This window comes from Planomonospora parontospora, from assembly GCA_014647935.1.
Classification (GTDB): Bacteria; Actinomycetota; Actinomycetes; order Streptosporangiales; family Streptosporangiaceae; genus Planomonospora; species Planomonospora parontospora.
In genome coordinates this window covers 454,091-495,522 of record BMQD01000003.1, presented here as the reverse complement: position 1 = coordinate 495,522, position 41,432 = coordinate 454,091, and the positions used below count along the sequence as shown (strand labels likewise).

Below are 41,432 nucleotides of genomic sequence, written 5' to 3'. Positions count from 1 at the left end.
GCGCCACGCGGGAGCAGGCGCTGCAGCGCGCCCGCCGGGCGCTGGCGGAGTTCGAGATCGACGGTATGCCGACCGTGCTGCCGTTCCACCGGGCGGTGGTGGAGGACCCGGCGTTCGCCCCGGCGGGGGATGAGCCGTTCGCGGTGCACACGCGGTGGATCGAGACCGAGTTCGACAACACCATCGCGCCGTACGCCGGGGAGAGCGGCGTCTCGGAGGAGGCGGACGGGCGGGAGCGGATCACGGTCGAGGTGGGCGGCAAGCGGCTGGAGGTCGTGCTCCCGGCCGGGCTGGGCCTGCCCGCTACGGGAGCGGGCCGTGCTTCCTCGGCCGCGCCGCCGCGGCGGCGCGGGAGCGGTGGCGGTGCGACGAAGAAGGCCGTCGGCGGGGACGCGCTGGTGAGTCCGATGCAGGGGACGATCGTGAAGGTGGTGGCGGCCGACGGTGACGTGGTCGCGGCCGGGGACACGATCGTGGTGCTGGAGGCGATGAAGATGGAGCAGCCGCTGACCGCGCACAAGGCGGGCACGGTGACCGGGCTGGGCGCGCAGGTGGGGCAGACGGTGACCTCCGGCGCGGTGCTCTGCGACATCAAGGACGCCTGACCCGGATCACCGTGCGGGCGGGCCGTCCGGCCGGGTTGAGCCGGTCAGGCGGTCCGCTCGCGCCGCTGGGTGGGCCTCGTGCGGCCCATCGGGCGCCGCCCCCGCTGCTCAGCTTGCCCACGCCGCGGAGCGAACCTCGGATCCTCGGATGTTCTGCACGGATGTCCCGCCTCCGCACCCGATCCCGGGATGAAGGGGATACGGTCGGGTAGTAGGGAACTCCGATGTCCGCTCATTCGTCCTTAAGGGACGAAGGAGGCAATCTGCCGTGACCACCACAAAGTTCGCGCCAGGTCGTCTCGGTGCCGCGATCGCCGCGATGTTCGCCGGGCTCCTGGCCATCCTCATGACCGCCCCGCCGGCTCACGCGGCGGTGCCCGACCCCGACACGATCGTCTCGGCGTGGGCCCAGGACCCCCTCTATGTGGAGTCCGGCTCGTCCCTCACCGGGAGCCAGCAGTCCGCCATCCGCGACTCCGTCAAGGGAGCCAACCCGCCGATCTACGTGGCCGCCCTGCCCAACGGCACGATAACCGGCAATCCGGCCGCGCTGTTCTCGGATCTGGGCGCCCAGCTCAGGTCGAGCGGCACGGAGAAGGCGACCATCGCCCTAATCGACGGCAACTCCCTGTTCGCCGCGTCCACCTCCCTGCGTAAGAACATGGCCGGACGGATCGCCACCGCCGCTGCCGCGAGCAACGACGACGTCGTCAGCGGAATGCAGGACTTCGTCGCCCGGGTGAAGCTCGCCGAATCCGGCGACACCAGGGGTGCCCTGCGCGTGGACGGCTCCAGCAGCTCCGAGGGCTCCTCCAGCGGAGGCGGCGGCTCCGGCGCGGGCGTGCTGGTCGGCATCCTGGTGCTGGCCCTGGCGGGCGGTGGAGGCCTCTTCCTCTACTCCCGCAAGAAGAAGAAGGAGCGCGAAGCTCGCGAGGCCGCTGAGCTGGCCGCCGTCAAGCAGACCGTGGACGAGGACGTCACCAAGTTCGGCGAGGAGATCACCGCGCTGGACATGGACGTCAAGATGCTCGCAGACGGCGGTGACCACCAGGACGACTGGGCGCGCGCGCTCGACTCCTACGAGCGGGCCAAGGTGGAGCTCGAGGCGGTCAAGCGCCCCGACGAGCTGCGCGGCGTGACCACCGCGCTGGAGGAGGGCCGCTACGCCCTCGCCTGCGTGAAGGCCCGCGTCAACCACCTGCCGCTCCCCGAGCGGCGCTCGCCGTGCTTCTTCAACCCGCAGCACGGCCCCTCGGTCCGCGACGTGCGCTGGGCCCCGCCCGGCGGCGCGGTGCGCGACGTCCCGGCCTGCGCGGCCGACGCCGAGGCCATCGAGCGCGGCTTCGAGCCGCAGACCCGAGAGGTCATGGTCAACGGCCAGCGCCGCCCCTACTACGACGCGGGCCCGGCCTACCAGCCCTACGCCTACGGCTACTACGGCGGCTTCGGTGACGTGATGAGCGGCATGCTCGTCGGCACGATGCTCGGCAGCATGATGGGCGGCTGGGGCATGGGCGGCTACGGCATGGGCTACGGCGCCGGCTACCAGGAGGGCGTCTCCGACGCAGGCGGTGACTGGGGTGGCGGAGGCGGCGACTTCGGTGGCGGCGGCGACTGGGGCGGTGGTGACTTCGGTGGCGGCGACTTCGGCGGCGGCGACTGGTAGTCGCGGCTGAGAGCCGAGGACGGTCGCGTCCCCCTGGGGGGCGCGCGACGGCCGAGAGCCGATCACTCCGGACCTCGACCACCCCGAGCGCGGCGAGGCCGCGCGGACTCTTCCCGCACATTCGGACCCGCATCTGGAGCCGAGGGAAGGCCCGCGCGGCCTTTCGCCTATTACGGCCGCTTCATTAATAGTCATGACGGACAGCCGAGAATTCGCATAAATTCTGCCGTCACCGCTGGATATGGCGGGACGATGCGTGGTTGTGACAGGGTGATGATCAGACTCTTGTGACCATTACCGTCCACCGTGCCGGGTGTCAGCGAAGTCCGGCCCGTGCGACGGGTGAGGAGGCTGACGGTGCCCGATCCCAACCGGCTGAGCGCGAGCGACCCGCAGCAGATCGGTGCATACCGTCTGGTGGGTGTGCTGGGCGAGGGCGGTCAGGGCACGGTCTACCTCGGCCAGACCTCCTCGGGACGGCGGGTCGCGGTCAAGGTGCTGCACACCCGGATGGCCGCCGAGGCCTCCGTCCGGGAGCGGTTCGAGCGGGAGGCCGCCCTGGCTCGCCGGGTCGCGGTGTTCTGCACCGCCCAGGTGCTGGAGGCCGGCGTCAGCGACGGGCGACCCTACCTGGTCAGCGAGTACGTCCCCGGACCGTCGTTGCAGCAACTGGTCGCAGGCGAGGGACCCCGCACCGGCAGCGGGCTGGAGCGCCTGGCCGTCGCCACGGCGACCGCGCTGGCCGCCATCCACCGGGTGGGGATCGTGCACCGGGACTTCAAACCCGCCAATGTGATCATGGGTCCGGAGGGGCCGGTGGTCATCGACTTCGGCATCGCCCGCATCCTGGAGGCCGGTGTCACCAGCTCGGCACTGGTGGGCAGCCCCGGCTACATGGCCCCCGAGCAGCTCGCCGACCAGCCCGCCGGACCGGCCGCCGACATGTTCGCCTGGGCCTCCACCATGGTCTATGCCGCGACCGGGCATGCCGCGTTCGCCGGACATCATCCGGCGGCGGTGATGAACGCCGTCATGAGCGGTGAGCCGGATCTGAACGGGGTGCCGCGCGGGTTGTGGTCGCTGCTCTCGGCGTGCCTGGCCAAGGACCCCGGTGCCCGGCCGACAGCCGACCAGGTGTTGGCCACGCTGACCGGTCACGGAGCCCTTCCCGGCTCGTACGGGGGGAACGGTTCTCAGGGAAACCATGCCGCACCTGGACCGTATTCCGGGATGGCGGCCGCGCCCAACACGTCCAGTCGTGATCGTGCTCCTGTCAACCGGAACCCTTATGCACCCGCTCGCATCGACCCCGACGATGTGACCAGATACGGCGTCGCCGGGGACCAGGGTTCTCAGGTATCCGCACCATCAGATCCTTCCCGCGCCGGTGTCCATCCGTTTCCTCAGCAGTCAGATCAGATAATGGAATCGGATGCGAATCCGAACAACGGAGGATCTCCCAGCCCTGAGCGACACAGCCCTTCAGCCTCCAACATCGGGCAGGGCAATCGGGTGGCGACTGCGCCTTCCGAATGGTCAGCGGGGGCTCTGGCTCTGCCCACGGCATCCATACGCCGCCGGACTCCGATCCTCGTAGCAGCCACGGCAGCAGCGGTCACTATCGGCGTCATCGCCGGGGTCGTGCTCTACTCAATCACGTCCCCCACAGACACGAGTTCTTCGCCCACAGAGGCCGCCGCTGCATCAACCGCGCCGCCCGTTGCACCGCCCGACCCGGCTCCTGCCTCCACAGAGCTGACCGGTCCAGTTCTTCCGACCGATGTGGCTCTCCCCGACAAGCCCGTGACCGGTCACATCGACTCCGTCACCGCAGTGGCAGTGGCACAGCTGGAGGGCCGTCCAGTCATTGTCTCTGGCAGTTCCGACCTGACTGTCCGAATGTGGGACCTGTCCACAGGAAAACAGATCAGCGAACCGCTCACCGGCCACAGCAAGTCAATCTCCGCGGTGGCGGTGGCGCAACTGAACGGCCGTCCGATCATCATCTCCGGCAGCTGGGACAACACCATCCGAATGTGGGACCCCACCACAGGAAAGCAGATCGGCGAATCACTCACCGGCCACACGGGTTGGGTCTATTCGATGGCGGTGACACAACTGGACAGCCGTCCGATCATTGTCTCCGCCGGTTCTGACAACACCATGCGTGTATGGGACATCACCACCGGAAAACAGATCGGTGATCCGTACACCATCAATGGATACGGCAATACTGCCCTGGTGGCGGTAGCACAGATCGATGGGCGACCTGTCGCCGTCTCCGGCGGTGGAGACACAGTTCAGGTATGGGATCTAGCCACGGGCAGACAGATCGGGCAAGCATTCGAGAATCCCCGTAGAGCCAAATCGCTGGCGGTGGCGCAACTGGACGGCCGACCGGTGATCATCTCCGGCGAAGAGAAATTCGTACGCGTCTGGGATCTCACTTCGGGGACCCAAATTGGTCAGCCGTTCACCGGTCACACCTTCGATGTGATCGGAGTAGCAAGAACACAAATCGATGGACGCCCGGTCATCGTCTCCGCCAGCTGGGACAGGACCGTGCGCGTCTGGGACCCGGTCACCGGAGAGCAGGTCGGCAAGTCCTTCGCCCACCCGCATGAGGTCAATTCGATGGTGGTGGCCCGGCTGGGTGACCGGCCCATCGTCGTGTCCGGTGGCTACGACAAGGCCATCCGGGTGTGGGACCTGACCTCGCTCACCAAAGGCGGATGATCCGGGCCGGGCCGTACCGCTCAGGTGCTGGCGCGGACCGTAAGGCGCGGAGCGAGCAGGGTGCCGTCCGGTACGGCGCGGCCCTCCAGCTTGTCCATCAGCAACCGCACGGCCTCCCGGCCGACGTCCTCGGCCGGGATGAGCACCGAGGTCAGGGCCGGGCTGGAGCGTTCCGCTATGTCGTCGGGGCAGATGGCGACCACCGCGACGTCCTCCGGGACCCGCCTGCCGTGCTGGCGCAGCGCCCCGAGCACGTGGTTGACCGCGGCCTCGTTGTGCACGACCAGCCCCGTCAGGCCGGGCCGTTCCTCCAGCAGCCCGCCCACCGCGTCCGACACCTGGTCGAAGGTCTCCTCGCAGGGCAGCGCGATCCCGGTCACGCCGTGGGCCGCGGCGGCCTCGGTGAAGCCCTCCCGCGTCCGGCAGGCGTAGCCGGTGCCCCGGTCGTAGACCACGGCGGGCGCACCGAGCAGCGCGACCTCCCGGTGGCCGCGGGCCGCCAGGTGCTGCACGCACAGCGTCCCGGCCCGGGCGAAGTCGAGGTCCACACAGGTCAGCCCGGTGGTGTCGGCGGGGAAGCCGATGAGCACGCTCGGCTCGGCCAGCTCGCGCAGGAGCGGCACCCGGGTGTCGTGCAGCTCCACGTCCATGAGCACCAGCCCGTCCACCAGCGCGCTGGCGGCGGCCCGGCGCAGCCCGTCGGGTCCCTCGTCGGCGGTGAGCAGCAGCACGTCGTGGTCGTAGCGCCGGGCGGCGGTCACCACCGACGTGGCGAACTGCATCAGCACCGGGACGTGCATCCCGGCCCGGAGCGGCAGCACCAGCGCGATCACGTTCGCCCGTCTGCTGGCCAGCGCCCTGGCTCCGGCGTTGGGGTGGTAGCCGAGCGTCCGCACGCTGTCGAGCACGCGCCTGCGCGTGTCGGCGGAGATCGCGCGCTTCCCGCTGAGCACGTACGAGACCGTGCTCACCGCCACCCCGGCGTGCCTGGCGACCTCCGTGATCGTCACCGCTCTGCCGCTCATCCGCTCCACGCCCCCTCGCCCGGCGGCTCGGAGTCCGCATCCGTGAACATCCCGCGCCCGTCGACCCACCCGCCCCGCCCTCCCGCCCGTCCGCTCATCTGTTCTCGGCGGAACCGAAGGCCAGGCGGGAGACGGTGATACCGGCATTCTCGAACACCACGTACAGATCGTGCACGCCCCGGGCCCCCTCGAGTCCTCCGACGACCCTCGACAGCTCGTGGCGGCCGGCCCGCGGGACGGGCACGGCGCCGAGGGCGGGGCCGTACAGGGGGTCGCCGAGGCGCAGGGTGACCACGCCGCCCTCGGTGCTGGTGGCCTCGATCGCGCAGGCGGCGGCCCCGCTCCCGAAGTCGACCCCGCGGAAGAGGATCCAGGCGCCCTCGGCCGTGGAGCGTACGGCGTCGCCGGAGACCCGGGAGGCGTCGGTGAACGCCACCGCGTCGTACTCGTCGTGGTCCACCGCCGGGATCGGCGCGGCGAGGGCGTCGCGGGGCGGGATGTGCTCACCGGCGACGTGGACCGTCGCGCAGAGGCGGATGTCGCGGGCCGAGCGGCCCACCATGATCTTGTGGGACGCGTCCTCGACCGCGAACCGGTTCCTGGTCACGTCCCAGAAGGCCAGGTCGGCGACATCGAGGGTCCAGCGGACCACGGTGCTCTCGCCGGGCTCCAGCCGGAGCTTGGCGAAGTTCCGCAGGCGGCGCAGCGGCTGCTTGACGCGGGAGCGCTGCTGGTGGGTGTAGAGCTGGACGACCTCCGTGCCGGGCCGGGGGCCGGTGTTGGCGACCGTCGCCGAGACCGTGATCCGCCCGTCCGCGACCTCGGCGGTCAGGTCGCGGTGGTCGAAGTCGGTGTAGGACAGGCCGTGGCCGAAGGGGTAGAGCGGGGTGCCCCGGTAGTACTGGTAGGTGGCGTCGGCGGCGATGATGTCGTAGTCGAGCAGGTCGGGCAGCTCGCACGCCGAGCGGTACCACGTCTGGGTGAGGCGCCCCTCGGGGTCGGCGTCGCCGAAGAGCACCTCGGCCAGCGCGTGGCCGTACTCCTGGCCGCCGTGCGAGGACCACAGCACCGCGGGCAGGTCCCGCTCCGACCAGGTCATCGGGTAGCCGCTGCTGATCACCATGACGGTCCTCGGGTTGGCCGCGCGCACCGCCGCCACCACGGCCTCCTGCGCCGCCGGGAGCGCCAGGTCGAGGCGGTCCTCGGTCTCGCGCCCGTTGACCAGCGGGTGGTCGCCGACCACGACGACCGCGACGTCCGCGGCGGCGGCCAGCGCGGCGGCGCTCTCGGCCCCGCTGACGACCGTCTCCGCGGTCAGCCAGACGGCCGCGTCGGCGTCGTCCACCAGCCGCAGGACCGCGCCGTCCGGCAGCGCGGCGGACGCCGTACCGTCCGGCACCGCGGCGCCCGGACCCGTGCCCGGGTCGGCGGCCAGCCCGACGTAGCGGCCGGTGGAGATGTGCCGGAGCACCAGCGTGCCGCGCGGCCGGTCCTCCAGCCGGAAGGTCTGGCGCACCTCCCAGCCGTTGGGTCCCGGCTGGTCGTTGACCAGCGTGCCGGAGTCGTCCACCGAGACGTACCGGCCGGTCGCCGCGGCCCGCAGGGCGTAGGACCCGCCGCCCCAGTCGAACAGGTCGAACAGGCCCTCGGCCGTGCCCGCCTCCGCGGTGAGCCCGAGCGGCCCGCCGCCGGGGTCGGCGACGACGTGCCCGCTCTCGGCGGTCAGCGTGATCCGGTCCACCGCCTCGCAGAACACCGTCTCGCACCGCTCGGCGAGCCCGGCGCGGGCGGTGACGGCGTACGGCAGCGTGCCGGAGTACCAGTCCTCCATGAGGGTGTCGCCGAGCTGGCCGATGACGGCGATCTTCGTGACCCCGGCCAGCGGGAGGATGCCGTCGTTCTCCAGGAGCACGATCGAGCGGCGGGCCGCCTCGCGGGCCAGCACCTGGTGCTCGGGGCAGTTGACGACGGCCTCGGTCACGTCGTCGTACGGCGTGGCGGGGTCGAACTCGCCGAGCCGGAACCGGATGGAAAGCGCATGCCTGACGGCCGCGTCGATGTCCGCCTCGGTGAGCAGGCCCCGCTCCAGCGCGTCGCGGATGTGCCCGAGGACGGCCTCGGTGCGCTCGTCGTCCTGGGTGAAGCTGTCGAGCCCGGCCTTGATCGCGTGCGCGTAGGCCTCGGCGGGGTCGTCGTGGTAGGCCTGCAGGCCGGTGAGGTTGCCGGGGGCGTAGGCGTCGCTGACCACCAGGACGTCGTCCGGGGCCCAGGTGCGCAGCACGTCGTTGATCAGCGGGCTGAGGTGCGCCGGGCGGCCGTTGACCAGGTTGTAGGAGGGCATCACGGCCACCGCCGCGCCGCTCTCCAGTGCGGGCCGGTAGGCGGGCAGCTCGTACTCGTGGAGCACCCGGGGCGGCAGGTCGCTGGAGGTGGTGCAGCGGTCGGTCTCGTTGTTGTAGCCGAGGAAGTGCTTGAGCGTCGGCGCCGTCTTCAGCACCCTGGGGTCGCTCCCGCGGAGGCCGGAGGCGTACGCCACCGCCATCACGCCGGTCAGCCACGGGTCCTCGGAGTAGCCCTCCTCGTTCCGCCCCCAGCGGGGGTCGCGCAGCGGGTTGACCACCGGCGCCCACACGTTCCGCCCCGCCCCCGCCGGGTCCTTGTGGTGGAAGGCCAGGACCTCGTCGGACGTCGCCTCGCCGACCCGCCGGACCAGCTCGGGGTCCCAGGTGCTGGCCAGCCCGACCGCCTGCGGGAAGACGGTGGCCGGGCCGAGCCAGGCCAGGCCGTGCAGGGCCTCGGTGCCGGTGCGGAACGGGCCCACGCCCAGCCGCTCGACCGGGGCCTGGTACTGGTGCAGCAGGGCGACCTTCTCCGCCAGGCTCAGCCTGCCCTGCAGGTCGGCGATGCGGTCGGCGAGCGGGAGCTCGGGGTCGCGGAACGGTTCGTTCATCGGGGGGACCATCCCTCTGGTGAGCGTCGAAGCGCTTCGACAACGGGGCGAGAAAACGCGCCTCTGTCGAAGCGCTTCGATATTCGGTCCAGGAAAACTCCGCCCGTTACACGAATGTTTCGAGCAGAGTTTCCCTGAAGGGTGCCTGTCCGTGAGATCCAGGTCAAGACCTGCGGAGAAAATCACGGATCATTCTTCGGTTCCGGATCACCCCGGAACGCCCCCGCACCGAGGTCAGGAGACCCGGGGCAGCCGGCCGGAGTCCACCGAGTCGAGCACCCGGGCCGCGCCGCCCAGCGCCGCCGCGTCGTAGCCGAGGGTCGAGGCCACCACCCGGCAGCCGCCGCCCTCGGGCGCGATCGTACGGCCGCGCGCCTCGTCCTCCACCGCGGGCAGCAGCCAGGGCGCCAGCGGCACGTAGTAGCCGCCCAGGATGACCACCTCGGGGTTGAGCAGGTTGGCCACCACCGCCACGCCCTTGCCGAGCTGCCGCCCGACCTCCGCCAGCAGGCCGAGGGTCCGGGCGTCGCCGGCCCGGGCCAGCCGCGCCACCTCGTCGAGCTCGATCTCGACCTCCGCGGGCGAGAGCGGGACGTGCCGGAGCACCGCGCCGATCCCGGCGACGGCCTCCAGGCAGCCGGCCCGCCCGCACCGGCACTCGGCGCCGAGCGGGTCGAGCTGGATGTGGCCGATCTCGCCGCCGTAGCCCCGGCCGCCCCGGCGGATGCGGCCGTCCAGGATGATCCCGGCGCCGACCCCGATCTCGCCGGTGAGGTAGACCAGGTTGGCGGTCCCCGCCTGCGAGCCGAAGCGGTGCTCGGCCAGGGCGGCCAGGTTGGCGTCGTTCTCGACCTGGACGGCGAAGCCGGGGTCGCGCAGCGCCTTGGCCAGGTCTCCGGCCAGGTCGGCGTCGCGCCAGCCGAGGTTGGGCGCGATGAGCACCGTGCCGTCCGTGCCGACCAGGCCGGGCACGCCCACGGTCAGGCCGAGGACCTGGCGCTCCTGCTTGGCCATCCGGCTCACCACCCGGCGGACGATCGCCGCGACGGCCGCCACGGCCTGGCCGGTCGAGCCGTCAGTGCCGGGAAGCGGGCCGGAGAAGGAGCGCCGCCACGACAGCAGCCGCTCCCCCGCCAGGTCCACCGCCACCGCGGTGACGTAGTCGACATTGACCTCGACGCCGATCGCGGCATACGGCGAGCCGTCGAGCACGAGCATCGTGGCCGGGCGCCCGACGCGGTTCTCGGTCAGCCCGGTCTCGCGCACCAGGCGGCGGTCGATCAGGTCGGCGACCAGGCTCGACACGGTCGCCTTGTTGAGGCCCGTGGAAGCCGCGATGTCCGCCCGCGAGCACGGCGCGTGCTCGCGCACGAACCGCAGCACCACGGCGAGGTTGGTGGCCCGGACATCGGCGAAGTCGGCCGGCTGCGGATTCGTCGTAGATGTGATCAAGGTCCGTCCCGTCCCGATCGGCCCGGGCTCCGTCTTGCGAACGGCCCCCGGCTGGCCCCATCATGCCTCACCCGCCCCGAGGACCGCGATCGTCGGCCCCTTGTGGCGAGAGTGCCCCTCGACTAATTTGTTTGGTCAAAAGACGAACTAACTCTATCTCGGACCCATCCTCTTAGGACAACCCCCGCCCGTCCATGGACAACGAAGGGAACGCGCCGTGAAAACTCCCCCCGAGGGCGCGACGACCAGCCGCCGGGGCTTCCTCGGCCTGGTGGGACTCAGCGCGGTCGCCGCCGCGAGCGGCGGCCTGCTCAGCGCCTGCTCCACGCCGAGCGGCCCCCGGCCGGGCAGCGGAGGCGCCACGGCGGCCGCCGCCGACAAGCTGACCTCCCTCACCCCCACCTATACCGCGTTCCCGGGCGTCAAGCCGGACCTCCCGGGCACCGTCTCCAACCTGCCCGGCGTGCCGGACGTCAGCGGCGGTTTCACCACCTACCCCGCCAGCCCCGTCCAGGCGCTCACCCAGAAGGCGGGCAAGGGCGGGACCTACACCGCGATGACCCCGCTGTGGGGCCCGCTCCCGCCCGGCCTGGAGGACAACTCCTACTTCCAGGCCGCCAACGCCGACATCGGCGCGACCGTGCAGTTCCAGATCACCGACGGCACCGTCTACGCCGACAAGGCCATCGCCCGCCTCGCCTCCGGCGACCTGCCGGACATCATGGTCATCCCGAGCTGGGAGATCGAGAAGATGGCGGACTTCAACACCGCCGTCGACAAGGCCTTCGAGGATCTCACCCCCTACCTCCAGGGCGACAAGGTCAAGCCGTACCCGCTGCTGGCCAACCTGCCGACCGCCGCCTGGCAGTGGTCGGTCTGGAACAACAAGCTGATGGCGGTGCCGTTCCCCACCGAGCCGTACCCCTTCGCGCTGCTGTACCGCAAGGACATCTTCGACAAGAACGGCTGGAACACCAACCCGAAGACCGCCGATGAGCTCTTCGAGCTCGGCAAGGAGATCACCGACCCGAAGGCCAAGCGCTGGGCGTTCGGCAGCATCCACGAGATGATGTGGCCCACCTTCCGCATCCCGCAGGAGTGGCGCTACGAGGGCGGCAAGCTCGTGCACAAGTACGAGACGCCGGAGTTCGAGCTGATGCTCGCCTTCATGCAGAAGGTCTTCAAGGAGGAGCTGGTCCACCCCGAGGTCGTCAGCAGCAAGGGCGCCAACGAGAAGGACCTCATGGCCTCCGGGCAGATCCTGATCTACCGGGACGGGCTGGGCGGCTGGAAGGAACTGCTCCAGCAGCACCGGGCCAAGAACCCCGACTTCGCCATGAACGCCTTCCCGGTCTTCGCCCACGACGGCGGCACGCCGATGATGTACCACGGCAACGCGGCGGGCATCTTCACCTTCGTCAAGAAGGGCCTGCCCAAGGAGAAGGTCGAGGAGATCCTCTCCGTCCTCAACTGGTGCGCGGCGCCGTTCGGGACCAAGGAGTACGAGCTGTCCAACTTCGGCGTGGAGGGCGAGCACTTCAAGCGGGGCGACAACGGCATCCCCGAGCTCACCGACCTGGGCCGCAAGGAGGTCGCCTACACCTACGGCTTCCTCGGCGGACGCCCGCTCTACGTCGACTGGCCCTACCCCGACGCGGTCAAGCTCAACGTGGAGTGGCAGAACGCCAGCTTCCCCCACCTGGAGAAGGCCCCGTTCGACGGGATCCGGGTCCAGCGGCCCTCGAGGATGTCCGGTCTGCAGGTGCCGACCGAGGACAAGTTCACCGACATCATGCGCGGACGCCGCCCCGTCAGCGACGCCAAGCAGATCGTCGCGGAGTGGCAGCGGGACGGCGGCAACGAGGCCCGCGACTTCTACATGAAGGTCCTGCAGGACAACGGCCGTGCTTAGAGACACCGTGAACACCGGGCCGGCGGGTGACCTGACCTCACCCGCCGGCACCGGCGCTCCCGCAAAGGGCAGCAAGACCGGGAGAAAGAAAACGGACAAGCCCACCGGAACCGCGCGTCCGTCGCTGGGCGCCCGGCTCCGGCGGGACTGGCAGCTGCTGCTGATGACGATCCCGGCGATCGGCCTGCTGCTGGTCTTCCACTACGTGCCGCTGCTCGGCAACGTCATCGCCTTCCAGGACTACTCGCCCTACGTCGGCATCGCCGACAGCCCCTGGGTGGGCCTGTCCAACTTCCAGTGGCTGCTGCTGGACGAGAGCTTCTGGGACGCCACGCTCAACACCCTGTCGATCACCGTCTTCCAGCTGGTCTTCTACTTCCCCATCCCGATCATGCTGGCCATCCTGCTCGACAGCGTGGTCCGGCCCCGCCTGCGCCTGTTCATCCAGGGCATCGTCTACATGCCGCACTTCTTCTCCTGGGTGCTGGTGGTCACGCTCTTCCAGCAGATGTTCGGCGGCGCCGGGCTGATCTCGCAGACCCTGCGGGAGAACGGCCGGCGAGGCATCGACATCATGACCGATCCGGACACGTTCATCGCGCTGGTGACGGCCGAGACGGTCTGGAAGGACGCAGGCTGGGGAACGATCATCTTCCTGGCCGCGCTGGCCGCCATCAACCAGAACCTCTACGAGGCGGCGGCGGTGGACGGCGCGGGCCGGTGGCGGCGGATGTGGCACATCACGCTGCCGGGCCTGCGACCGGTCATCATCCTGCTGCTGATCCTGCGGCTGGGCGAGGCGCTGAACGTCGGCTTCGAGCAGTTCTTCCTCCAGCGCGACGCCGTCGGCCGGGACGCCGCCGAGGTGCTCGACACCTTCGTGTACTGGCGCACGCTGCTGACCGGGGAGTGGAGCTACGGCGCCGCCGCGGGCCTGGTGAAGGGCCTGGTGGGCCTCATCCTCATCCTGGTGGCGAACAAGGTCGCCCACCGGTTCGGCGAGCAGGGAATCTACAAGAAATCATGACGACCACACCCGCCTGGGCCGAGCGGCCCACCCGCGTCGGGGCCCTCCTCAAGGGGGCCGTCCTCACGCTCATCGCGCTCTCCGTGCTCTTCCCGATCTACATGGTCGTGCTGACCAGCCTCTCCACCCAGGAGACGGTCACCCGGGCCGGCGGGCTGGTCACCGTACCGGGGGAACTCTCCTTCGCCGCCTACGCCGAACTCTTCGACGGCGGCGTGGTGACCCGGTCGGTCCTGGTCAGCCTCGGCGTGACCGGGGTCGGCACGGCGATCAGCCTGAGCGTCACGGTGCTGGCCGCCTACGGCCTCTCCCGGCCCGGCTCGCTGCTGCACCGGCCGATGCTCTTCCTCGTCCTGCTGACGTTCCTGTTCGGCCCGGGCATGATCCCCAGCTACCTGCTGATCAGCTCGCTGGGGCTCACCGACTCGTACTGGGCGCTGATCCTGCCCGGCGCGGTGACCGCCTTCAACCTCGTGGTCATGCGGGCCTTCTTCATGAACATCCCGGAGGAGGTGTCCGACAGCGCGCGCATCGACGGCGCGAGCGAGTTCCGCATCCTGTGGCGGATCGTGCTGCCCATGTCGAAGGGGGTCGTCGCGGTCATCGGCCTGTTCTACGCGGTCGGCTACTGGAACTCCTTCTTCAACGCCGTGCTCTACCTCAACGACAGCGCCAAGTGGCCGCTCCAGGTGGTCCTGCGGCAGTACGTCCTGCAGGGGCAGGCGCTGGTCGTCGGCCAGAGCAGCACCGCCACGATCGCCGGGCAGAGCCTCCCGCCCAGCCTGGCCATCCAGATGGCCATCGTGGTGGTCGCGCTGCTCCCCGTGCTGTTCGTCTACCCCTTCGTCCAGAAGCACTTCACCAAGGGCGTCCTCATCGGCGCCGTCAAGGGCTGACCCTCCCCGGCCGCCCGGCGCCGCCCTCCTCCCCGGCGCCGGGCCGTGCCGTACGCCCCGGTGCGCGGCCGTACGGCATGCGGTTCCCGGAGAGAACGGTCACGCCGCACGGGGCAGAACGGTCACGCCGCACGGGGCACCTGGACCAAGAAGTACAGCGGCGCGTACTCGCCTTCCTCTGGCATCCTCGCCTTCGCTGGTTTCCCTTCCTGTCGCTGATGCCTATGTACAATATGTTTGTATGTGACCAACATCAGGAGGGAAAGCATGACCGTCACCCAGATCGACATCGACGACGAGGCCCTCGCCGAGGCCATGCGCATGCTCGGCACCACCACGAAAAAGGACACCGTGAACGCGGCCCTGCGGGAATACGTCGCCCGCGTCAAGCGCATCGAGGCGCTGGAGAAGCTCTCCGCCCGAGCGGCACGCGGGGAGTTCGACGAGGCCGTCACCGCCCACGAGAAGGCCAAGCAGGCGCGCAAGGACGCCTTCTCTTGACGGGCTACCTCATCGACGCCTCAGCGCTGTGGCACCTGTTCCGCACACCGGAGACGCAGGAGGCATGGGCGGATCGGATCACTTCCAGAGCGCTGAGCATCTGCGAGCCCACCCGGACGGAGTTCCTCTACTCCGCGACCGGCCCCGACCACCGGGACGAGTTGGAGACCGAGCTCAACGACCTCTGCCGACTCGCCGCCGTTCCCGAGAACGCGTGGCGCTGGGTCGAGCAGGCACAGTACAAACTCACCCTGAAGGGGCAACATCGCTCAGCGGGAGCGATCGACCTCCTGCTCTGCGCCACCGCCGTCCACCACGGGCTCACCCTGCTGCACGTCGACAACGACTTCGTCACGGTCTCCGCGGTCATGACCGAGCTCCGGCAACGAGACCTCCGTATCCCCTGATCCTCCGCTCCCGTCACCCCGGATCGGGCCGGAACCCGCCCACCGGGTGGAGCCTCGCCGCCGGTTCCGGGCCCGACGGCGGGCCGTACGAGGTCCGGTCGCACCCGCCCCGTACGGCCGTGCACCCGGCGTCATGAACCGGATCACCTCTTGACCGTGACCTCCGGGTAGCGCGCGGAGGCCCGGTCGAGCAGCGGCCGCGACCGCCCGCGCAGGTGCAGGTCGAAGAAGGCCCCGACGTACTTCCGGGTGATCTCCAGCGAGCGGGCGCCGGGGAGCGTGCCGAACATCTCCTCGTCCTTGATCACGTCAGCCAGGAGCGGCGCGTAGTCGGTGAGGGCGTTGTGCCCCATGCCCTTGACCGTCACCCAGCGCTTCCAGCCGGTCATGTTCTCCCAGTCCCGTCCCCAGGTGGGGTCGGCCCCGCCCTGCGCGTGGAGCTCGCCGGCCCCCAGCAGCATGAACGGCTTGCGGAGCCCCGTGTCGGGGATCGGGATCCAGAAGGTGCCGTCCATGTTGACCCCGGCGCGCACCCGGGGATCGGTGAGCATGGTGTGCGTGGCGCTGTTGCCGCCCAGGGAGTGGCCGGCCATGCCGATCCGGGACCGGTCGATCAGCCCGGCGTGCTCCCAGGCGGGCCTCTTCCCGGTCAGCCGGTCGAGCACGAAGGAGACGTCCGCCGCGCGGACCCGGGTGCTCTTCTCACCGAACTCCGGGGTGCCCCCGGACTCGCAGGTGGTGCAGGGGACGGTCCGGCCGTCCGGGAAGGTCGTGGGGGACTCGTGCGTGTGGTCGATGCCCACCACCGCGTAGCCCCGGCTCGCCAGATCCTCCGACAACGCCGTCAGCGAGCTGCGGGGCATGCCGAACCCGGGAGAGAGCACCACGAGGGGCAGGCCGCGCCGCCGTCCGAGCGGCGCCGCACCGGTGACCGCGTTGGTCCGCGTCCCCGCGAGCGCGTTCACGACCTCGGCCCCGGCGCCCTGCTCCTTCAGCAGCAGCTCCGCCTCCTTCGCGGTCATGTACGGCGCCCGCTCCCCCCTGGCGGCCCTGGCCGGATACCAGATCGAGACCATGAGCTCGCGCGGCTTCCCCGCCACCCAGGGGTCGGTGCGGGAGCCGTCCACCAGGTGCAGCGTGGTCGTGCCCACCGCGTGCGGACCGGTCGGCCGGGGCAGGGCGAGAGCCGGAGCCTGCTCCGGCGCGGCGGCGGCCGGTGCGCCGAGCGGGTACGGCGCGGCCGGCGCTCCTGCCGGGTTCGGCGCGGCGAGCGCGGCGGCGGGCGTGGCGAGGACGAGAAGCGCGGCGGCGGCGGCGAGCGCCCCGCGAAGTGGTGATCGTGACATGGCACCACCTTCGCGGCACCCCGATGACCTGCGCTTCAGCCGAAAAGGCACTCGGAAGGTACGACTTCCGAAGATCTCCCTACGCCGAAAGTTGCAACCGCACGCCACCGGCACGAGTGACATGGACCCACGCCGCCGGACCTCCTCGTCGCGCCCGTAGGCGGTTACAGTGGATCCCGAGCCGTGACCGGCGCTTAGGTGGAGCACCACCGGGGAGCGGCTCGGCGATCCCGTCACCGCCGTGCGCCTGGGCATTCCGCAGCGACCTGCAGGAGCGGCCCATGACCCGGACGCAGACCGCCCGCCTCATGGACGGCACCACCCCGGCCCGCCGCATCACCGAGCGCGCCGCCTCCGCGGCGGCGGACCTCACCCGGCTGACCGGCACGGCGCCGTGCCTGGCGACCGTACTGGTCGGCGACGATCCGGCCTCTGTCACGTAGCCGGATACAACCCCGGCAACGTCGGCGACGTGGACTTCGAGAGCTGCCGGGCCCGGGCGAGCCTGATCACTCCGGTTCCGGGCGGCGTCGGTCCCATGACCATCGCCCTGCTGCTCGAACAGACCGTGACCGCAGCCGCCCGGCAACTGGGCCTCACCCCGCTTCCGTAGCACAGTGGTGATCCTTCCCCGGGAAGTGCACCGTTCTGCGGTCCATACGGCGTGCACTTCCCGGGAAAGGATCACCACCGGTCGATCGGATCAGGCCGGGCGATGATCCGTCGGCGGCTTCTGAGCCGTGCGGATCGCCGTACCGGGGACAGGGTGGCATGGGAGGCTCCATCGCGTGCTTCCCGAAGCGTTGCGCCATGGACCGTTCCGGACCGGAGACGCCTTGGCCCTAGGGCTGACCCGCCGCCAGCTGCAGGGGTCCAGGTTCCGCCGGATATATCGCGACGTTTACGTTTCCGCGGAGTTACCCGACTCCCTCCGGCTCCGTTGTCGGGCCGCGTTGCTCCTCCTGCCTCCGAGTTCGGTGTTCTGCGGTCTCACCGCCGCCCGCCTGTACGGCCTGCCCGTTCCCGAGTCCGGAGACCTCGATGTCGCGCTGCCCCCGGCACTCGGCAAGCATCCCGAGATCCTCGGCATCAGGGTTCACCGCTACACCCACTGGGGGCGGGACGATCTGCGGCGCCTGGACGGACTGCTCGTTCCCCGGCCCGAGTCCTTGTTCCTGGAACTGGCGATCAGGCTGTCCCGGATCGAGCTCATCATGGCCGGTGACCAGCTCGTCCGCTCCTGGACCTCGGTTGCGGCGATCGGCGATCGGCTGTCCCAGGTGCGGCGGCGCCGAGGGCTGCCCGCCGCCCTGGCGGCGCTCCCCCAACTGGAGCCGGAGACCTACTCCCCCATGGAGACCCGCCTCCGGATGCTCCTCGTCGACGGCGGGCTTCCGCGCCCCGTCGCCAATCCCCACGTCTTCGACGACACCGGTCAGCGGATCGCCCAGCCCGACCTCTACTATCCTCAGGCCCTGCTGACGATCGACTACGACGGCTCCCACCACGATCGCGACCCCCGCCAGATCAGGCAGGACCGCGAGACCATGCGGCTGCTCGCCCTCAACGGTTATCTGTCCTTACGCTACGACGCGCGCATGATCCTCGGCTTCCCTCGAGAGATCGTCTCCGAGGTCCGCAACCTCCTCACCGAACGGCATCACTGATCCTTTTCCGGGAAGTGCACGCCGTACGGCCTGCGGAACGGTGCACTTCTCGAGAAAGGATCATGATTCCTCGGTTGTGTCACCCCCGTGGGCGGCGCGCATGCGGGCGATCTCGGCCTGCAGGTCGCGGACCTGCTGCTGGAGTTCGAAGATGCGGCGGACGGCGGCGAGGGTCATGCCCTCGTCGATGAGGCGGATCGCGTCCTGGAGGCTGCCGATCTCGTGCCTGCTGTAGCGCCGCTGCCCTCCGGCCGACCGGGTGGGCCGGACCACCTCGTGCTCGTCGAGGCGGCGCAGGAACGCCTGCTGAACTTGGAGCATGTCGGCCACCTGGCCGACGGAGTACAGCGGTGCGTGCTCGTCCTCGAACGGCAGCCGCGTCATCGTCGTCTCCTTCTCGGCGTCGGGGGGAAGCCGACGGGGCGGGCACCGTCCCCATGGTGCCCGCCCCGCCGCGGCCCGCCTCGGGCGGGTCAGGCCTTGATGGACCTCTGGTCGACCTGGTCCACCTTCTGGATCTCCACCTTGCGCGGCCGGGCCTTCTCCAGGACCGGGATGCGCACGGCCAGGACGCCGTTGGAGTAGGCGGCGTCGACCTTCTCCCCGTCGAGGTGCTCGGAGAGGTAGACGCGGCGGGTGAAGGTGCCCATCGGGCGCTCGCGGACGAACAGGCGGTCCTCCTCGCCGTACTCCTCCTCGCGGCCGGCGCTGACGGTCAGCACGCCGCGGTCGACGGTGACCTCGATGGAGTCCGGGTCGACGCCCGGCAGGTCGAACTTGAGGAGCACGTCGTCCTTGCGGCGGACGCCGTCCAGCGGCATGGCCCCGCGCGCGGCGTTCTCGCCCCAGCCGAGCGTCTGCCGCGCGATCCGGTCGAACCTGCGGTCGAACTCCTGGACGAACGGATCGATCGACGTCAGCAGCATCGATAACCACCTCCGTTGAATCTTGCAGGGTTCCTCAAGCCCTGCCTCCTGGAAACCTCACACTTCATTTATAAGTATCCTCACGCGGAGATGCAAGCCGCTGCGGGGAGGTTTTACCCTCCGCTGCCGGTACGGGCCCCTCCGCCTGCCGCCCCCGGCCCCACCGCCTGCCGGTACGGGTCCACCGGGCCGCGGACCGCCGAGTCCTGCCGGTACGGGTCCACCGGACCGGCGGGCCCCGGCGGTTCCGTGCCGCCGGGGCCCGCCGGAGGGCTCCCCCGAAGGCTCAGCGGGTCAGGACGGCGTCCTTGAGCCGCAGGTCGCCCCGGGCGACCAGGTAGACGTCCTGCCGTCCCGAGGCGCGCGCGAGCGCCGCGGTGGCCGTCGACCACCGGTAGACCCCGCCGGTGGCGGCCACCCGGACCGTGCCCAGCAGCCTGCCGGCCGGCGACCCGGTCCTGACCTCCACGGAGGCGGCCTCGGCCGCCGCGACCCCCAGCGTCGCCCCGGTCGCGCCCCGGCCGAGGTCGACGTCGGCGAAGGAGATCCACTCGCCGGAGGAGAGCGCGACCGCGTCACCGCTCGCCTTGGTCTCGTCGACCAGTTCCGCCCCCGAGTGGTCGTCGAAGTCCGCGGCCCGGACGGCCCGCGTCAGGTCGCGGGCGGGGATGCGCTCCCCGTCCACCCGCAGCGTGGCCCGCTGCCGGATCCGGTCCGAGGAGGAGCCGACGAGCACGTCGTGGGTGGACGGCTCCACCGCGAAGCGGCCCCGGGTCACGTCCCACAGCGCCAGGTCGGCGGTCTTCAGCGGGAACGTGACGGTCTTCGACTCGCCCGGCGCCAGGTGCACCCGCTCGAACCCGCGCAGCTGCCTGACCGGCTGCCGCACCCGCGAGGAGTGCTGGTGGGTGTAGAGCTGGACGACCTCGTCGCCGGCGCGCGACCCGGTGTTGGTCACCTTGACGCTCACCTCGAAGCCGTCGCCGCTGCGCCTGGTCTTCAGCCCCTGGTAGCCGAAGGTGGTGTAGCTCAGACCGTGCCCGAAGGCGTAGAGCGGCTCGTCCTTCGAGTACAGGTAGGTCGAGCCGGTCTTGACGATGTCGTAGTCCAGGATGTCCGGCAGCTCCGCGCCCTCGCGCGGCCAGGTCTGGGTGAGCCGGCCGGCCGGGTTGGCGTCGCCGTACAGGATGTCGGCCAGGGCGTGGCCGGTCTCCGCGCCGGCGTGGGTGGTCCAGAGGACGGCCGGGACCTTCTCCGCCAGACGGTCGATGGTCGTCGGGTAGCTGTTCTCCAGGACGACCACGGTGTTCGGGTTGGCCTCGCGCACCGCCTCGACCAGCGCCTCCTGGCCCTCCGCGAGGCCCAGGTCGGTGCGGTCGTGGGCCTCGCGGCCGTTGATGAACGGCATGCTGCCGACCACGACGACCGCCGTGTCGGCGCTCTTCGCCGCCGCGACGGCCTCGGCGATCCCGCTGCGCACGGTCTCCCTGGTGAACCGGGTGGCGTTCTCCGCAGTGGTGAGGGAGAGCGTGCCGTCGGCGGCGGCCCGGACGTAGACGTTCGGGCCGAACCACGGCTCGGCGGTCTCGTAGCCGGCGTAGCGCAGCAGCACGGTCCCGTCGCCCTGCGCCTCCAGCTTGAACTGCTCCTGGACGAACCAGCCGGCGGGCTGCTCCTGGGTGTTGGCGAGGGTGGACCAGTTGGCGCGGCTGACGTACCTGCCGTTGGCGACGCTGCGCAGGGTCACGATCCCCTGGCCCCAGTCGAAGACGTCGAACTGCTCGGCCTCCCCCGCGGTGGCGGCGGCGAGCCTCAGGTCACCGCCCGCGCCGGCCGGGGCGGTGAGGTACCTCCCGCCGGCCTTGAGCGCGATCCGGTCGGCGCCCTCGGCCGCGCCGGTGACGGCGGCCCGCTCCCTGATCCCGTCCAGCGGGGTCACCTCGTACGGCAGGGCGCCGGAGTACCAGTCGGTGTAGAGGGTGTCGGCGAGCGGGCCGATGACCGCGACCTTCTTCGCCGGGTCGAGCGGGAGCAGCGCACCGGGCTTCCCTGAGCCCTCGGCGGCCGAGTCCTCGGGGCCGGTGTTCTTGAGCAGGACCATCGCCTCGGTGGCGGCCCGCCGGTTCAGCCTCCGGTGCTCGGGGCTGTCCACCACCGCCTTGGTGATCTTCCCGTACGGCCCGCCGTCCGGGTCGAACTCGCCGAGCCGGAACCGCACACTGAGGATGTTGCGCACGGCCCGGTCGACGTCGGCCTCGGTGAGCAGCCCCTGGGCGAGCGCGGCGTTCACAGAGGCGACCGTCGGGGCGCCCCTGGTGTCGTCCACGGTGAAGCTGTCCACGCCCGCCTTGATCATCGCGGCGGCCGCCTCGGGCTGGGTGGCGAAGTAGCGTTGCGAGCCGGTCAGGTTGTTCGGGCCGCCCGCGTCGGAGACGTTGAAGAGCGTCCGGTCGGTCCACCGGCGCACGCTCGCGTTGAGGTCGGTGACCGTGGCGGGGCGGCCGTTGACCAGGTTGTAGGCGGTCATCACGCCGGTGGCGGCGTCGTTCGCGAGGGCCGTCCGGAAGGCCGGGAGCTCGTACTCGTGTATGACCCGGGGCCGGATGCTGGAGTTCGTGGTGTCCCGGCGGACCTCGTTGTTGTTGGCCATGAAGTGCTTGAGCACCGGAGCGGCCCGCAGGTGGTCGGGGTCGTCGCCCTGGATGCCCTTGCCGTAGGCGGTGGAGATCACGCCGGTGAGCAGCGGGTCCTCGGAGTAACCCTCCTCGTTGCGGCCCCAGCGGGGGTCGCGGAGCAGGTTGACCACCGGTGCCCAGAGCTGCAGGCCCCACACCCGCGGGTTCTCGGCGTGGTAGCCGCGGGCCTCGGTGCCGACGGCCTCGCCGACCTGCTTCACCAGGTCCGGGTTCCAGGTGCTGGCCAGGCCGACGGCCTGCGGGAAGACGGTGCCCCTGGCGGTGACGACGTTGCCGCCGTTGTCGACGTCGGTGGACCAGGCGATGCCGTGCAGCGCCTCGGTGCCGGTCTTGAACAGGCCGATGCCGAGCCGTTCCACCGCCGGCTGGTACTGGTGCAGCCAGGAGACCTTCTCGGCCAGGCTCAACCGGCCGAGCAGGTCGTCGACGCGCTGCTGGAGCGGGAGCGACGGGTCGCGGAAGGGGTGCTCGGGGGCCGCGTGCGCCGGGGCCGCGCACAGGCCGAGGGCCAGGGCGAGCACGGCGCCGGCGGCCGCGGACCTGCGTAACGGTGGACGGAAGGACGTGCGGAAGGACACTGCGCCTCCAGGTCAGGTGGTCGAGCGCGGGCTTCGCGGGGCGGTTCAGTGGGGGCGTCCGCCCCCGAGCGGCGGACGGCGACCCCTGACGGCCGCTGGACGATCGCGGTCCGGTGGTCGGGTGCGGCCCTTACTTGATCGCGCCCACGGTCACGCCGCGGGTCAGGGTCCGCTGGAAGATCAGGAAGAAGACGACAGCCGGGAGGATGCCGAGCAGCGCCGAGGCGCTCGACATGGTGGCGTCCATCATCTTGTCCCCCTGGAGCACGCCCAGCGCGACCGGGACGGTCTGGTTCTCGTTGGAGATCAGGAAGACCAGGGGGAGGAAGAACTCGTTCCAGGTCCAGATGAAGAAGAAGATCAGCAGCACCGAGAGCGTGGGCCTGCTGATCGGGACCACGACCCGCCAGAGCGCCCGCCACTTCCCGGCCCCGTCGAGCGCGGCGGCCTCCAGGATCTCGTGCGGGAACCGGCCGAGCACCGAGGCGAGCAGGTAGGTGCCGAACGCGCTCTGGATGACCGTGAAGATGATGATCACACCGAGCCGGGTGTCGTAGAGGCCGGCCTCCTTGGACAGGTAGTACAGCGGGTAGACCAGCGCCTCCTGCGGCAGGGTGTTGGCCACCAGGAAGACGACCAGGATCCAGGTCCGGCCGCGGACCCGGCCGATGCCGAGCGCGTAGGCGTTGAGCACTGAGAGCACGACGGCGAGCACCGCCACCGAGCCGCTGATCAGCAGGCTGTTCCACAGCTTCCCGCCGAAGTCGACCCGGTTCCAGAACTCGACGATCCCGTCGAGGTGGAGGCCGTCGGGCAGGCTCAGCGGGCCGTTGGCGGAGTAGTCCGCCGGGGAGCGCACCGCGTTGAGCGTGACGATGGCGAACGGCACCAGCATCACGACGGCCAGCACGGCCAGCGAGACCAGGACCGAGTACTTCCGGATCATCGAGCGCTCCTCGGGCCAGCCGGACACGGGTGTGCCGGATGCGGATATATCGGATGTGAGTCGGCCGGACGCGGGCCGGCCGGATCTGGATGTGCCGGATGCCGGTAGGACGGATCCAGGCGGGACGGACGCGGACGGAGCGAACGCGGGCGGGACGGACGCGGGCGGAGCGGACACGAGCGGGGCGGACACGGACGAGGTGAACGCGGGCGGGAGGTCACGAGTCGCCTTCCTCGCCGTCCTGGATCCGCAGGAAGAGCACCGTGACCACGATGATCAGGAGGGTCAGCACGGTGGCGATCGCGGCGCCGTACCCGACGTTGGCCTTCTCGAAGAAGTTCTGGTAGCTGAAGTAGGACGGCACGAGCGTGGCGCCGCCGGGCCCGCCCCGGGTGAGCACGAAGATCGGACCGAAGACCTTGAGCGCGGCGATCGTGCAGGTGAGCAGGACGACGTAGATCTCGGGCCGGATCTGCGGGACGGTGATGTGCCGGAACCGGCGGGCCCACGAGGCCCCGTCCATCTCCGCGGCCTCGTACAGCGCCGGGTCCACGCGCTGCAGCCCGGCCATGAAGATGACCACCGGGTAGCCGATCTGGAACCAGACCATGATCATCATCACGCTCGGCAGCGCCCAGTCCGGGTCGCCCAGCCAGCCGCGCGGCTCCATGCCGAACAGCGCCAGGAACTCGTTGAGCACGCCGAACCGGGGGTGCATGATCCAGCCCCAGACGATCCCGGCGATCGCGACGGGCAGCACCTGCGGCAGGTAGTAGGCGGCCCGCAGCACGCTCGCCGTACGGGGGCCGAACTTCTTGCCCACGTAGTCGAAGAGGGTCGCCGCCAGGACGAGCCCGATGAGCGTGGGGACGATCGCCATCGCCACGATCAGTGCCGCGTTGTTCCGGAACGACGTCCAGAACCGGGCGTCGGCGAACAACCGGGTGTAGTTGTCGAGCCCGAGCCACCTCGGGTCGCCGATGCCCTGCCACCGGGTGAAGGAGATCCCGATGTTCATCAGGAACGGCACCAGGATCACCGCGGTGAACAGCACCGCGCTGGGCAGCAGGAACACCCAGTAGCCGCCGGTGCGGCGGCGCGGGTGCGGCTCCGGTCCGCGGACCGCCTTCGGCCGCGCGGCCGGAGCGTGCACTGCCATCTTTCCTCTTTCCGGCTGTAGGTCTTTCCGGCTGTAGGTCGCCGATGTCCTTCCGGCCGTCGGCCGCCGAGGCCTTCCCGGGGCCGCCGGTCGCCGAGGCCGGCTCCGCAGGTCAGCCGCCGATGTCGGCGAGGTTCTCCTCGTACGGCGCGGCGAGCTCGTCGAGCACCTCGGCGGGCTTCTTCGCGCCGTTGATCAGGTTCTGCACCCCGGCCACCAGCACGTCGTAGTAGCCCGGGGCGGGCCAGTCGGGGTAGAACGCCAGCCCGTCGGCGGTCGAGAGCTTCGTGAAGTTCTCGATCAGCTCCTTGCTCTTCGGGTCGGTGATCGCGGCGGGGTCGGCCGCCACCGGGATGCCGCCGGAGTTGCCGAGCAGGTTCTGGATCTCCTTCTTCATCGTGATGTCGATGAAGTCGTAGGCCAGGTCCTTGTTCTTCGCGTTCTCCGGGACCACCCAGATGTTCCCGCTGGAGCCGGCGTGCAGGGTGTTGCCCGGCCAGAGGAACGAGCCCCACTCGAAGTCCTTGATGTCGGTGGCGAACCGGCCGTACCACCATGATCCGGTGACCACCATCGGGTACTTCCCGCCGATGAAGGACAGGCCCATGTCCTCGGCCTTGATCCCGGCGGAGTCCTTGGCGATGTAGCCCTTCTTCACCCAGTCGGCCGTGGTCTCGGCCGCGTAGGTGAACTCGGGCCCGTGGAAGTCGACCTTGCCCTTGTAGAGCTGGAAGCCGTTCACCCACGGCCGCTGCGCCTTGCTCAGCGCGAGCTGGTAGAAGATCTGCTGCGCCGGGTACTCCGCGCCGCCGACCGCGAGCGGGGTCACCCCGGCCTTGGCGAACGTGTCCATGGCCGCGGTGAACTGCTCGAACGTGGTCGGCACCTCGACCTTGTGCTTCTCGAACAGGTCCTTGTTGTAGTAGACCATCACGTACTCGGCGTAGTTCGGGATGCCGAACCACTTGCCGGAGCCCATGACGCCTCGGTCGTCGTACTTCGCAGTGGTCTGCAGCGACGGGCTGAGCAGCTTGTCCCAGCCTCGCTTCGCGGCCTCCGCCGACAGGTCGGTCAGCAGGCCCTGCTTGGAGAGCAGTCCGGCGGTGGCGTTGCCCTTGTTGTACTCCATGACGTCGGGGGCCTCGTCCGAGTTGAGGATCATGCCCGCCGACTGGCGGATCTGCTCGAACGCCTTCTCCTCGAACTGGACCTTGACGCCGGGGTGGGTGGCCTCGAACTGCTTGATCGCCTCGGCCCAGGCCTTGCCCATCGCCCCGTCGGCGCTCTCGTAGTGCCAGAGCTTGAGCGTCCGGGGACCGCTTGCGGCGGGCTCCGCGCCCTCCTGCCCGTCGCCCCCGCAGGCGGCCAGCGCCGCCAGCATGACCGTCGCGGCCAGCGCGGCCGCCCCGGTTCGCATTGTGAACATGCTCGTCTCCCATGGATGGTGGCGGCCGTGCCGCCCCTGGCGGCGGTCCGGCTCCGGACCGCCCGGCCGCGCTCGGCGGCCGTCGTACTTCAGGCGGCCCCGAACCGCCCGGAACCGGTGACCCTCACGCGGCCCCGAACCGCCCGGAGCCCACGGCTTTCACGCGGCCCCGGACCGCCCGGAGCCCACGGCCCTCAGACGGCCCCGAACCGCTCGAAACCCGTGACGCGCGCGGGACCGTCCACCCGGACCCCGCCCGCCTCCACGGTCGCCGTGGTGTCGCCGTCGACGTCGGAGATCACGGCGGTCCCCGCGTCCGTGCCGTAGCCGACCAGCGTGATCTCCCCGAACGGCCCGTCGCCGACGGTCTCGCCGGGCTCGGCCAGGACCGGGACGACCGCGCCGCGCCGGACGAACAGCGGGATGCGCGAAAGCGGCACGGACACCGTGACGTGCCGCCCGCCCGCGAGCACCTCGCCCGTCCAGTGGTCCACCCACTCGCCGGCCGGGAGGTAGACCTTCCGGACGCCGTCGGGCGAGGTCATGGGGGCCACCAGCAGGTCGCGGCCGAGGAGGTACTCCAGGTCGGCCCGCCAGGCCACCGGGTCGTCCGGGTGGTCGACGCACAGGGCCCGCATCATCGGCGCCCCGGTCCGCGCGGCCTCGACGGCGGCGGTGTAGACGTACGGCATGAACCGGTAGCGGAGCTTCAGCGCCGCCACGGCCTCGGCCTCGACCTCGGGGAACTCCCACGGCTCGCGGCTGGTGGTGCCGTGCAGCCGCAGCAGCGGGGAGAAGGCGCCGAACTGGGTCCAGCGGACGTACAGGTCGTCGGTGGGCCGGCCGGTGAAGCCGCCCGCGTCGTGGCTCCAGAACGGGATGCCGGACAGGCCGTGCGCCAGGCCGCCGCGCAGGGTGCTGCCCATCGCCGGGTAGCCGGTGTAGGTGTCGCCGCTCCACTGGGCGGCGTGCCGCTGCCCGCCGAGGAAGGACGAGCGCGCCCAGACCATGCCGTGCCCGGCGACCTCGCGCGTCACCTCGGAGACCACGTCGTTGAAGAGCAGCGTGTAGACGTTGTGCAGGTCGGTGCCGGTCATGCCGTTGGCGGCGACCGCGTCGTGCGGCACGCCCTCGGCGAAGTCGGTCTTGAAGACCTGCACGCCCTGCTCCAGCAGCGGCCGGAGCAGCCCCCGGAACCACTCGACGGCCTCGGGGCTGGTGAAGTCGACGATGCCGCACTCGGGGTAGGAGCCGTGCCAGGAGTCGGCGACGTAGACCTCGCCGCCGGGCCTCCTCAGGAAGTATCCCTTCTCCGCCGCCTCGGCGAAGGCCGGGCTCAGGTGGGAGATGTACGGGTTCATCCAGAGGCAGACCTTGAAGCCCATCTCCTTCAGCTCCGCCAGCATCCCGGCCGGGTCGGGGAAGTTGCCCTCGTCCCAGCGCAGGTCGGACCAGTGGCCGTCGGTCTGCCAGTAGGTGTCCAGGTGCAGCACGTCGCAGGGGATGCCGCGCTCGCGGATCGTCCGGGCCCGGTTCATCACCCGCTCCTGGGTGTCGACGAAGAAGCCCGAGGAGATCCAGGTGCCGAACGCCCACTTCGGCGGGAGCGCCGGGCGGCAGGTCAGCCGGTCGAAGCGGTCCAGGATCTGCGGCGGGGTCGGCCCGGCGATCACGTAGTAGTCGATCAGGTCGTCCGGGACGACGATCTGCACGCAGCTGTGCGTGGACTGGCACATGTCGAACTCCACCGGGGCGCCGCTGTCGACCAGCACGCCGTAGCCCCGGCTGGACAGGTAGAACGGCACGTTCTTGTAGGCGCGCTGGGACTCGGCGCCGAAGGCGTCGAAGTTCCACATGACCGGCCGCTGGCCGCGCTTGTCCAGCGGGGTGAAGGACTCGCCGAAGCCGGTGAACGCCTCGTCGGCGGGGGCGGCGAAGCTCTCGTGGTAGCCGGCCACCTCGCCGCCGGCCGTGGAGCGGCCGAACGGGAGCGTGCGCAGCCGGCCGCTGATGTCGACGTGGCCGGCGTCCTGCTCCAGCAGGGTCCTCCCGGCGGCGTCGGTGAAGCGCAGGTGCCAGGGGGACAGGGTGATCTCGGCGCGGAGCGGACCGGCGTCGACCACGACCGTCCCGTCGCCCGTCTCCACCCGGGCCCCGGGGAACCCGCCCGGCGTGACCATGGTGATCGCCCGCGCCGACCTGGTGCGCGCGTCGGCGTCCTCGCCGAGCCGTACCCGGATCACCCCTTCGCCGGCCACGCCCACGCAGGCCACGAGCGTCTCCTCGGCCGAGGTCGTCGCCTTCAGGACCACTCCGGCCCCGTCCGCCGCGACCACCTCCGCCGCCGTCAGCGCGGAGAGCCCGCCCTCCCCGTGCGAGCGGACGGGCAGCTCCGGCGGGTCGGCGACGAAGTACTCATGCGCGATCAGCGGGGGACGGTAGGGCATGGGGGCTCCAGCGCTTCAGGCTTCCAGTTGCTGAATTAGTTTTGCGTCCAAACCAACAAACGTCAATGGCAGCGCCTCCCCCGGCAGCACCCTCGCGCTCTGGATGCCGCAGGTGACCAGGAGCGGAGCCCAGGCCCGCACCACCGCCTCCACCCGGCCGGGCTTCCAGGTCAGCCGCTCGACCGTGCCGCCCCGCACCACCAGCCCGCGCGCCTCGCCCCGCGGCCAGGCCTCCGGGAGCGCGGGCAGCAGGTCCACCCGCCCGTACCCGGCGCCGGGCAGCGAGGAGCGCACCAGCATGGCCGCGACCAGCGCGGGCAGCCCGCCGCAGACGTCCACGTTGAAGATCGCGTCCCGGTTGTGGGTGGAGACCAGGTTCTCCTCGCGCCAGTAGCGGGCGGCCAGCAGCGTGAGCGTCTCGTGCGCCTCCTCGGCCAGGCCCAGCGAGGCCGCCGCGAGCCCCAGCTGGACCAGCCCGAACGCCATCTCGTCGCTGCCCTCGCCGCGCCACCACTCCAGCCTCCGCCGGACCGCCAGCTCCGCGGCCGCCGCCAGCCGGGGGTCGTCGAAGGCGGGGTCCCGCTCGTACCAGAGCGGGTAGAGGTGCGAGGCGTGCCGGTGCGCGTGGTTGTCCGCCGGAAGTGCCCCGCCCCCGCCTCCGCCCGTCCCGTCCGGGGAACCGCCGTCCGCGCGCCCACCCGCGGCGCCGCCCGCCGGAGCGCCGTCCGTGAGGTGCCGCGGTCCGATCCATTCGGCCAGTTCCCCGGTCGGCGCGATCCGGTACACCGGGAGGCGTTCCAGCAGCCGCCACCACCGGGCCGGATCGAGCCCCAGGAGCTCGCACGCGCGGACGAGGTTGCGCAGCAGGTCCCGGACGACCGCGACGTCCATGGTCGCGTTGACGCACGCCTGCGAGTCGCCCCCCGCCGGGGTGTTCTCCGGCGAGTAGGACGGGACGAAGTCGCCGCCCCCGTCCAGGAAGTCCTCGTAGAACAGGGCCGCCTCGGTCATGAACGGCAGCGCCCGCTCGCGCAGGAAGGCCAGGTCGCCGGTGTGCGCGTAGTGGTCGTGGTAGAGCCGGGCCAGCCAGCCCGCGCCGGCCGTCCAGAAGGTCAGGCACCAGACCGGCCCGAAGTGGTTGTGCAGGCCGTGCGTGGACAGGTGCGCCGGGACCAGGATCCCCCGGCAGCCGTACAGCCTGCGCGCGTTCTGCCGGAAGTCGTCCATCATCGCGTCGGCCAGGTCGAAGACTGGGAGCATGAGCTCCGGGGTCCCGGTGCAGGGCAGGGCGGCCACCGCCGAGGCCAGGTTCCCGTCCAGGGTGAAGCCGCTGCGCCACGGCGGGTCGTAGGTCCCGGTCCACACCCCCTGCAGGGTCGGCGGGAGCTCGCCCGAGCTGGAGATCACCGCGTACCGCCCGGCGGTGAACAGCCGCTCGACCGGCCCGCCGTCCGGCAGCCGGACCTCCGACCGGGCCAGCAGCCCTCCGTGCACGGCCGCGTGCTCGTCCAGCAGCCGCCCGAAGTCGGCGGGCAGCCCGTCCAGCGGGCACGGCTCGCCGCCCGCCCGCCCGACCCCGTGCACGACGGTGCGCACCAGCACGAGCGCCTCGCCCCGGACCGCCAGCCCGTCGGGGAGCGCCTCCGCCTCCCCGTCGACCCGGCACTCGACGGTGTAGCCCGTCATCGCGCCGGGCCGGCACTCGGGCAGGTCCGCGCGGAGGACCAGGCGGCCCGGAGCCGTCTCCGAGGTGAACCGGACCGGGACCGGCGGCTCGCCGTCCGGCGGCAGCAGCCGGAGCAGCCCTCCGGCCCCGGAGAGGCGGACCGCCACCACGTCGGCGGGGCGGGAGGCGAACACCTCCTGCCGGGCCGGGCCGTGCTCCTGCGTCACCAGCCCGGTCGTGAAGTCGCAGGTCCGCCGGACGCCGCCGGGCGCGCGCGTGGAGAAGGCCAGGGTGGCGGCGGGGACCAGGGGGTCGATCCAGCGGGTCTCCGCGTAGCCGGGGTGCTCCTCGGCCGCGAGGCCGGCGACCCGCTCGGCCGCCTCGCGGGCGCGCCCGCCGTACAGCAGGGCGTGCAGCTCGGACAGGACGCGGGCGGTGTGCGGCGGCGGCAGGGGCTCGGTGACGGGGAGGAAGAGGCGTTCGTGGGAGAGGGTCACCCGGAACTCCCCCGGCTCCCCGTACACCAGGGCGCCCTGGCGGCCGTTGCCGGTGATCAGCGCCCGCTCCCAGTCTCCGGTCGCGGCACTTGAGACGACTCCATGATCCATGGATAATTAGTTTAGTTTCTGTACGAACAAAGGATCCAGAGTGAACTGGCCGAAAGGGCTGGAAGGCCTGTGCTACGGCGGGGACTACAACCCCGAGCAGTGGCCGGAGAAGGTCTGGGAGGAGGACGTCGCCCTGATGCGGCAGGCCGGGGTCAACCTGGTCAGCGTCGGGGTGTTCTCCTGGTCGCGCCTCGAACCCGCCGAGGGGGCCTACGACTTCGGCTGGCTGGACCGGGTGCTCGACCTGCTCCACGAGGGCGGGATCCGGGTGAACCTGGCCACCCCGACCGCCTCCCCGCCGCCCTGGTTCTCCCTGGCCCACCCCGACGCGCTGGCCGTCACCGCCGACGGCGTCCGGCTCACCCACGGCAGCCGCGACACCTACTGCGTGGCCGCCCCCGCCTACCGCGAGGCCTCGGTCCGCATCGCCCGCGCGCTCGCCGGGCGCTACGCCGGCCACCCGGCGCTGGCCATGTGGCACGTGCACAACGAGTACGGCACGGGCTGCCACTGCGACCACGCCGCCGCCGCCTTCCGGGCCTGGCTGCGCGCCCGGCACGGCTCGCTGGAGGCGCTGAACGACGCCTGGACCACCTCGTTCTGGAGCCAGCACTACTCGGCGTGGGAGCAGGTCATGCCGCCCCGCGCCACCCAGTACCTGCCCAACCCCGCCCAGGTCCTGGACTTCCGCCGCTTCCTGTCCGACGAGATGCTCACCCATTTCCGCGAGCAGAAGGCGGTCCTGCGCGAGCTCACCCCGGACGTCCCGGTCACCACGAACTTCGTCTTCGGCGACTGGGTCCCGGTGAACCAGTGGGACTGGGCCAAGGAGGTGGACCTGGTCGCGATCGACCACTACCCGGCGGAGAACCCCCCGGAGGAGACCGCGTTCGCCGCCGACCTGGCGCGCGGCTGGGCGGGCGGGCGGCCGTGGCTGCTGATGGAGCAGGCCGTGGTGACCTACACCGGCCCCCGCATGGCCGCCAAGCGCCCCGGCGAGATCACCCGGCTGAGCCTGTCGCACATCGCGCGGGGCTCGCGCGGGGCGATGTTCTTCCAGTGGCGGGCCTCGCGCGGCGGGGCCGAGCTCTGGCACGGCGGGATGGTCCCGCACTCCGGGCCGGACTCGCGGATCTTCCGCGAGATCCGCGACCTCGGCGCGCTCCTGCCCGCCCTCGCCGAGGCCTGCGAGGCGCCGGTCGAGGCGTCCGCCGCGATCCTGTGGGACCCCGAGTCGGGCTGGGCGCTGCAGTTCCCGGGCCTCCCGTCCACCGGGACCGGCTACCTGGAGGCCGTACGGCAGGCGCACCGGGTGCTCTACCGGCACGGCGTCACCGCCGACTTCGCCCACCCGTCCGCGGACCTGTCGGCCTACGAGCTGGTGATCGCCCCGAGTCTGTACCTGCTCTCCGACGACGACGCCGACAACCTGCGCCGGTACGCCGCCGGCGGCGGCCGCCTGGTGGTCTCCTTCCTCAGCGGGATCGCCGACGAGCACGCCCGCGTCCGGACCGGCGGCTACCCCGGGGCGCTGCGCGACCTGCTCGGCGTCCGGGTCGAGGAGTTCCTGCCGGTCGCCGGCCCGGTGACGCTGGACGACGGCGCCACCGCGACCCTGTGGACCGAGCACGTCCACCTGGCCGGGGCCGAGGCCCTGGCCCGCTACCCGGACGGCACCCCCGCGGTCACCCGCCGCGACCGGGCCGTCTACGTCTCCACCCGGCTGGACGACGACTCCTACGCCCGCCTGCTCGACCTCGGCCCCGAAGCCCCCATCGAGTCGGTACGGCGCGGCGACTGGGTCTTCTCCGTCAACCACGGCGACCGGGAGCAGGCGGTTCCCGGTAACCTGCTGCTGCCCCCGGGAGGGTACGCGGTGGTCCGGGTGCCTCGCTGAGGCGGGGCGCGGCCACCGGGGATCAAGCGGGTGTCCAGCGGACTGCAATGGGCCGCTGGCACGCTCGGGGCCGTAGTCGAAGGAGGCACCCGTGCGTCGTTCCATCTCCCTGGCGCTCACCGCCGCGATCGTCGCGGCGCCGGGGTTCGCGACCCCGCCCGCCCACGCCGCGCCCGCCGCGCCCGTCCAGGGCCAGGCCCGCGCCTCGGCCGGGACCCCGGCGCGGCCGCTTCCTGCCGGGTGGGCCCCGGCCGGACGGGGCTCGGCCGAAGCGGCCTCGGCCGGTCCGTGCCGGCCCGGTCAGCGCGCGAACCTGCGCGGCCGGGACTTCACCGGGGGCGCCCAGCTCCCCTCCAGCCTGCGCTGCGCCGACCTGACCGGCGCCAAGCTGGACGGCCAGCAGCTGACGCAGAAGGACCTGACCGGGGCGATCCTGCGTGACGCCTCGCTCAAGGAGGCCAACCTCACCCAGGCGACGCTGAAGTACGCCGACCTGCGCGGCGCGAACCTCACCGAGGCCGACCTGGGCCAGGTCAGGGCCGACCACGCCGACCTGCGCGGCGCGATCCTCGTGGACGCCGAGGCGGGGCAGGCCGAGTTCCCCTACGCGGACCTGTCCGGGGCGAAGCTGACCCGGGCCGAGCTGACCCAGGTGGAGTTCACCAGCGCCAAGCTCGTCGGCGCCGACCTCACCGAGAGCACGCCCGGCCAGCTCAAGGCCCGCAAGGCCGACTTCACCCGGGCCAAGCTCCGGGAGGCCCCGCTGACCCAGGCCAACCTGCGCAACGCCGTCTTCGTCGACGCCGACCTGACCGAGGCCGAGTTCACCATGGCCGAGCTCGCCGGGGCCGACTTCACCGGCGCGACGGTCGAGAAGGCGTCCTTCACCATGGCCGACGACGCGAACCTCGAGGGCGCCAAGGGCACCCCCACCGGCCTGGCCGGCCTGCCGACCTCCTTCCCCACCTCGCTCTCCCTGGGCGGCGAGACGCCGGAGGACGAGCCGTCCACGGCCGCGGCGCCGGACCAGGGCGGCGGGATCTCCGTGGGCCTCGTCATGGTGGTGCTCAGCGCGGTGGGCCTGGCGGTCACCGTGGTGGCCTGGGGCGTCAGCGCGCAACGGCGGACCAGGCGCAACGCCCGCTTCACCCTCATGCGCCGGGGCGCGGAGGAGGACATCACCCGGCTCGGCGAGGAGATCGACCGGCTCGACTACGAGTTCCAGATCAGCGGGCGCGGCGGGATGACCGCCGACCATGACTGGCGGCAGGCCCTGGACGCCTACGAGGCCGCGAAGAACGCCCTGGTCATGGCCAGGCGGGAGCAGGACCTGCACCTCGTGGCGCGGGCCGTGCAGGACGGCCGGAACGCCTTGGGGCGGCTCCGCGGCCGCGTGCGCTAGCCGTCCCGTCCCGTGCGGCCGGGTACGCGGTCGGCGGGGGCCGGCCGCCCCGACCCGGCCCGACCAGGGCCGGTCAGGTCCGGTCAGGTCAGGTCAGGTCGCGAGCCGGGTCCGCGCCGGACCCCGGTCAGATGCCGCTGGGGGTCATCGGCTGCATCAGGCGGCGGGCCGCCTCGGTGACGGACCCGGACAGCGAGGGGTAGACCGCGAAGGTGTGCGCGAGCTGGTCCACGGTGAGCCGCTGCTGGACGGCGACCGAGACCGCCAGGATCAGCTCGGAGGCGCGCGGGGCGACCACGACGCCGCCGAGGATGATGCCGGTGTTGGGGCGGCAGAACAGCTTCACGAAGCCGTCGTGGAAGCCCTGCATCTTCGCCCGGGCGTTGGTCGCCAGCGGGAGCTTGACCACGTTGGCCTGGATCTCCCCGGACTCGATCGCCTTCTGCGTGATGCCGACCGCCGCGATCTCGGGGTCGGTGAAGATGTTGGAGGCCACGGTGGCCAGGCGGAGCGGCTGCACGGCCTCGCCGAGGGCGTGCCAGACGGCGATCCGGCCCTGCATCGCGGCGACGGAGGCGAGCATCAGCACCCCGGTGCAGTCGCCGGCCGCGTAGACGCCCGGCGCGGAGGTGCGGGAGACCTTGTCCACCTGGACGAACCCGCCCCGGTCGAGGGTGACGCCGGCCTCCTCCAGGCCGATCCCGGCGGTGTTGGGGACCATGCCGACCGTCATCAGGCAGTGGCTGCCCTCGGCGGTCCGGCCGTCCTCCAGGGTGACGACCACGCCGTCTGCCGTGCGCTTGACCGACTCGGCGCGGGAGCGGCCCATGACGTTCATCCCGCGGCGCCGGTAGACCTCCTCCAGGACCTCGGCGGCGTCGGCGTCCTCGTTCGGCATCATCCGGTCACGCGACGAGACGAGGGTGACCTCGGAGCCGAGCGAGCGGTAGGCGCCGGCGAACTCCGCGCCGGTGACGCCGGAGCCGACCACGATGAGGTGCTCGGGCAGCTCCTCCAGGTCGTACATCTGCCGCCAGGTGAGGATGCGCTCCCCGTCGGGCTCGGCGGTCGGCAGGATGCGCGGGGTCGCGCCGGTCGCCACGATGACCACGTCGGCCCGGATCGTCCGGTCGCCGGCCCGGACCACCTGCGGGTCCACCAGCCGCCCGGGGGCCTGGACCACCTCGACGCCCTCGGCGGCGAGCCGCGCCGCGATGTCGGTGGACTGGGCCCGGGCCAGCTCCTTCACCCGCAGGTTGACCAGCGGCATGTCGGCCACCGGGGTCCCCACGTCGCCGTCTGGGCCCCCGCTGTAGTGCACGCCCAGCGCGGCGGCGTCGAGCAGCGCCTGCTTGCGCACGGAGGTCGCGATCAGGGTCTTGGAGGGCACGCAGTCGGTGAGCACGCAGGCGCCCCCGGGCCCGTCCTGCTCGACCACGGTGACCTGCGCGCCCAGCTGCGCCGCCACCAGTGCCGCCTCGTATCCGCCGGGTCCGCCACCGATGATCACGATCCTTGTCACTACCCCATTCTCCCGCATCCCCGGACCAACCACCGCTCGGGTCCCCCTCGGAAACCGGGGAAAGCCCTTGCCCTTCGAGGAAATCGACGACATGACATCACGGGAGGGGCAGGCGGGCGATCTTGGATTAGTCTTGGGCACCGTGCCTGTCTACGCCGCCTACGGCAGCAACATGGACCCCGAGCAGATGGCCCAGCGGGCCCCGCACTCCCCCGTCCGGGGGTCGGGCTGGCTGCAGGGCTGGCGCCTGACGTTCGGCGGGGACGACCTCAGCCGGGAGGGCGCGCTCGACGGCGCGCTCGCCACCATCGTCGAGGACCCTGACGAGCACGTCTTCGTCGTCCTCTACGACGTCCCCGAATGGGACGAGACCTCCCTCGACCAGTGGGAGGGCGCCACCCGCGGCCTCTACCACAAGGTACGGCTGCGCGTGCAGACCCTGGACGGCGAGGTCGTGGCCTGGTTCTACGTGCTCGACGGCTACGAGGGCGGCCTGCCCTCGGCGCGCTACCTCGGCATCCTGTCCGACGCCGCGGAGAAGGCCGGGGCCCCCGACGACTACGTCAAGGCGCTGCGCAACCGCCCCTGCACCTCCTTCGGCGGCTGACGCCCCGTCCGCGGCGGGCGGTGGCGGGCCGCATCCGCGGGACCGGTGACGCCTCCCGCCGGCGGGACCGGTGGCGGGCCGCGGCCGGATGCTCGGCAGGCCGGACGCACGGCGGCAGGTCGGAGGCGTAGCGGCGGGTCGCGGCCGCCGGAGTCATGGCGTGGACGGCCCGGCGAGTACGCTCGGTGAGGTGACCAATGACCCTTATGCACTCGCCACGGACGCCGCGACCGCACTGCGGAGCGCCACCGGAGTCGAGTCCTTCGACGTCGCGCTGGTGATGGGGTCGGGCTGGGTCCCGGCCGCCGACGCGATCGGTGAGACCGTCGCCGAGATCCCGGTGACCGACCTGCCCGGTTTCGCGCCGCCCGCCGTGGCCGGCCACGCGGGCAAGGTCCGCGCCGTGCGGACCGAGTCGGGCAAGAACGCGCTGATCTTCCTCGGCCGCACCCACCTCTACGAGGGCCGGGGCGTCGAGCCCGTCGTGCACGGCGTGCGCACCGCCGTACGGGCCGGGGCCCGCACCGTCGTGCTGACCAACGCCGCCGGCGGCCTGCGCCCGGAGACCCAGGAGGTCGGCGAGGCGGTGCTGATCAGCGACCACATCAACCTGACCGGCGCCAACCCGATCACCGGCGCCACCTTCGTCGACCTCACCGAGGTCTACTCCCGGCGCCTGCGCGACCTGGTCCGCGGGGTCGAGCCCACCATGACCGAGGGCGTCTACGTCGCCTTCCGCGGCCCGACCTACGAGACCCCCGCCGAGATCCAGATGTGCCGGGTCCTCGGCGGCGACATGGTCGGCATGTCGACCGTGCTGGAGGCCGTCGCGGCCCGCGAGGCCGGTGCCGAGGTGCTCGGCATCTCCCTGGTCACCAACCCGGGGGCGGGCCTGGTCGGCAAGCCGCTGAACCACGAGGAGGTGCTCCAGGTCGGCCGCACCACCGCGGCCCGCATGGGGGTCCTGCTCGCCGGGATCGTCAACAAGCTGTAGCGCCGGCCCCGCGGGTCCCCGGAGCGGGACCCGCGGGCGGGCCGGTAGGGGAAACCGGCGGGGACACGCCCTCCCCGCCCGGAGCGTGAGGTGATCATGAGCAGCGATCTCGTACGGCTCGCCCAGGACTGGCTGGCCCAGGACCCGGACCCGCGGACCCGGGAGGAACTCCGGGAGCTCCTCGACGAGGGGGACGAGGAGGCGCTGCGCGAGCGGTTCGGCGCCAAGCTGGAGTTCGGCACCGCCGGTCTCCGCGGCGAGCTGGGCGCCGGACCCAACCGGATGAACCGGGTCACCGTCATGCGCGCCGCCGCCGGGCTGGCCGCCGTCCTCGATCCGGACCGGCACGTGGTGATCGGGTACGACGCCCGGCACAACTCCGACGTCTTCGCCCGCGACACCGCCGCCGTGCTGACCGGCGCCGGGCTGCGGGCCTCGCTGCTCCCGGCCCCCCTGCCCACCCCGGTGCTGGCCTTCGCCGTCCGCCATCTCGGCGCCGACGCGGGCGTGACCGTCACCGCCAGCCACAACCCGCCCCGGGACAACGGCTACAAGGTCTACTGGGGCGACGGCTCCCAGATCGTGCCGCCGGTCGACGCGGGCATCTCCGCCGCCATCGACGCCGTCGGCCCCGTCTCCGCCCTGCCACTGGGCTCTCCCGACGACCCCGGGTGGACCGACCTGGGCGAGGAGATCGTGGCCGCCTACCTGGACGCGGTGACCCTGCTCCCGCTGGGCGACGCCCGCGAGCTGAAGGTCGTCTACACGCCCCTGCACGGCGTCGGCGGCGTCACGCTCACCTCCGCGTTCCTGGCCGCCGGGTTCGCGAGCCCGGTGACCGTCGAGGCCCAGGCCGACCCTGACCCCGACTTCCCGACCGTCGCGTTCCCCAACCCGGAGGAGCCCGGCGCGATGGACCTCGCCCTGGAACTCGCCGGACGGATCGGCGCGGACCTCGTGCTGGCCAACGACCCCGACGCGGACCGCTGCGCCGTGGGCGTGCCCCTGCCGCAGGGCGGCCACCGGATGCTCACCGGCGACGAGGTCGGCGCCCTCCTCGGCGAGCACGTCATCCGGCACACCTCTGGCGACGACCGGCTGGTCGCCACCACCATCGTCTCGTCGTCCCTGCTCGGGAAGATCGCCGCCGAGCACGGCGTGGGCTACGAGGAGACCCTCACCGGCTTCAAATGGATCATGAAGGCCGGGGGCGGCCGCGGGAAGCTCGTCTACGGCTACGAGGAGGCGCTGGGCTACAGCGTCGGCTCCGGCGGCGGCCTGCCCGTCCACGACAAGGACGGCATCGGCGCGGCCCTGACCGTCGCCGGCCTCGCCGCCCGGGCCAAGCGCGACGGCCGCACCCTGCTCGACCTCCTCGACGACCAGGCCCGCCGGTACGGCCTGCACGCCACCTCCCAGCTCTCGGTCCGGGTGAACGACCTGTCCCTGATCGCGGGGGCCATGGCCCGCCTGCGCGGCGCCCCGCCGGTGGAGCTCGGCGGCCGCAAGGTCGAGTCGGCCGAGGACCTCAGCCTGGGGTCGGCGGGTCTGCCGCCCACCGACGGCATCCGCTACCGCCTGGCGGGCGGCGCCCGTGTCGTGGTCCGGCCCTCGGGGACGGAGCCCAAGCTCAAGTGCTACCTGGAGACCGTCGTACCGGTGACCGGCGAGGTCGCCGACGCCCGGGCGCAGGCCGTACGGGAGCTGGGCGCGCTGACGGCCGACCTGTCGGCGGCGCTGGGCCTGTGACGCGCCCGCCGGGCCGTGGCCCGGCGCTCCGCCTGCGCCGCGCGGCCTCGGACGGCGGCTCGGCGGTCTCCCGTGCCACGGGCCGCACCCTGCCGCCCGCATGCGCTCAGACGCGGAACCGGTCGACCAGCGTCCGCAGGTCGGCCGACATGCGGGCGAGGTCCTCGGCCGCGCGCCGGGCCTCGGTCACACCGTCGCTGGTGAGCCGGACCGCACCGGCCACGTCGGAGACGGTCTCGGCGATCCGCCCGGTGCCGGAGGCGGCCTGGGTCACGCCGCGGTTCATCTCCCCGGAGGTGGCGGTCTGCTCCTCCACCGCGCCGGCGATGGCCAGCTGGTAGTCGTTGATGCGGGTGATGATCCCGCTGATCTCGCTGATCGCCGCCACCGCGTCGCCGGTGTCGGCCTGGATCGCCTCGACCCGCCGGGCGATGTCCTCGGTCGCCCTGGCGGTCTCCTGCGCCAGGTCCTTGACCTCGCCCGCCACGACCGCGAAGCCCTTGCCGGCGTCCCCGGCCCGCGCCGCCTCGATGGTGGCGTTCAGGGCCAGCAGGTTGGTCTGCTCGGCGATGGACGTGATCGTCCTGATGACCGAGCCGATCTCCGCCGACGAGGCGCCGAGCCTGGCCACGGTCCCGCTGGCGGAGGCGGCCACGGCGACGGCCTGCGAGGCGACGCCGGCCGCCTGTCCCGCGCTCTGCGCGATCTCCCCGATCGCCGCGCTCATCTGCTCGGATCCGGCCGCGACGGAGTGCACGTCGCCGGAGACCTGCTGGGCGACGGCGGCGACCGCGCCGATCCGGGCGCTGGCCTCCTCCGCTCCGGCGGCGATCCGGCCGCTGGTGACGGTCAGTTCCCCGGAGGCGGTGGCCAGCCCGCCCACGGAGGCGTCGATGGTGCGCACGGCGGTGCGCATGTGCTCGATCGCCTGGTTCAGCGCCTGGGCCATGCGGCCGAGCTCGTCGCGGGAGGCGACGTCGGCGCGCGGGGTGAGGTCGCCCTCCGCCACCGCGGCCAGGACCCGGCCGATGCGGCGCACCGGCCGGGAGATGGAGCGTCCCAGCGGGACGCAGAGCGCCACCAGCAGCACCACCCCGCCGATCCCCACCAGCAGGGAGAGCAGACGGGTCTGCGCGACGGAGGCGTCCATCCCGGCGCGGGCGGCCTCGATCTCGGCGTCCACCCCGGCGTGCACCGCCTCCAGCTTGCCGTCCACCACGCTGTTGCGCTCGGCGATCTGCTGCCCGCGCTCCCGCGCGGCGGCCCGGTCGCGTCCGGCGTCGGCCACGAACGCCGACACGAAGGCGTTGAACTCCTCGATGTCGGGCCGCACCGACTCCAGCCGCTCCCGCACCCGCTCCGGCAGGGCCAGGGCGTCCAGGTCCGCCACCGCCTGCGTCACCGACGCCACGTCCTCGGGCAGGTCGGCGCGCACGTCGCTGAGATCCCGCTCACTGATCGCCCGGTAGGCGTCGACCTTCAGCTCGGCCTCGCGGGTGTCGAGGTGGTTGAGGATCGCCTTGGCGTGCTCCATGCTCCGCAACCGGTCGGCGTCGCCGATCAGCCGGCTCTGGGAGTACATGCCGATGCCGACGACGGAACCGACCGTCACCGCTCCCGCGGCGAAGATCAGCGCCAGCCGCTGCGTGACGCTGAGGTTCGTCACTCGTGCCGCCATGGCTTCCTCCAAGGGGTCGGCGGGATACCCGCCCCATCGGCGCGGTGCCGCCCGGGCTGAGCATTCCGCCGCCGGACGGAGCCCGCCGGGCGCTCCGGTGCCGGTCACCGGACGGCCCGCTCCCGGACCGGCCTCCGCACGCGGCTCCCGCGCCCAGGTCCCGGAAGGCTTCCGCATGCAGGTCCCGCACGCGGCTCCCGGCGGGCGCGGCGGCGTGGACCGCGCCGTCCGCGTCTCCGGAGGGAGCGGCCGCCGTGACCGCAGGCGTACGACTCTCCGGAACGGGAAAGACTCGGCCTCGGAATCTCCATATCCGGCCTGCTCAGCGATGACATGCCAGATTACGGGCATATCCAGCAGAAGAGTCTCGCTGCTGAGACTTTCATCGATGAGACCCTCGGGGAGCGATGGCCCGGTTCATCGGCAGGGAGCGCGAGCTGTCCAGACTGGAACGCCTGCTGGGCAGGGTCGCGACGGGCGGCCGGGCCGGCCGCCCGGGCCGGGCGGTCCTGGTACGCGGCCGTCGCGGAGTCGGCAAGTCCCGGCTGCTGGAGGAGTTCGTCCGGCGCGCGGACGTCCCGTACGTCTTCCACACCGCCGTCCGGGGCACGGAGGCCGAACAGGTGGCGGGGCTGCTCGCCGAGGGCGCCGCGTCCACCCTCCCCGGCGCCCGGATCCTGGCGGAGCGGTCCGCCGGATCGTGGGAGGACGCGCTCCGGCTCCTGGCGGTGGCCGTCCCCCAGGAGTCGGCGAGCGTCGTCGTGCTCGACGGGCTCCCCGTGCTCCTGGCGACCGCCCCCGAGCTGGAGGGCGTGCTGCAGGTGCTGTTCGCCCGGGAGCTGTCCCGCCGTCCCGTGCTGCTCGTCCTCGCCGGCTCGGACCTGGAGACCATGGAGGCGGTGAACCGGCCGGGGCGGCCCTTCTACATGCGCGCCACCGAG

At 72.0% G+C, this 41,432-nt stretch carries 31 protein-coding genes and 1 riboswitch (1 of these 32 cut by a window edge); of the genes, 17 read left to right on the top strand and 14 right to left on the bottom strand.

The genetic code is table 11. The annotated features are described in order from the left end of the window. The 3 genes from IEZ07_RS07610 to IEZ07_RS07600 all read left to right on the top strand — a co-directional run. Nucleotides 1–605, top strand: a 605-nt coding sequence (locus IEZ07_RS07610; RefSeq protein WP_301549307.1) for a biotin/lipoyl-containing protein, incomplete at its 5' end; no start/stop codon positions are given. A 268-nt stretch (nt 606–873) separates the two neighbouring features. Continuing rightward, nucleotides 874–2,271, top strand: a complete 1,398-nt coding sequence (locus IEZ07_RS07605; RefSeq protein WP_191894085.1) for a hypothetical protein — start codon at nt 874–876, stop codon at nt 2,269–2,271. Nucleotides 2,272–2,628: 357 nt separating this feature from the next. Next, the gene (locus tag IEZ07_RS07600) at nt 2,629–5,007 is read left to right on the top strand and encodes a serine/threonine-protein kinase (RefSeq protein WP_191894084.1); all 2,379 of its coding nucleotides are present in this window, start codon (nt 2,629–2,631) and stop codon (nt 5,005–5,007) included. Nucleotides 5,008–5,027: 20 nt separating this feature from the next. Here the strand turns inward: IEZ07_RS07600 and IEZ07_RS07595 are convergent, their stop codons facing one another. The 3 genes from IEZ07_RS07595 to IEZ07_RS07585 form a co-directional block, all read right to left on the bottom strand. Next, nucleotides 5,028–6,032, bottom strand: coding sequence for a LacI family DNA-binding transcriptional regulator (locus IEZ07_RS07595; RefSeq protein WP_068896746.1), 1,005 nt, complete (start codon nt 6,030–6,032; stop codon nt 5,028–5,030). Between the two features lie 94 nt (nt 6,033–6,126). After that, the gene (locus IEZ07_RS07590; RefSeq protein WP_191894083.1) at nt 6,127–8,982 is read right to left on the bottom strand and encodes a glycoside hydrolase family 3 protein; all 2,856 of its coding nucleotides are present in this window, start codon (nt 8,980–8,982) and stop codon (nt 6,127–6,129) included. A 234-nt stretch (nt 8,983–9,216) separates the two neighbouring features. Continuing rightward, complete coding sequence (locus IEZ07_RS07585; RefSeq protein ID WP_191894082.1) at nt 9,217–10,434, bottom strand: ROK family transcriptional regulator; 1,218 nt, start codon at nt 10,432–10,434, stop codon at nt 9,217–9,219. Nucleotides 10,435–10,651: 217 nt separating this feature from the next. Between IEZ07_RS07585 and IEZ07_RS07580 the strand changes: the two genes are divergently transcribed. The 5 genes from IEZ07_RS07580 (at nt 10,652) to IEZ07_RS07560 (ending at nt 15,177) form a co-directional block, all read left to right on the top strand. Next, on the top strand, nt 10,652–12,346 hold the full coding sequence (locus IEZ07_RS07580) for an extracellular solute-binding protein (protein WP_191894081.1): 1,695 nt from the start codon (nt 10,652–10,654) through the stop codon (nt 12,344–12,346). Continuing rightward, nucleotides 12,339–13,373 (top strand): ABC transporter permease, encoded by a 1,035-nt coding sequence (locus IEZ07_RS07575; protein ID WP_239319520.1) that lies wholly within the window; start codon nt 12,339–12,341, stop codon nt 13,371–13,373. Before IEZ07_RS07580 ends, IEZ07_RS07575 begins: the two co-directional genes overlap by 8 nt. After that, a complete protein-coding gene (locus tag IEZ07_RS07570) occupies nt 13,370–14,269 on the top strand; it encodes a carbohydrate ABC transporter permease (RefSeq protein ID WP_191894080.1) in 900 nt (299 codons plus the stop codon). The genes IEZ07_RS07575 and IEZ07_RS07570 overlap by 4 nt, the downstream gene beginning before the upstream one ends. A 267-nt stretch (nt 14,270–14,536) precedes the next feature. Further along, on the top strand, nt 14,537–14,770 hold the full coding sequence (locus IEZ07_RS07565; protein WP_191894079.1) for a type II toxin-antitoxin system VapB family antitoxin: 234 nt from the start codon (nt 14,537–14,539) through the stop codon (nt 14,768–14,770). Then, the gene (locus tag IEZ07_RS07560) at nt 14,767–15,177 is read left to right on the top strand and encodes a PIN domain nuclease (RefSeq protein ID WP_191894078.1); all 411 of its coding nucleotides are present in this window, start codon (nt 14,767–14,769) and stop codon (nt 15,175–15,177) included. The genes IEZ07_RS07565 and IEZ07_RS07560 overlap by 4 nt, the downstream gene beginning before the upstream one ends. A gap of 143 nt (nt 15,178–15,320) precedes the next feature. On the opposite strand, the gene IEZ07_RS07555 is transcribed toward IEZ07_RS07560, so the two are convergent. Continuing rightward, complete coding sequence (locus IEZ07_RS07555; protein WP_191894077.1) at nt 15,321–16,523, bottom strand: alpha/beta hydrolase family protein; 1,203 nt, start codon at nt 16,521–16,523, stop codon at nt 15,321–15,323. A 173-nt stretch (nt 16,524–16,696) separates the two neighbouring features. Then, nucleotides 16,697–16,783: riboswitch (ZMP/ZTP riboswitch) on the top strand. A 21-nt stretch (nt 16,784–16,804) separates the two neighbouring features. On the opposite strand from IEZ07_RS07555, the gene IEZ07_RS35500 reads away from it, so the two are divergent. The 3 genes from IEZ07_RS35500 to IEZ07_RS07545 all read left to right on the top strand — a co-directional run bounded on the left by IEZ07_RS35500 (nt 16,805) and on the right by IEZ07_RS07545 (nt 18,190). Continuing rightward, the gene (locus IEZ07_RS35500; RefSeq protein WP_230880780.1) at nt 16,805–16,966 is read left to right on the top strand and encodes a hypothetical protein; all 162 of its coding nucleotides are present in this window, start codon (nt 16,805–16,807) and stop codon (nt 16,964–16,966) included. Between the two features lie 29 nt (nt 16,967–16,995). After that, complete coding sequence (locus tag IEZ07_RS35495) at nt 16,996–17,136, top strand: hypothetical protein (RefSeq protein WP_275413752.1); 141 nt, start codon at nt 16,996–16,998, stop codon at nt 17,134–17,136. Between the two features lie 340 nt (nt 17,137–17,476). Continuing rightward, nucleotides 17,477–18,190, top strand: a complete 714-nt coding sequence (locus IEZ07_RS07545) for a putative endonuclease domain-containing protein (RefSeq protein WP_191894076.1) — start codon at nt 17,477–17,479, stop codon at nt 18,188–18,190. Nucleotides 18,191–18,250: 60 nt separating this feature from the next. On the opposite strand, the gene IEZ07_RS07540 is transcribed toward IEZ07_RS07545, so the two are convergent. From IEZ07_RS07540 to IEZ07_RS07505, 8 genes are all read right to left on the bottom strand, one after another. Further along, the gene (locus IEZ07_RS07540) at nt 18,251–18,574 is read right to left on the bottom strand and encodes a MerR family transcriptional regulator (RefSeq protein WP_191894075.1); all 324 of its coding nucleotides are present in this window, start codon (nt 18,572–18,574) and stop codon (nt 18,251–18,253) included. A gap of 89 nt (nt 18,575–18,663) precedes the next feature. Further along, the gene (locus IEZ07_RS07535) at nt 18,664–19,116 is read right to left on the bottom strand and encodes an Hsp20/alpha crystallin family protein (RefSeq protein WP_068896687.1); all 453 of its coding nucleotides are present in this window, start codon (nt 19,114–19,116) and stop codon (nt 18,664–18,666) included. 286 nt (nt 19,117–19,402) lie between these two features. Beyond that, nucleotides 19,403–22,390 carry a glycoside hydrolase family 3 protein gene (locus IEZ07_RS07530; RefSeq protein ID WP_204054272.1) on the bottom strand — a complete coding sequence of 996 codons (2,988 nt, stop codon included), beginning with the start codon at nt 22,388–22,390 and terminating at the stop codon, nt 19,403–19,405. Between the two features lie 130 nt (nt 22,391–22,520). Further along, a complete protein-coding gene (locus IEZ07_RS07525; RefSeq protein ID WP_191894074.1) occupies nt 22,521–23,336 on the bottom strand; it encodes a carbohydrate ABC transporter permease in 816 nt (271 codons plus the stop codon). Nucleotides 23,337–23,553: 217 nt separating this feature from the next. Next, the gene (locus IEZ07_RS07520; protein WP_191894073.1) at nt 23,554–24,495 is read right to left on the bottom strand and encodes a carbohydrate ABC transporter permease; all 942 of its coding nucleotides are present in this window, start codon (nt 24,493–24,495) and stop codon (nt 23,554–23,556) included. A 112-nt stretch (nt 24,496–24,607) separates the two neighbouring features. After that, a complete protein-coding gene (locus tag IEZ07_RS07515; RefSeq protein ID WP_191894072.1) occupies nt 24,608–25,921 on the bottom strand; it encodes an ABC transporter substrate-binding protein in 1,314 nt (437 codons plus the stop codon). Between the two features lie 194 nt (nt 25,922–26,115). After that, entirely contained in the window at nt 26,116–28,368 is a 2,253-nt protein-coding gene (locus IEZ07_RS07510) for a TIM-barrel domain-containing protein (protein ID WP_191894071.1), read from the bottom strand. A 15-nt stretch (nt 28,369–28,383) separates the two neighbouring features. Next, the gene (locus IEZ07_RS07505) at nt 28,384–30,642 is read right to left on the bottom strand and encodes a glycosyl hydrolase family 95 catalytic domain-containing protein (RefSeq protein ID WP_191894070.1); all 2,259 of its coding nucleotides are present in this window, start codon (nt 30,640–30,642) and stop codon (nt 28,384–28,386) included. A gap of 40 nt (nt 30,643–30,682) precedes the next feature. Here IEZ07_RS07505 and IEZ07_RS07500 point away from each other — a divergent pair, with 40 nt between their 5' ends. After that, the gene (locus IEZ07_RS07500; RefSeq protein ID WP_239319522.1) at nt 30,683–32,539 is read left to right on the top strand and encodes a beta-galactosidase; all 1,857 of its coding nucleotides are present in this window, start codon (nt 30,683–30,685) and stop codon (nt 32,537–32,539) included. 91 nt (nt 32,540–32,630) lie between these two features. Further along, nucleotides 32,631–33,941, top strand: coding sequence for a pentapeptide repeat-containing protein (locus IEZ07_RS07495; protein WP_191894069.1), 1,311 nt, complete (start codon nt 32,631–32,633; stop codon nt 33,939–33,941). A 127-nt stretch (nt 33,942–34,068) separates the two neighbouring features. On the opposite strand, the gene IEZ07_RS07490 is transcribed toward IEZ07_RS07495, so the two are convergent. Beyond that, on the bottom strand, nt 34,069–35,463 hold the full coding sequence (locus tag IEZ07_RS07490) for an NAD(P)H-quinone dehydrogenase (RefSeq protein WP_068896679.1): 1,395 nt from the start codon (nt 35,461–35,463) through the stop codon (nt 34,069–34,071). 142 nt (nt 35,464–35,605) lie between these two features. On the opposite strand from IEZ07_RS07490, the gene IEZ07_RS07485 reads away from it, so the two are divergent. The 3 genes from IEZ07_RS07485 (at nt 35,606) to IEZ07_RS07475 (ending at nt 38,813) form a co-directional block, all read left to right on the top strand. Continuing rightward, entirely contained in the window at nt 35,606–36,070 is a 465-nt protein-coding gene (locus IEZ07_RS07485) for a gamma-glutamylcyclotransferase family protein (protein ID WP_068896744.1), read from the top strand. Nucleotides 36,071–36,260: 190 nt separating this feature from the next. After that, nucleotides 36,261–37,064 carry a purine-nucleoside phosphorylase gene (locus tag IEZ07_RS07480; RefSeq protein ID WP_239319525.1) on the top strand — a complete coding sequence of 268 codons (804 nt, stop codon included), beginning with the start codon at nt 36,261–36,263 and terminating at the stop codon, nt 37,062–37,064. A gap of 96 nt (nt 37,065–37,160) precedes the next feature. Then, on the top strand, nt 37,161–38,813 hold the full coding sequence (locus IEZ07_RS07475; RefSeq protein ID WP_191894068.1) for a phospho-sugar mutase: 1,653 nt from the start codon (nt 37,161–37,163) through the stop codon (nt 38,811–38,813). A gap of 106 nt (nt 38,814–38,919) precedes the next feature. On the opposite strand, the gene IEZ07_RS07470 is transcribed toward IEZ07_RS07475, so the two are convergent. Further along, the gene (locus IEZ07_RS07470; RefSeq protein ID WP_191894067.1) at nt 38,920–40,491 is read right to left on the bottom strand and encodes a methyl-accepting chemotaxis protein; all 1,572 of its coding nucleotides are present in this window, start codon (nt 40,489–40,491) and stop codon (nt 38,920–38,922) included. 407 nt (nt 40,492–40,898) lie between these two features. On the opposite strand from IEZ07_RS07470, the gene IEZ07_RS07465 reads away from it, so the two are divergent. Next, nucleotides 40,899–41,432 carry the 5' portion of an AAA family ATPase gene (locus IEZ07_RS07465; RefSeq protein ID WP_191894066.1) on the top strand. It continues 891 nt past the right edge of the window, so only the first 534 of its 1,425 coding nucleotides appear in the window; its start codon is at nt 40,899–40,901; the stop codon falls past the right edge of the window.

Bases quoted from the DNA above. Each gene is read 5' to 3' on its own strand.
- IEZ07_RS07595 (WP_068896746.1), bottom strand. From the start codon at position 6,032: ATGAGCGGCAGAGCGGTGACGATCACGGAGGTCGCCAGGCACGCCGGG.
- IEZ07_RS07590 (WP_191894083.1), bottom strand. From the start codon at position 8,982: ATGAACGAACCGTTCCGCGACCCCGAGCTCCCGCTCGCCGACCGCATC.
- IEZ07_RS07570 (WP_191894080.1), top strand. From the start codon at position 13,370: ATGACGACCACACCCGCCTGGGCCGAGCGGCCCACCCGCGTCGGGGCC.
- IEZ07_RS07565 (WP_191894079.1), top strand. From the start codon at position 14,537: ATGACCGTCACCCAGATCGACATCGACGACGAGGCCCTCGCCGAGGCC.
- IEZ07_RS07555 (WP_191894077.1), bottom strand. From the start codon at position 16,523: ATGTCACGATCACCACTTCGCGGGGCGCTCGCCGCCGCCGCCGCGCTT.
- IEZ07_RS35500 (WP_230880780.1), top strand. From the start codon at position 16,805: ATGACCCGGACGCAGACCGCCCGCCTCATGGACGGCACCACCCCGGCC.
- IEZ07_RS07540 (WP_191894075.1), bottom strand. From the start codon at position 18,574: ATGACGCGGCTGCCGTTCGAGGACGAGCACGCACCGCTGTACTCCGTC.
- IEZ07_RS07535 (WP_068896687.1), bottom strand. From the start codon at position 19,116: ATGCTGCTGACGTCGATCGATCCGTTCGTCCAGGAGTTCGACCGCAGG.
- IEZ07_RS07525 (WP_191894074.1), bottom strand. From the start codon at position 23,336: ATGATCCGGAAGTACTCGGTCCTGGTCTCGCTGGCCGTGCTGGCCGTC.
- IEZ07_RS07520 (WP_191894073.1), bottom strand. From the start codon at position 24,495: ATGGCAGTGCACGCTCCGGCCGCGCGGCCGAAGGCGGTCCGCGGACCG.
- IEZ07_RS07515 (WP_191894072.1), bottom strand. From the start codon at position 25,921: ATGTTCACAATGCGAACCGGGGCGGCCGCGCTGGCCGCGACGGTCATG.
- IEZ07_RS07510 (WP_191894071.1), bottom strand. From the start codon at position 28,368: ATGCCCTACCGTCCCCCGCTGATCGCGCATGAGTACTTCGTCGCCGAC.
- IEZ07_RS07505 (WP_191894070.1), bottom strand. From the start codon at position 30,642: ATGGATCATGGAGTCGTCTCAAGTGCCGCGACCGGAGACTGGGAGCGG.
- IEZ07_RS07475 (WP_191894068.1), top strand. From the start codon at position 37,161: ATGAGCAGCGATCTCGTACGGCTCGCCCAGGACTGGCTGGCCCAGGAC.
- IEZ07_RS07470 (WP_191894067.1), bottom strand. From the start codon at position 40,491: ATGGCGGCACGAGTGACGAACCTCAGCGTCACGCAGCGGCTGGCGCTG.